A 55,847-nucleotide genomic window follows, 5' to 3' on the forward strand; every position below is an offset into this window, starting at 1 on the left:
GCCGCCCGAGCTGCACATATTCGGCAGGGTCGCTTAACTTAGCGGCATTGGGCTCGACCCGCAACGAAGTCCCAGGCGCAACCTGATCAACACTGCCTAACCGCAGCCGGGCAGGTAAAGCGATGCTGCCTGGCCGCGGCCAGGCAAGCCAGTGAATGCCGCCTGGTTGTCGGCTGATGGGTGGCGGCCTTCTTGGCTGCCGCGTGGACCTTGCGTCGGGTGTGGACAATTCCGCGAAGCCGAAGCCGAAGCCGAAGCCGAAGCCGAAGCCGAAACCGAAGGCCAGGCGGCAGCGGCAATGGCGGCGGGTAATGGCAAGGCGTAAAGGCAACGCCGAGCGGCCCCGAACCGCGATGGCGAAGCACAATCCGCTCTCCCCACTCGAACCGCTGTTGATGGCGAAGCCAGAACCCCATCAACCGCAATGGCGAAGCCGAGCCGAACCTCCCACTACCAACGTCACGATGGCGAAGCCGAGCTCCCAACAATCGCGATGGCGAAGCCGAGCCGGACAGGGCAATGCGTCATCGGGCAAGCGGTAATGGCGGAAGCTGACCAACAAACGGGACCACGCACGATTGCGATTGGGGCTTGACTTTGGGAGCGAGGTGCTATGCTGGTTGGATCGGCCGGGCTCTTATTGCCCGGCTTTTTAAGGCCGATGAGCGCCTCGCAAGGGTCCCGAAGTCAAGCCCCAATCGCAATCGTCGCGAAGCGGCGATGAAATGACCCGGCTCGTCATACGCCCCAAAGCGACCACCAACCCAAGGCGACACGGCATACGGCAGGTGACCACCCCGCTGGAACCCGCGCCGAACCACCCAAGCCGACCCGCGCACGCCCCAAGGCAAGCCGACCCGCACACCACATCATCGCGACCCGCAATCCGGCCCGCACACCCCAACCACAAGCCGACCCTCCGGACCACCGCGAGCCCCCACCGCACCCGGCTCACGACGCGCTGCCGTCGGCGCAAGCAGGTCCTGTCGATCTGCGCCACCGCGCCAGCGTTTCAACCACCCAAAACCAGCCGACCCGTCCACCGAACCACCCGACGAGGTGAGCCGTACTACCCACCGTGCAAGCAACCCCGCCACCCGCCCCGACGTCCCACCACTAGGCACGGGTGACAAAACCCGGGTTGCCCGCACGTCAACACCACCCTTCTGGCAATGTGAGGACCATGAGGCGTCTCGGGGGAGTGCTGGTTGCTGCCGTGTTGTGCGGCACAGCCGCGGCGTGCACGAACGCGCCGCCTCCGCCGTTGGTTCCCAAGTCCGAGGCTCCCGTCATCACCACCACGGGGCCCAAGGTCACCGAGATCGTGGTCGGGGTCGACGACGTGGCGGGTGGTTACAACCCGCACTCGCTCGCCGCGCAGAGTCCGATCACCACGGCGCTGAGTTCGCTGCTGCTGCCGTCGGTGTTCCGGGCCGGGAATGACGGCGCGCCGCAGCTCGACCGGAACCTCATGGTGAGTGCGAAGGTCACCAAGGTCGAGCCGTTCACCGTCACCTACACGATCCGCAAGGACGCCAGCTGGTCTGACAGCGCGCCCATTGCCGCCGAGGACTTCTCGTACCTCTGGCAGCGTATGCGCGTCGAGCCCGGTGTTGTGGATCCTGCGGGTTACCGGCTCATCAACAACATCAGCGCTCGGGAGGGCGGCAAGGTCGTCGAGGTCGCGTTCGGCAAGCCGTTTCCCGGCTGGCGGAGTCTCTTCGCGAACCTGTTGCCCGCTCATCTGCTCAAGGACGCGCCCGGTACCTGGTCGAACGTGCTGGCCACCGGTTTCCCGGCCACTGCCGGGCCGTTCCAGGTGCGCAGCCTGGACGAGCCCCGTGGCGAGGTGGTGCTGGAGCGCAGCGACCGGTACTGGGAGGTGCCGACGACGCTCGACCGGGTCGTCATCCGGCGGGCCACGCACAGCGCCATGGCCGAGTCGCTGTCCAAAGGCGACAACCAGGCGGCTTTGCTGCGGGCGGACGCTGCTGACGTGAACCTGCTCAAGACGATCGAGCAGCTCACCACCAAGCCCGTTCCTCGCAACGAGGTCGTGCAGGTGCTGCTCCGGCCGGTCAGCCCGCAGCTCGCGGACGTCAAGGCTCGGCGGGCGGTCGTGGCGGCACTCGACCGGGACGCGCTGATCGCGTACGGCACGCAGAGCGGGCCCAGTGCGCAGTTCCGGGCCGACTCCTACGTCGTGCCGCCCAGCCGGGCCGGGTACCAGGCGACCATCACGGGCAACACGCTCAACGCGGCGGCTGTCGACCAGCTCCTCACCGAGGCCGGGTACGCGAAGGCCGGCAGCGGGTGGCAGAAGGGCGGCAAGCCGCTCAAGCTGCGGATCGCCGCGCCGGAGAAGGTCGAGCCGTACGTCGGCATCGCGAACCGGATCAAGGCGCAGCTCGCCGAGCGTGGCATCGACTCCGAGGTCGTCACGCCCAACGCGGCGGAGCTGTTCAGCAAGCAGCTGACCGAGAAGGACGTCGACATCGCTGTCGTGCCCCGCGTGGACGCCGGTGACTCGTCGGCGGCGCTGGCCAGCGTGTACGGGTGCGCCGGGACCGTGCAGGACGGGGGCACGCCCAGCCCGCAGAACCCGGCCGGGTTCTGCGACCAGGCGATGCAGAACGACGTCGACGCCGCGTTGAACGGCAAGGCGCTGCTGTCGGACGTGCTGGCACGGGTCGAGCCGCAGATCCAGGCTCAGGCCGTCGCGGTGCCGCTGTTCCAGGTGGTCGATCTTCTCGGGGTGCTCCCCTCCGCGGTGTCGGGTGTCGACACCGGCGCGCCGCTCGCCGGCGTGCTCAGCGGGGCGCCTGAATGGCGGCGTCTGGGCAAGTAGCCAAGGCGTGAGAAACCCGTTGCGCGAGGGGTTCCGGCGTTGCTACTTTCGGCCGCCCTCGTTGACAGAATTTCTCCCGCCCGGTCAACGAACGCTTCCGCCCGGTAATCGGGCCATTGCGGCGTGCTACAACCTGTTTCCATTGGGTCACGATCACCCCATCAGGTAGTGACCACCACCTCAGCGGGTTCATACCGTGCCCCCGATGTGCCGGTTCGGGGCGCGTATGGCACATCTTCGTTTTGGGCGTGCACGCCGACCCGGCCACGGCCGCCCAGTGCTAGGAGGGCACGTGTCAATGAGGAGAACCAAAGCACTTCCGGCGATCGCGCTGGTCGCCAGCGCGTCTCTCGTGCTGGGTGCCTGCGGTGGCGGTGGCGGGAGCAACAACGCCGACGGTGGCGACGCCACCGTGGCGGACATGGCGACCGCTCGCGGTGAGTCCGCGGACGGCTACACCGCGCCGGATACGAAGCAGAGCGACCAGGTCGTCGTCTCGACCGACAAGCCGTTCACCTCGTACAACAACGCGACGGAGGACGCCAACCAGTCCTACAACACGTTCGCGCTGACGCTTGTTCAGCCTGGTGCGCATCTCATCAACGGCAACAACAAGGTCATCCTGAACAAGGACGTGATGGATTCTATCGAGGTCACCTCGAAGTCTCCGCAGGTCGTGACCTGGAAGCTGAAGAAGGGCGTCACCTGGTCTGACGGCGAGGCCTGGGACTGCGACGACTTCTACATGGCGTGGTTCACGCAGAGCAACACCGCCAAGAAGGCCGACGGCAGCAAGTACTTCAAGCCGGCCGGCACCACCGGGTACGACCTGATGACCGGTGAGTGCAAGGACGACCAGACGTTCGTCGGCACCTTCTCGGCGCCGTACCCGGACTACGAGGACATGTTCAACACGGACGTCCTCCCGGCGCACATCCTCGAGAAGCAGACCGGCATCGCCGACGTCACCAAGCTGAACAAGGACGCCGCCGCCGCTGACATCCAGAAGGCTGCTGACTTCTGGAACGAGAAGTGGAACGGCTTCACCAAGGAGCTCATGCCGGGTGCGGGCACGTACGTGCTGACCGGCTTCGAGCCGAACCAGTCGGTGACGCTGGAGCGCAACCCCAAGTGGATCGGCAAGCCCGGTGGTCCCGCGAAGATCATCCTGAAGGCGATCCCGGACCCGGTCGCGCAGGCGCAGGCACTGGAGAACGGTGAGCTCGCCGTCAACTCCTTCGCTCAGCCGGACGCGAACGCGGCCACGAAGCTCAAGGGCCTCAACGCCCAGGGCGTGACGTTCGGCGCAGGCCCCGGCCTGTCGTTCGAGCACCTCGACCTGCAGATGAAGAACCCGGTCCTCGCCAAGGAGGAGATCCGCAAGGCCTTCTTCATGTGCGTGAAGCGCCAGGACATCATCGACAAGCTCATCAGCGAGGTCCAGTCCGACGCCAAGCCGATGGGCAGCCTCATCTTCTTCCCGAAGGACGAGGGCTACAAGGACAACTACGCCGACAAGGCCAAGGGTGACCCGGCCGCGGCGAAGAAGATCCTGAGCGACGCGGGCTGGACGCAGGGTGCCGACGGCGTGTTCGCGAAGGACGGCGTGCGTGCCTCCTTCCGGATCAGCCACACCGACATCCCGCGCCGCAAGCAGACCGTCGAGCTGATCCAGGGCCAGTGCAAGGAAGCCGGCATCGAGGTCAAGGACGACACCGACCCGAACTTCCTCGACGAGCGCGTCTCCGCTGGTGACTACGACGTCGCGCTGTTCGCGTGGTCCGGCTCGCCGTTCAAGGGCGGCAAGAAGTCGATCTACGAGACCGGTGGTGGCCAGAACTGGCAGAACCTGTCCGTGCCGAAGGCCGACGAGGCGATGAAGAAGGCCGTCTCGCAGACTTCGATCTCCGACTCGCTGAAGAACTGGGCGGAGGCGGACGCGGCACTGGCCGACTCGTACGGCTCGCTGCCGCTGTTCCAGATGCCGAACATGTGGGCCTTCAAGGGGCTCGACCGCGTGTACTTCCAGAGCTACTTCGGCGCGCTTTGGGACGCCAACGAGTGGCAGACCAAGTAATTCGCCTTAGCTGAAGTGCGCAACGCCTGACCGGGCGGGGCCGGACCACGAGTCCGGCCCCGCCCGAGCCGGGTTGCCCCCTAGGAGCCCGCCCGTGATCCGCTACATCATCCGGCGCCTGCTGATCTCGATACCCATCCTGCTGATCGGCAGCTTCGCCTGTTACGTCCTCGTCGCCACCGCCGGCAACCCCCTGGCGGAGATGCGATTCCGGCCCGGCGTCACCGAAGCCGACATCAAGGCCGCTGAGATCTCCCTCGGTCTGGACAAGCCCGTCGTCGTCCGCTACTGGAACTGGCTCACCGACTTCCTGAGCGGTGACTGGGGCCAGAGCATCGCCCTCGGCCAGGCCAAGACCGCTGTCTACCCCGCCGTCACAGACGCGCTGTGGACCACCGGTCGGCTCGTCATCGGTGCCGAACTGCTCGCTCTCACACTGGGTGTCTCGGTCGGCGTGCTCGCCGCCGTGCGCCAGTACTCGATCTTCGACTACCTCGCCACCAGCACCGCGTTCCTCATGTTCTCGATGCCGATCTTCTGCGTCGCGGTCATCGTGAAGAACTACGGCATCCAGTTCAACAACGTCCTGGAGTCGATGGGGCTGGACCGCTGGCTCACCACCGCGGGTCCGCGGCCAGGTGGTTTCAGCGGCAGTTTCGGTGAAGTGATCTTCAAGTACACCGGCACGTTCCTGCTGCCGACCGTCGCGCTGATGCTGATCAGCTTCGCCGCGTACAGCCGGTTCGAACGCGCCTCCATGCTGGAGATCCTGCACTCGGACTTCGTGCGCACCGCGCGGGCCAAGGGCATCTCGCAGAGCCGGGTGATCTTCCGTCACGCGTTCCGCAACGCCCTCATCCCCGTCGCCACGCTGTTCTCGCTGAACTTCGGTGCCGTGCTGTCCGGCGCGATCATCACCGAGACCGTGTTCGGCTGGGCCGGCATGGGCACGCTGCTGGTGAACTCCGTGCGGCAGTTCGACCCGCCCATGTTGATGGGCTGGCTGATGGTCACCGCGACCCTGGTCGTGCTGTTCAACCTGATCGCCGACGTCGTGTACGGCATCCTCGACCCTAGGATTCGCCTTGGCTAACATCAACCTGGCGTCCGAGGGCGGCGTGGTCAACAGCGCTCCCCAGTCCGACTCGCACGAGTTCGACGCCACCAAGACCCGCACGCAGGGCCAGCTCGTCCTGCGGCGCTTCCTGCGTCACCGGCTCGCGATGGTGAGCCTCGGCGTCTTCGTCTTCCTCGTCCTCTTCGCGTTCGTGGGCCCGTTCATCTGGACCTACGACTTCGAGGACGTGTCCAGCAAGTCCTACCAGCCGATGAGCGGAACTCACCCGCTCGGCACCACCCAGGTCGGCAAGGACATGCTGGCGCTGCTCATGCGCGGCACCGGCTACTCGCTGCAGATCGCGCTGATCGTGGCCGCGCTGGCCACGGCCATCGGCGTGACCTTCGGTGCCCTGGCCGGATATCTGCGCGGCTTCGTCGACACGGCGCTGATGCGCCTGGTCGACCTGCTGCTGATCATCCCGCAGATCGCGGTCGCCGCGATCGTCGTCAAGGGCTTCTCCGGCAGCTGGTACGTCGTCGCGCTGGTGCTCGCCGCGTTCGCGTGGATGCAGATCGCCCGCATCACGCGCGGTGAGACGCTTTCGCTGGCGCAGCGGGAGTTCATCGAGGCGGCGCGCGCCTGCGGTGCCTCCACTCCGCGCATCATCTTCAAGCACCTCGTGCCGAACATGATCGGCAGCATCACGGTCAACGCCACGCTGGCGATCGCGGCCGCGGTGCTCACCGAGGCCGCGCTGTCGTTCCTGGGACTGGGCGTCCAGCCCCCGGACACCTCGCTCGGCGTGATCGTGCTCGAGAACTACGGGCAGTTCCTGAACCGGCCGTGGCTGTTCTGGGGTCCGTTCATCGTGCTCGTGTCGCTCTCCCTCGCCGTCAACTTCATCGGTGACGGCCTGCGCGACGCGTTCGACCCGAGGCAGACGAAGGTGCGTGCCTGATGACGAGTGTTTCCGAACTGTCGGAGGACTTCCTGCCCTCCAACACCACCGCACCGCTGCTCTCGGTCAAGGACCTGTCGGTCACGTTCCCGACCGACGACGGTGACGTCCGCGCCGTGCGCAACGTCTCGTTCGACCTCAACCCCGGCGACGTGCTGGGCATCGTCGGCGAGTCGGGCTCCGGCAAGTCGGTGTCCTCCATGGCGATCATGGGCCTGCTGCCCAAGAACGCCGTCATCGAAGGCTCGATCCGCTACCGCGGCGAGGAGCTGAACGGCCGCACCTACAAGCAGATGCAGCCGTTCCGCAGCAAGCACATCTCGATGATCTTCCAGGACCCGATGACGTCGCTGAACCCCGTCTACACCGTGGGGTGGCAGCTCGCCGAGACCTACCGCGCGCACCACGACGTCTCGAAGAAGGCGGCGTGGGCGAAGGCGGTCGAGGCGCTGGAGCTGGTGGGCATCCCGCAACCGGACAAGCGTGCGGCCCAGTACCCGCACGAGTTCTCCGGTGGCATGCGGCAGCGCGTGGTCATCGCGATGGCGATCATCAACGACCCCAGCGTGATCATCGCCGACGAGCCGACCACCGCGCTCGACGTGACGGTGCAGGCGCAGATCCTCGACACCATGCTGCGGATCCAGACCGAGACCGACGCGGCGATCGTCATGATCACGCACGACCTCGGCGTGGTCGCGGGCATGGTCAACCGCGTGCAGGTGATGTACGGCGGCACCGTGGTCGAGTCCGGCCCGGTCGACGACGTCTTCGAACGGCCGCGGATGCCTTACACCGTCGGCCTGCTGGGTTCGGTGCCGAACCCGTCCACGCTGGGCAAGAGGCTCACCCCGATCAAGGGCGCGCCGCCCTCGCTGGTGAACCTGCCGACCGGCTGCTCGTTCTCGCCGCGCTGCCCGCTCGTGGCCGACGTGTGCCACGAGTGGGAGCCGGAGCTGGAGGAGACCGGTGCCAACCACAGCACGCGGTGCCACCGCTGGGAGCACCTCGCGACGATCGACCACCCCCAGAGGCTGTTCCTGCACGACGAGATCGGCACCGTGGAGAACCCGGCGGTGTTCGCCGCGGCCAACCCGGACGACTCGCTCGAGGTGACCGCCGTGCACGGCACTCTGATCACGGATGAGGAGGCGAAGTGACCGCTCCGCTGCTGGAGGTCACCGACCTCGTCAAGGAGTTCCCCGTGCGCGGCAAGGGGATCATCCCGCGCAACGTCGGCACGGTGCAGGCCGTGTCCGGCGTGTCGTTCTCGCTGAACCCCGGCGAGACGCTCGGCCTGGTCGGCGAGTCCGGCTGCGGCAAGTCCACGACCGGGCGCGCGATCCTGCAGCTGCACAAGCCGACCTCGGGCTCGGTGAAGTTCGAGGGCCGCGAGCTGACGTCCATGAGCAACAAGCAGCTGCGGCCGCTGCGCAAGGACATCCAGATCGTCTTCCAGGACCCGTACGCGTCGTTGAACCCCAAGTGGCAGGTCAACGACATCATCGCGGAGCCGTTGCAGATCCACGGTGTCGAAGGCGGCGTGCAGCGCAGGGTCAACGAGCTGCTGGAGCTCGTGGGCCTGAACCCCGAGCACCGCAACCGCTACCCGCACGAGTTCTCCGGCGGTCAGCGGCAGCGCATCGGCATCGCCCGCGCGCTGGCGCTGAACCCGCGGTTCATGGTGCTGGACGAGCCGGTGTCCGCTCTGGACGTCTCGGTGCAGGCCGGTGTCGTGAACCTGCTGGAGGAACTGCAGGAACGGCTCGGGCTCGCGTACCTGTTCGTGGCGCACGACCTCTCGGTGGTGCGGCACATCTCGGACCGTGTCGCGGTGATGTACCTCGGCAAGATCATCGAGATGGGCGAGCGCGAGACCATCTACAGCAGGCCGATGCACCCGTACACGCAGGCGCTGCTGTCCGCGGTGCCGATGCCGGACCCCAAGCAGGAGCGCAAGCGCCAGCGGATCGTGCTGACGGGTGACGTGCCGTCGCCGGTCAACCCGCCGTCGGGCTGCCGGTTCCGGACGCGGTGCTGGAAGGCGCAGGACATCTGCGCCACCGAGGAACCGAAGCTGGAACTGCGCGGTGGGCCGGACGGGACGTTGTCCGCGTGCCACTTCGCCGAGGAACGCTCGGTCGTCTGATATTCACGATGAACGGCGCTTTTGTCCACCTCAGGTGAACGAAAGCGCCGTTCATCGTGAAAGCGGCCTCCCGTGGAGGTGCGTTAAACACAGCCTTTACTCTTTTCCGGTGACGCTGACTGCCCCACCACGGTTGCTCTTCGTGCACGCCCACCCGGACGACGAGAGTCTCTGGACCGGCGGCACCATCGCGCGCTACGCCTCGGCCGGCGCGCACGTCACGGTGGTCACCTGCACGCTGGGCGAAGAGGGCGAGATCATCCCGCCCGCGCTGGCGCACCTGGCCGCCGACGCCGCCGACCAGCTGGGCGGGTACCGCGTGGGTGAACTCAGATCGGCCTGCGCCGCACTCGGCGTGACCGACCACAGGTTCCTCGGCGGCATCGGACGCTGGCGCGACTCCGGCATGGTCGACGTGCCGTCCAACGCGCACCCGCGCGCGTTCGTCCAGGGCTCGCTCGACGACCAGACCGCCCAGCTGGTCGACGTCCTGCGCGAGGTCAAGCCTCAGGTCGTCGTGAGCTACGACGCGTTCGGCGGCTACGGCCACCCCGACCACATCCGCGCGCACGAGATCACCATGGCCGCGTGCGCCCAGGTCTCCGACGTCGAGCGGGTCTTCTACGCGGTGACGTCCCGCGACGCCACGAAGGCCGGTGTGGCGGCGCTGGAGAACGTGCCGGAGGCGTTCCGGCTGCCGGAGCCCGGCGAGCTGCCGGTGACGCCGGATGAAGAGATCACAACGGTTGTGGACGTGTCCGAGCACCTGACGGCCAAGCGCCGTGCTTTGCGTGCACACTCGACGCAGGTCAGTGTGTGGGACGACGGGTACGCGTTGTCGAACAACATCGCGCAGCCGCTGGTCGGCGCGGAGTACTACGTGCTGGCGAAGGGGTCGGCGGACGGAGCGTCGACAGACCTGTTCGGAGGACTGGGTGACCGTTAGCTGGCGAGTGTTCTTGCTGCTGCTCCTGTGCGTCGAGGCAGCGGTGCTCGCCGTGCTCGAAACGTTCTTCCTGCCCGTCCGCTTCGACGGCACGCTGCTGCCGCGGCTGGGCGACTTCCCGTTCCCGATCACGATCGCGGTGGCCGTCGTCACGACGCCGGTGCTGGTGCAGTGGGCGGCCACCCTGTCCGGACGGGTCCTGGCCGCCGCGGCGCCGCTGATCGTGTGGTTCTTCACGATCTTCGCGCTCGGCTTCCTCGAGCCCGGCGGCAACGGTCAGTTCCTGGTGGGCGACTGGCGCACGCTGCTGCTGATCGCGGGTGGCGCGCTGCCGGGGGCGATCGCGGTGGGGGCCGTCATGGCGCGCAACGCGGCCAACCGGCCCGGCCTCTACGAGACGGCGGGGATCCAGTAGCGGTAGCGGTGGTGCTCGGTGCAGCCGAGCTCCTCGTACAGCCTGATCGCCGGCTCGTTGTGCTCGGCGACCTGGAGCACGCACGTCGTGGCGCCCTGCTCGAGGCCCCAGCCCGCCAGCTCGCCCATGAGGCGCCGTGCGAGGCCCTGGCGGCGATGTGACGGCCGCACCGCGAGACGGGCCACGTGCAGGACGTCCTCGACGACCGCGCCCCGCACGGCGGCGATCACCCAGTCGTTGTCGGTGATGCTCGCGAAGCACACCGCGGGACCGCTTCCGAGCACGTGTCGTTGGGCGGCGGAAACCTCGGATCCGGCCGTGAGTTCCCACCATCCGGGAAGATCGCGACTCTCCGCTACGCCGTCGGCGAACTTCTCGAGCGGACCGGTCATGACCAGCGACTCCGCGCCGCCGGGATGGTCGAGATCGACGCGCCAGCCCGCGGCCTCGATCGCCCGCTCGTGCGCGGACCCGTTCACGACGTGAGCCGTGGGTTTGATGCCGTGCTCGCGCGCGAACCCTTCTGCGACGGTCAAGGCCTGCTGGATCGGCATTCCGGGATCACCGCAGGTCAGCGTGCTGTTGGCGCGGCCGGTGAAGCCGTCGGCAGCGCGCATCGACCAGTTTCCGAGCGGAACTTCTGCCAGGGCGGGCCATGCTCGCGCGCAGAGCGATTCCAGGTGATCCACGGTGTGCACGCGTTCATCCTCTCCCGAGCACGTCCCAGCAGATGGGGTGACGTGGAACACCGTGCAGCTAAGGCAAGCCTGACCGGGTGATACTCGAACGTGCCGCGTACTCTCCGGCTTGCGCGGTGTGGACCAGAGGAAGTTGGAGAGCGCAGTGACCTATGTGATCGCCCAGCCGTGCGTGGACGTGCTCGACAAGGCGTGCATCGAAGAGTGCCCCGTCGACTGCATCTACGAAGGCGACCGGATGCTCTACATCCACCCCGACGAGTGCGTGGACTGTGGCGCGTGCGAGCCCGTGTGCCCGGTGGAAGCCATCTACTACGAGGACGACGTCCCCGACGAGTGGAAGGAATACACCAAGGCGAACGCGGACTTCTTCAACGAGCTCGGCTCGCCCGGTGGCGCGTCGAAGGTCGGCAAGGTCAGCGCCGACCCCGAGTTCATCAAGGTGCTCGAGCCGCAGGCTGAGGGGCATTGATCATTCAGCCCAAGATCCAGCGCAGGGGGCCGGCACTGCCGGACTTCCCGTGGGACTCGCTGTCCGACCACGCCGCCAAGGCGCGCAAGCACCCCGGTGGCGTGGTCGACCTGTCGGTCGGCACGCCCGTCGACCCGGTCCCCGCGGTGATCCAGTCCGCGCTGTCGTCGGTCGCCGACGTTCCCGGTTACCCGACCACCCACGGCACGCCGGAGCTGCGTGCGGCCTTCGTGGCCGCGGTGGAGCGCCGGTACGGGATCGTCGGGCTGTCCGCGGACGCGGTGCTGCCCACGATCGGCTCCAAGGAGCTCGTGGCGTGGCTGCCGACCCTGCTCGGTGTCGGCCTGGGCGACGTCGTGGCCGTGCCCTCCGTGGCGTACCCGACCTACGAGGTTGGCGCGTTGCTGGCGGGCGCTTCCGTCGTGCGCCTGGCCGACGGTGAGAAGCCTCCGGCCGGCACCCGGCTGGTGTGGCTGAACTCGCCGTCGAACCCGACCGGACGTGTGTTGTCCGCCGCGCAGCTGCGTGACGCGGTTGAGGCGGCCAGGGCTGTTGGCGCCGTGGTGGCGTCGGACGAGTGCTACCTGGCTCTGCCGTGGGACTCCTCGCCCGTGTCGGTGCTGCATCCGTCCGTTGTGGACTCGTTCGACGGTGTGCTCGCCGTGCACTCGCTGTCGAAGTCGTCGTCCCTGGCGGGGTACCGCGCCGGGTTCATCACCGGTGACCCGGAGCTGATCTCGGACCTGCTGGAGCTCCGCAAGCACGCCGGGATGATCGTGCCGCGGCCGGTGCAGGAGGCCATGCGGGCGGCGTTGGAGGACGACGCGCACGTGGCCGAGCAGCGTGCCCGCTACCTCGCCCGGCGCGAGGTGCTGAAGCCCGCGCTGGAGGCGGCCGGGTTCACCGTGTCGCACTCCGAGGCGGGGCTCTACTTGTGGTCGTCACGCGGAGAGGACGCCTGGGAGACGATCTCCTGGCTGGCCGACCGCGGGATCCTGGCCGCTCCCGGCACGTTCTACGGGCCGGCAGGTGCTCAGCACGTGCGGATCGCGTTGACGGCCACGGACGAGCGGATCGCGGCGGCAGCCGAACGACTCAGCGCCTGATCTCAGGGCTTGAGCGCCGACCAGACCCTGCGGGTGAACTGGTTCGGCGGCACCGCGTCCGTGGTGAGCCGCACGCTGGTGCTGATCTCCTCGCCGCTCAGACCGAGGCCGAGCACCAGGTGCCAGTGCAGGTCCCAGAGGTCCTGGAACGCGTCCAGCTCCACGTCCGCGTCCGCGCTGACGTGGAGCACGGCCGGTTCCGCGACCCGCACGACGCGCTCGACCGCCCGCACGTCCCGCGTGTTCGTGCGGAAGCTGAACGCCAGGTCGACAGTCTCGCTGTCGAGCCCGAAGGTCGCGTACGAATGGCATCGGTGGTGCGGCAGCGACAGCGGCTGGTTCGTCTCCAGGTAGAGGTCGCCCTCGAACCGCAGCGTCGGGGAGTGCTGGCTCAGGGTGGCCCTGGCGCTGACGAACTCCCAGCCCGGCATGTCGAGCTTGGGGATCAGCAGCTCCAGGATCTCGCCCCGGCGGGCACTCCGCGTGCGTTCGCCTGAGCGCCACGGGATTTCTCGGCTGTAGGGCTCCTTCTTCGTGACGAAGACGTACGGCGCGTTGTCGGTCTGGAGGCTGAGGACGACGACCGTGCGGCCTCGCGCCCAGTCGAACGCGACGGTCGTGAGCCCCGGTGCGACGCCGTCGAAGTGGCTCTCCACCCTGGGCCACCAGCTCGACAGCTCCTCGGCGGGCGCTCCCTTGACGTAGCGGCCCTTCTCGTCGACACCGACGATCCACATCGCCTCGGAACCGCGGGCGGCGTTGCACAGCGCGGCGATCTGGCGCGCGGCCTTGCCGTGGTCGACCGGCCACTGCGTCTTGAACTCCACGAACGAGTCCTCGGACTGCGCGCCCTGCAGGGCACGCTCGATGGCAGCGCGAGCGTTCAACTCGAGTCGCTGTTTCAGCACGTGCACCTCCTCTGGGCGGTCGTACGGACGGTCATGAAGTTGGCACGGGCCCAGCCTGCCTCAGCAGACCGGGCCCCAGACAGTTTTTATCTCCTAGAAGCGGCTGGTCCTAGAAGCGGCTTGTCGCTGTCAGTCGTTAGCGTGCAAAGCGGCGTTCAGCTCGACGCCGGTGCCCTTGCGCGGCTTGACCTTGACGGTGCCGGTCACGGAGTCCCGGATGAAGAGCAGGTTGGACTGGCCGCTGAGGGTCACGGCCTTGACGACCTCGCCGTCCGGGAGCGTGACCTTGGTGCCCGCGGTGATGTAGAGGCCCGCCTCGACCACGCAGTCGTCGCCGAGGGAGATGCCGAGGCCCGCGTTGGCGCCGAGCAGGCAACGCTCGCCCAGGCTGATGACCTGCTTGCCGCCGCCGGACAGGGTGCCCATGATCGAGGCGCCGCCGCCCACGTCGGAGCCGTCGCCGACCACCACGCCGCCGGAGATCCGGCCCTCGACCATGGAGTTGCCGAGGGTGCCGGCGTTGAAGTTGACGAAGCCCTCGTGCATGACCGTGGTGCCCGGGGCCAGGTGGGCTCCCAGGCGGACTCGGTCTGCGTCGCCGATCCTGACGCCGGTCGGGAGGACGTAGTCGACCATCCTGGGGAACTTGTCCACTCCGTAGACCGTTACCGGGCCCCTGGTGCGGAGCCTTGCCCTGGTCTGTTCGAAGTCTTCTACTGCGCAGGGGCCGTGGTTGGTCCAGACGACGTTGGTCAGGAGGCCGAAGAGGCCGTCCAGGTTGGCGCCGTGAGGCTTGATCAGGCGGTGGCTCAGGAGGTGGAGCCTCAGCCAGACGTCGTAGGTGTCTGCTGGTGCGGCGGTCAGATCGATGGCTACCCGGACGCCTACCACTTCCACGTCGCGCTCCGGGTCCTCGCCCAGCAGCTTGGCGGCGGACTCGCCGAGAGACTCCGCGATCTCCGCTGACGACAGGCGGGTCGTGCCCAAGTCTCCTGCGTCTCCCACGGATGGGGACGGGTACCAGGTGTCGAGGACGGTGCCGTCCGGGGTCACTGTGGCCAGGCCGATGCCGTATGCGGTGCTCACGGGGGTGAGCCTAGTCCTCGGGTTTCCGGGACGCGCCGGTCGCGCGACCCTGTGCCGAAGCAGAGCGTCTCAGCCCCGCCCAGCCATGTTGTTTGGCGGGAAAAGCACGTTCGGGCCATCTATCGGCCCGAACGTGCTTTTCGCGCCAAACAGCAAATGCTCGGTGCCGACTTCTACTAGTCCGGTACGTCTGCGCTGAAGTACAGGCTGCCGAGGTCGCCCCTTGTGGCTATTAGTGCCTCGTTGCACTTCGACTGGCGGGCGTCTGTGCTGGAGACGTTGTCCACCTGCACTTCGCCGCACTTGAGGGCCTCGAAGTCGCCTACTGCCGTCATCAGGCGGGGGAGGACCTCGCTGACGTCCTGCTCTACCTGTTTGCCCTGGAAGGCCTGGTTCAGGTTGCGGGTCATGGTGCTGACCTGGGACACCCAGGCTGCGCAGTCTGCTGGGGTGCCGGTGTGCTGGGAGCCGCAGGGGGCTGTGAAGAGGGTTCGGATTTGGCCGCACTGGCGGTCGCAGGCTGCGTTGGGTTCGCCGCAGGCCGTTGCCATGAGCATCAACGGGATGACCACGAGTGTGCGTTTGAACACGGAGCGCACCGTATCGGCTGAACGGAGTAGGCCCAAGTTGGTTAGTAGGGTTGGGGGGTGTCTGACACCCTTGATCTCTTCGCTGACCCGGTTGAGTTGACGGTTGCGCTCGTCGATGTGCGCAGCGTGTCCGGGGAGGAGGCGGAGATCGCTGATCTCGTCGAACGGTCGTTGAAGGCTCATGCGCCGCATTTGGAGATCACTCGATCGGGGAACGCCGTGTTGGCGCGGACTCGGCTCGGGCGGGAGCGGCGGGTTGTGTTGGCCGGGCATTTGGACACCGTGCCGATCAACCGGAACTTTCCCAGTCGGCGTGAGGGGGATGTCCTGCACGGGTGCGGGACCGTCGACATGAAGGGTGGCGACGCGGTCATGCTCGCGATCGCGGCTCTTAGTGCTGAGGCTCGGCACGATCTGACGTTTGTGTTTTACGACTGCGAGGAGATCGAGGCTGAGCGCAACGGGCTCACTCGGATCGAGCGGGAGGCCGTTGAGTGGTTGACCGGGGACCTGGCCATCGTGTGTGAGCCGTCCAACGGGACGGTTGAGGCCGGGTGTCAGGGGACCATGCGCGTTGAGGTTCGGACTCGGGGGAAGCGAGCGCACACCGCTCGGGCGTGGATGGGGGAGAACGCCATTCACGGGATGGGGGAGGCGTTGCGGCGGCTTGAGGCTTATGTGCCTCGGCAGCCCGAGATCGACGGGTGCCGGTACCACGAAGGGTTGCAGGCGGTGAAGATCAGCGGGGGTGTTGCCGGCAACGTCGTGCCGGACGAGGCTGTGCTGACGGTGAACCACCGGTTTGCGCCTGATCGGTCCGTTGAGCAGGCTGAGCAGCATCTTCGTGAGGTGTTCGAGGGGTTCGAGGTCGTCGTCACGGACTTCTCCGGTGGGGCGTTGCCCGGGTTGCAGGCGCCTGCTGCCCGGGAGCTGGTCGAGGCGGCTGGTGGGGTGCCGGTGGCCAAGCTCGGGTGGACGGACGTTGCCCGGTTCGCGGCGTTGGGGATGCCTGCGGTGAATTTCGGGCCCGGGGATCCGACGTTGGCGCACACGCAGGAAGAGCACGTGCAGGTCCAGCAGATCACCGGGTGTTTCGACGTGCTTAAGCGATTTCTGCTTGCCTGATCACTAATATCTCAGTGATGACGGAAGACAAGAACGGCGTTGTGGACGAGCGTCCTCACGAGAAGGTGCGCGGGCCCGTCGTGTTGCGGCGGGAGCGCAGGGACGAGCTCACCACCACGGATCAGCGCCTGCTCGATTCTCGTGGGCCCTCGGACTGGGTGCACACCGATCCGTGGCGGGTGCTGCGGATTCAGGCGGAGTTCGTCGAAGGTTTCGGTGCGCTGGCCGAGGTTCCCAGTGCGGTGACCGTGTTCGGGTCTGCCCGGACCGGGCGGGACCACCCCGAGTACCAGCTCGGGCGGGATCTCGGTGCGGCGTTGGCGCAGGCCGGGTTCGCGGCGATCACCGGGGGTGGGCCGGGGGCCATGGAGGCCGTCAACCGGGGGTGTTCCGAGGCCGGTGGGTTCTCGATCGGGCTCGGGATCGAGCTGCCGTTCGAGCAGGGGCTCAACCCGTGGGTGGACCTCGGGGTGAACTTCCGCTACTTCTTCGTGCGCAAGACGATGTTCATCAAGTACTCCCAGGCGTTCATCTGCCTGCCGGGTGGCTTCGGCACGCTCGACGAGCTCTTCGAGGCGTTGACGCTCGTGCAGACGAAGAAGGTCACCAAGTTCCCGGTGGTGCTCTTCGGAACGCACTACTGGCAGGGGCTCTACGACTGGATCAAGAACTCGGTGCTGGAAGGCGGCAAGGTCGGGGAGAAGGACCTCGCGCTGCTGCACCTCACCGACGACATCGAGGACGCGGTGCGCGTGGTCAAGGAAGCGCACCAGGCATGGGCGGACGCACACTGATGTATGTCGCTGTCTACTGCGGGAGTCTCGCGACGGTTCCGCAGAGCTACATCGAGCTCGCCGCCGAGGTGGGGCGCCAGATCGCCGCGCGCGGGTGGAACCTCGTGTGGGGTGGCGGGCAGACGTCGATGATGGGTGCGGTGGCGCGGGAGGCTCGCGCTGGTGGGGCGTTCACCTACGGCGTCATCCCGAAGGGGCTGGCCACCAGGGAGATCGCCGACCGCGAGTCGACCGAGCTGCACGTCGTCGACACCATGCGCGAGCGCAAGAAGATGATGGACGACAAGGCCGACGCGTTCCTCACGCTGCCCGGTGGCATTGGGACCGCGGAGGAGTTCTTCGAGGTGTGGACGGCGGGTGTGCTGGGCATGCACGCCAAGCCGGTCGTGCTGCTCGACGTCGACAACCACTACAAGGGACTCGTCGAGTGGCTGAGCGAGTTGCGGGACAAGGGATTCGTGTCCCACGCGGCGCTGAAGTCGCTCGTCGTCACGGACGACGTGTCAGTTGCTCTTGACGCTTGCGTCGTTTAGCCCCTTGGCCTCGGCCAGGATCTGGGCCTCCGGCAGGAGATCCGGCAGCGGGCGGTACGGCGTGGCCGTCACCTCGAACCGCTTGCCGGAGACCACCCTGCCCTGCCAGGAGCCCGCGATCTCGCCGTCGACGAGCACGGCACCGCGCCGGCCGAGGATGCGGAAGATGTCCTTCTGCGCGGCCTTGTCCGGCAGCAGCAGGTCCCGGTCGCGGGCCTGCAGGTACGGGTCGGTCGGGGGCAGCAGGCGCACTGCGGGCGGTTCGGCGTCGGCGATCTCCACGTCCTCCGGCAGCCACGCCTTCTGGCCGTCGACGGTCACTTCTTCGAGGCCGTCCTTCGGCCACTGCTTCTTGACCTCGCGGGTGGTCGTGCCGAAGTAACTGGCCACTTCGGACGGTCCGGCGGGACCGTGCAGGGTCAGGTAGCGGTGGATGAGCTCGTCGAAGCCCGCGGTCCTGCGCGGCACGCCCGGCCAGCCGTGGATGCGCTCGAACGTCACGGTCTTCTCCTCCGGGATGATCCGGAGACCCGCGGGCAGTGCGCCGAGCCGGAAGATCGAGTCGCTCACGTGCTCGGTACCGCAGCCCCGGCACGGCTCGATGGTCTGCTTCGGCGCCAACGGGGTCAGCGCGGTGCTGACGTCGCCCTTGGTCATCGGCTTGGTGACGATCGACCTCATCGCCGTGGCGATGTGCCGCAGGGCGTCGACCATGTCGTCCACCTTGGGACGGGAAGCGCGGGCACGGGCGTCGGCGTCGCTCCACGGCCACAGCGCGCGGGAGAACGCCTTCAGCTCGCCGGCCCGGTGCAGGTGCGGGGCACCGCGCACGGACCAGGTCACGACGAACTCGTCCACCGAGGGCTCTGCGAGCCTGGCGGCGAGACTCAGCAGGGCCGAGCCGGAGGTGTTGTCCTGGACGCCCAGGGAGAACACCGCCAACTCGGCCGCGTCGGAGACTCGCCGGTCCAGCTCGTGCTGATGGATCCGGTGGAGGAGCACCTGCTGCCGGGTGAGGTCCACCCGGACATTCTTACGCCTTCGGCACCTGGTAGCTCGATGGTGTCGGAGGTGGAGTTGGGCTGGATGTGGTCAGGCCTTCGGCACCGTCAGGCTCGACGGTCCGAAAGTGACGGTCGAACCACGCGTCGACTCGCTGAGGTAGCGCGGGTCCACGGTGTCGATCACCAGTGCGAGCCGGTCGCCCGCGCCGACGTTCCACACCGTCGGCTCGAGTTCGACGTCGAGCGTCTGCGTGCGGCCCGCGCCGGTCACCTTCACCGGCTTGTGCGTGATCAGCGAGCCGAGGCCCAGCGGTCCGACCTCGTACAGGTACGCGAACAACGTGGTTGTCTCCGCGCTCGGGGTCACCGTCAGCTTCAGCTTCGGCGTGCCCGCGATCGTGGCGCCGCTCCAGTACTGCGGGCCGCTCCACACTCCCGCCAGGTTGCGGTCGACGAACGGCAGCCCCACCCCGGTCGGGATGTTCAGGAACCCTTGCAGCGCACCGGAGAGCAGGATCGTGCCGCTGTCCGCGACCGTGTTCCAGCCCGCGTAGATCTTCTTGCTGTCCAGCTGCATCGTGTCGGCGGCGCCCGCCGGCCACGCGCCGAACTTCTTCCACGTGCCGCCGTTGTTGGGCTTGAGCTGCACCGGCTGCTCGGCGTCGATGCCGTTGGCCGCGCCCTTGACGTAGCGGTCGAACCAGCGGCCCACCGACTCCCAGATCTCGTTGGGCAGGCCCGCCGCGCCGAAGAGCTCGGCGGTGGCGTGGTCGCCCGGCGAGAGCATGAGTCGCTTGGGGCCGGTGAGCTTCGAGTAGAAGTCGGCGACCTGGCCCGGCGCGAAGATGCCGTCGTTCCAGGCGTTGCCGATCATCACCGCGGTGCCGTTGGCGTTGATCTGGTCGATCTTCGAGGCGGCCGAACGTCCCGCGGAGATCGGCACGACCTCCCAGAACCTGCCGTCGCGGTAGGCGTCCTCGGCCTCGTTCAGGACCGGTCCTGGACGTCCGGTGGCGTGGCCCGCGGCGAGCAGGACCTCGACGGCCTGCTTGTTCACGGTGCTGTACGGGTAGAGCGAGCGGGCCAGGTCGGTCCACGTGCTCAACGCCGCCGCGGCCTTGATGCGCTTGTCCGCGGCCGCCGCCAGCAGGGACTGCCCCGCGCCGTAGGAGATCCCGGCGACGCCGACCTTGGTGCCGTCGGCGTGGGCGTTCGCGACGGCCCAGTCGATGACCTTGCTGACGTCGCCGACGGTGTCGGGACCGGCGATGTCGATCTCGCCGCCGGAGTCCCAGAAGCCGCGGCTCGTGTAGCTGACCACGACGTAGCCGGACTCCTTGGCGAGCTTGGCCGCCGCGCCGACGTACTCGATGTTGGGTACCGCCCAGCTGGACGGCATGACGAGCAACGGGAAGGGACCGTTGCCGATTCCGGTCGGTTCGACGACGAAGGCCTTCAGAGTGGTGCCACCGACGCCGGAGATCGACTTGTAGGAGATGGAGCTTCCGGGAGCCGCGTTGGCGACTGGAGCACCGAGCAGGGTTGTGAGGAGTACCAGGACTGAAACAAGTGATCGTCGCACGCTGGTCCTCCTTGACCATGACGTAGATCACACAGGGTTGTTACTGGGGAGTAAAGCAGATTGCTACTGACGGGTAGCAACAAGCTGTGAGCCAGCTCACTGTTTACGCTGGATGGCGTGAACCGATTCCGCGTCCATGAGCTGCCGAAAGACCGAGTGCTGGTTGTCGCGCATCTGACCAGCGCGGATGCGTTGAATCAGGCCATTGATGACGGCGCCGACATCGTGGAATTCGATGGTGAACTGGAATTGCCGAAGATGTCCGAAACGGTGGACGTGGTGACGATCCCGCCAGGGGACGAAGATTTCACCCTCGCGGCCGCCACGGTGGCTGCGATGTCCGGAGCACCGGCCGTTCGTGCATCTGACGTGCGGCAGGCGAGGAAGGTCGTGGAGATGGTCGCGAGCGTGACGGGAACCCGTCCGCCTGCCCGAGCGGTGCGGGCGCTCGCCTGATGCTGCCCTCCGTCGAAGCCTGGTTCTCCACGCACACGTGGCAGCAGCCGTCGTGGACGGTCGACGAACTCGTGGCGTTGAAGCGCGGCCGGACCGTCTCGGTCGTGCTGCCCGCGTTGAACGAGGAGGAGACCGTCGGTGACGTCGTCTCCGTGGTCAGGCCGTTGGTCGGGACGCTCGTCGACGAGCTGGTGGTGATGGACTCCGGGTCGACCGACCGGACGGCGGAGGTCGCCACCGCCGCCGGGGCGCGGGTCGTGCGGCGCGAGGACGTCGTGCCGTGGCTGGAACCGTTGCCCGGCAAGGGCGAGGTGCTGTGGCGCTCGCTCGCCGCCACCTCGGGGGACCTGATCGTCTTCCTCGACTCCGACCTGGTGGAGCCGGAGACCGCGTTCGTGACGGCGCTGCTCGGGCCGCTCCTGGACGTTCCGGACGTGCACCTGGTGAAGGGCTTCTACCGGCGGCCGCTGCGGTTGGAGAGCAGCGGCGGCGGGCGGGTCACCGAACTGGTGGCGCGGCCGTTGCTGAACACGTTGCGGCCGGAGCTCTCCGGTGTGGTGCAACCGCTCGGCGGCGAGTACGCGGCCACCAGGTCCTTTTTGGAGTCCGTGCCGTTCGCGGCCGGGTACGGCGTGGAGATCGGGCTGTTGCTGGACGTGCACCGGCTCTACGGGCTGTCCGCGCTGGCTCAGGTGAACCTCGGTGTGCGCAAGCACCGGAACCGGTCGTTGTTGCAGCTCGGCGTGATGTCGTCGCAGATCATGGGGACCGCGCTGGCCCGGTGCGGGGTGTCCGCAGACTCCGGTGCCCCAAAAAATCAAACACTGACGCAGTTCGTGCAGGTCGGCGGCGAGTGGCTACCCGACTCGACCGACGTGCTCGTGGCCGATCGGCCGCCGATGGTGCACGTGGTCGAAGAGGGCTAGCTGTTCTTCGCGGTGCGTCACGACCAGCGCGGTGCCCTGGCAGTTGTCCAGGACGTTCTTGAGCACGCGGTCTGCCTGTTCGGGGTCGAGTCCTTCCGTGGGTTCGTCCAGGAGCAGGACTTCCGGGTTGGCCAGCACTGATCTGGTGAGGACCAGGCGCTGGCGCTGGCCGCCGGAGATCTCCTCGCCGCGCTCGCCGACGACCTGGTCCCAGCCGAGGTCGAGCTCGGCGATCGCGGCCGCCCGGTCCAGTTCCTCCTGCGTCGCATCGGGTTTGGCCAGCAGGACGTTGGTGCGGACCGTGGTGTGGAAGACGTGGGCGTCGGCCAGCGCGCCCCTGCTCGGTTCGAGCTGGTGGGCGAGGGCGTTGAGCAGCGTGGTCTTGCCGATGCCGCTCGGCCCGACGATCGCGGTTCTCCCCTGGAGCACAGGGGTTTCGGTGACGCGGATCGGTTCTGGCTCGTCTGTCGGTTCCGGGGCCGGCTTGCTGAGGGCGGCGAGCGGGACGGTGATCTCGAACGTCGCGACGGCGGCCATGATCAGCCACGCGGGGTCGTGCTGGGCGAGCATCACCAGTGCCGTGCCGAACTGGACGGCGATCGCGAACGGGGTCAGGTCGCGGGTGCGTTCCTTGCGAGACAGTTCTTTCGCGGTAGTGGTTGCGGCAGCGAGTTTTTCGTCGAACAGGCCGTAGGCGATGAGTTCTTCTTTGCTGTGCACCAGTTCCGTGGTCTGCTCGGTGAGCTCGGCGCGCAACGGCGTGAGGTCCTGCGGCTTGCGGACGGCCAGCCAGGGGAGTAGTACGACGTTGATCAGCAGGCCGATCGCGAGCGGGAGCGAGAAGCACGCCGCCACCGCGCTCACGAGGGCCGCGGTGATCCACGGCAGGGTGGTGCGGAGCCTCGCGTCGAGGTGCTGGTCGACGTTCGTGACGATGCGCGTCAGGGCCGTGCCGGACGGGACGTGCCGGCGATGGGCGAGGTCGTCGTAGACGCGGCCGCGGAGCTCGACGGCCTCGCTGAGCACCGCTTTGTGGCTGGTCAGGCGTTCGAGGTAGCGGAGAGCGCCCTTGGCCAGCGCGAGCGTGCGGACCGCCACGATCGCCACGGTCAGCGCCTGCACCGGCGGGTGCTCGGCGGCGCGCATGATCAGCCACGTCGCCGTCGCGGTGAGGCCGACGCCCGCCAGTTCGGCGAGCACGCCGACGAGGATCGCGAGTCTCACACCGTCACCACCCTGTCGACCTCGTTCAGCAGCGTCGGCCGGTGCGCCACGATCACCGCGGTCCTGCCTTTCGTGAAGTCGCGCGTCGCCTTGAGCACAAGGGATTCCGTCTCCGCGTCGAGGTGCGCGGTCGGTTCGTCGAGCAGGAACAGCCCGGCGTGACGGCGGTCCAGCGCCTTCGCGAGCGCGACCCGTTGCTGCTCACCGGACGAGAGGTCCGCCGGGACGAGCGTGGGGCGTTGCGGCACCCACGACAGCGCTTCCAGCCACTTCTTCTGGTCGATCTCGCGCAGGTCGACGCCACCGACCAGCACCCGGCCGCGCTCCGGCCGCACGAAACCCAGCAACAGCCCGAGGATCGTGCTCTTGCCCGCGCCGCTGGGGCCGACCAGCGCGATGCGTTCGCCGGGCTCGATGCGCAGTGAGAAGTTCTCGAGGCTGCGGACGCTCACCTCGTCGAACACGATCTCGGCCTCGGCGAGATCCGGTGGCGTCACACCGGTGCGGTCGGTCGCGGTGGGAAGCTGGGCGAGCACCTCCCGGCCCTGCGCGCTCGCGTGGTACTGCGCCCCGGCCGCACGCAACGGCAGAAACGCTTCTGGGGCAAGGAAGAGCACGAGCAGCGCGGTGTGCAGCGCAACTCCGCCGCCGAGCAGCCTGAGTCCGACCGGGACGGCGACGAGCGCCACCGACATCGTCGCGACCAGCTCCAGCACGAACGCCGACAGGAACGCCACCCGCAGCGCCGACATCGTCTCGGTCATGTGCTGGGCGGCGAGCTTGCGGACCGTCGTGGACTGGGCCTCGGCCCTGCCGAACGCCCGCAGCGTGCCGATTCCCTTGACCACGTCGAGGAAGTGCCCGCCGAGGGTCGCGAGCGCGTCCCACTGACGGGCCGTGCGCTCACGGGTGTGCGCACCGACCAGGGCGCCGAAGACCGGGATCAACGGCAGCGTCGCCAGGATCGTCAAGGCCGCGGTCAGGTCTGCGAACGCCAACCGGATCACCACGGCGAGTGGCACGACCACGGCCAGAATTTGCTGTGGCAGGTACCCGACGACGTACGGCGTCACGTCGTGCACGCCGCGCGTCACCAGCGTGGCGACCTCACCGGCCTTGTTCCCCGGCGTGCGCAGGAAAGCCTCCCGAAGCCGGGCACGAGTCCGTTCCGCCGCCCGGTGCGCCCATTCGCGGTGCACCCACCACACCAGCACCCGCACACCGATGACCAGGCACAGCAACAGGTATCCGCTGCCGCCGCCGAACACCGACGCCAGGAGCTCGGCCTGTGCGAGGACCAGGAACGGGATCGGGATCAGCGCGAGGAGATGGCGACGATCGACCACTGCAACACCACCACCAGCGGGATGATCGGGAGCGCGACCCACGCGAGCAGGCCGAGCGTGTCGCTGTGCGCCATGAGCCCGCTGACGTCGATCGAGCTGAACGCGAGCGGAATCGGCAACGCGCAGAGCAACGCGGTCAACGGGAACAACGTCCACCGCCGGTTCTGGAACACCCAGCCGTGCACCGCGAACAGCACCGGCATCACAAGTGCCACGAGCAGTGGTGCGTCGAGCAGGTGCACCAGGAACAGGCCCCAGCCAACGGAAACCATCAACGCGCCCGTGAACACGAGCCACCACCACAGCCGCAGCTGCACCGACGCCATGAACAGCACCAACCCGGCCAGGACCAGCGTGAACGTGCTGTGCGCGCCGGACAGCAACTCGCCTTCGAGCCGCGGGAACGCCGCGAACAGCACACCGATCGCGGCCACCAGCCACACCTCGTTGCCGAGGAAGAACGGCGTCATCCGCTGCAGTGCCTCGTCCTTCCTGCGGAACGGCAGCAGCAACGCGGTGCCGTAGTCGAAACCGGCCAGCGAGAAGTAGCCGACGGTCAGCGTGCCGAGCACGAACAACCAGAGCGTTTCCATCAGAGAGTCACCACCAGCGGCGAGACAGGAGCGGGTGCGGAGTCCGGACCACGACGGACCGCACGTGCGATCAACGCCCAGTCGACGCAGGCCAGCAGCACGAACAGGGACGTGAAGACGATGAGCGACAACAGGATCTGCGAAGCGTCCACGTGGGACACCGCGTCTTCGGTGCGCAGCAAGCCGTAGACGAGCCACGGCTGCCGGCCGACCTCCCGGAACACCCACCCGAAGATGGCGGCGCAGAACGGCAGCGGAATGCCGATCACCATGAGGTACAGCGGAAAGCGCAGCCGGATCACGGCATCCTTGATCAGCAGCGGCAACGTGAGCCAGCTGACCAGCGTCAGCGTCATCCCGATCAGGATCATGAACCCGAGCGGTGCGCCGATCCACGGCGCCGCCTCGTGCTTGCCCGGCTGGAACTTCGCGATGATCGGGAACTGGGCGAACCCCGCGCCGATCAGCGACGGAGTGGCCAGGGCCGTCGTGACCACGCCCATCCGCAGCGAGCGGCGGAAGAAGTCGACCTCTGGCGTCCGCTTGATGAAGTGGTACGCGGACACCCCGGTCATGAACACTCCGCCGACCGTGATGGACGCGAAGATCACGTGCATCAGCGCGGAGTTGAACGTGGGGTTGCTCAGGAGCGCGGAGAAGTCGTCCAGCCGCAAGACGTTCCCCTCGACCCGGTAGCCGACGGGGTGCTGGAGGAACCCGTTCGCCGCCATGATCCAGAACGCCGAGGCGAACGCGGTGAGGGCGGTCAGGTACAGCAATGCGAGGTGCACCCAGCGGTTCAGCTTGCCCCAGCCGAAGATCCACAGACCGAGGAACGTCGACTCCAGGAAGAACGCGATCAGCGTCTCCATCGCGAGCGGCGCCCCGAACACGTCGCCGGCGTAGGACGCGAGCCCCGACCAGTTGAGGCCGAACTGGAACTCCATCACGATGCCGGTGACGATCCCCAGCGCGTAGTTGATCACGTAGATCCGGCCCCAGAACCGCGTCATCCGCTCGTGCACGGGCGCACCGGTGATCGTGAACCTCGTCTGCATGATCACGAGCAGGGTGACCAGGCCCAGCGTGAGCAGCACGAACAGGAAGTGGAAGGACGTCGTCAACGCGAACTGGAGGCGGGCGAGGTCTGCTGCGCTCATGGGTAGCGACGCTATAGGTAGCGCGCCTACTTATGGAGCCGCGAAGCGGCAAACCAGGGAGATCTCAGGGACGTCCCCGACGGGGCGCGGTTTCGGCGTCTGCAAGTACTACCAACTTCGAGTTGGTGGTACTTGCAGACGCCAAAACCGCGCCCAGCGCAACAGATTCGTGCCCACGGGCACCAGGGGGTTGGTCCGAAACCAGGGATTTCCCAGGGGTCGGTCCCAGGGCCGGATCAGTAGAGTCACCACCCATGAAGCCCGACGCGCTACGCGGCCACCTCGACGCGTTGCTGCTGGCCACGCTCGACGGCAGGCAGCTGCACGGCTACGCGATCATCGAGGCGTTGCAGCAGGGCAGCGGCGGCGCGCTGGACCTCCCGACGGGCACGGTCTACCCCGCGCTGCGCCGGCTGGAGCGAGCCGGGCACGTGGTCAGCGACTGGAGCACGGTCGGCGGCCGCAAGCGCCGCACGTACAAGCTCACGCAGGCGGGTCAGCGGGCGCTGAACGCCGAGCGCAGCGCGTGGCGGGAGTTCACGACGGTCATCGACGGGGTGCTGGGAGGGGGCGGCAAGTGGGCACAGACGTGATCGACAGGTACGTGACCGACCTGGGAACGCGACTGCAGGGTTCGAAGAAGCAGGTCCGCGAGCTGCTCACCGAGACGCGCGACAGCCTCGAGGACGCCACCGAGGCGCACCTCGGCACCGGGCTGACCGAGCAGGAGGCCCAGAAGCGCGCGGTCGACGAGTTCGGACCGGTCAGGGAGATCGCGAACGAGTACCAGGCGGAGCTCGCCGTCGCGTACGGCACGCGCACCCTCATCTGGCTCGCGATCGTGCTGCCGCTGATGCACATGGCGTGGGAGTACGGCCGCATGCTGCTCATCGGCCCGTGGCAGGACTTCGGCGTGATGCCCCCGCCCTGGTACCTCTTCATCGCCAAGGCCAACGACCTGGCCAGTGGTGTTGCGTCCGGTGTCGCGCTGGTCGCGTTGGTGCTGGGCCGCATCCTCGCCCGCAAGTACGACACCCGGTTGCTGGCGAAGGTCTCCGCGTCGATCGCGATCCTGGCCGTCGGGGTCGTCCTGCTGGGCAACGTCGCGATCATCGCGGCCACCGCGCACGTCGACGCGTCCCGGCTCGTGCAGTCGCTGCCGATGAGCATCGCGAGCCTCATCACCTGGATCGTGATCATTCGGCTCGGTCTGCTCGCTCGCCGCTGCCTGAGCTGTGCCACGATCGTCGCGTGACCAACGCCCTTCTCTACCTGATCGTGATGGTGGCCGTCGCGGCAGTGGTGTTCCTGCTCGCGGCGTTGGTGTTCGGCCGCGGCGAGGAGCTCGCCCCGCTGCCGCCAGGAGCCTCGCCGACGCGGCTGCCGTCGGAGGACATCACCGCGGAGGACGTCCGCGAGCTGAAGTTCCAGCAGGTGTTCCGCGGCTACAAGATGAGCGAGGTCGACTGGGCGTTGCAGCGCCTGTCGTCCGAGGTCGAGAGGCTGCGGGCACGCGTGGAGGAGCTGGAGAGCAGCAGTGACCGAGCTTGAGCTGACGGTCGAGGTGGCGGCTCCACCCGACACGATCTTCCGCGCCATGACCGACTGGGAACGCCAGCACGAGTGGGTGTTCGGCACCCGCGTGTCGGTCGTGGCCGGTGACGGGAAGTCGGTCGGCAGCGAGATCGACGCCGTGACGTTCGGCGTCTCGGACCGCATGCGGATCACGCGCTGGGACCCGCCGCACGCCGTCGAGGTGCTGCACCTCGGGCGCGTGGTGCGCGGCACGGGCGTGTTCGCCGTGCGCGGCAGTCGTTTCGTGTGGACGGAACGTCTCGACGTGCCGTTCTTCTTCCCCGTGGTGAAGCCGCTCTTCGTGGTGATGCTGCGCCGGTCGTTGCAGCGCTTCGCCCGTTTCGCCGAGGAGTACCGGTGATCACGCGTTGCCCCTGGGGAGACTCGACGCCGGACTACGTCGAGTACCACGACACCGAGTGGGGCGTGGAGCTGCACGGCACGGACGCCCTGTACGAGCGGATGTCGTTGGAGGCGTTCCAATCCGGGCTGTCGTGGATCACGATCCTGCGCAAGCGGCCCGCGTTCCGCGCGGCGTTCGCCGGCTTCGACCCGAAGCTGGTCGCCGAGTTCGGGCCGGCCGACGTGGAAAGGCTGATGGCCGACGCGGGCATCGTCCGGAACCGGATGAAGATCGACGCCGCCATCCACAACGCCCGCGTGATCGCCGAGCAGGACGTCGACCTCGACGCTCTGTTGTGGTCGTTCGCGCCGGCCGACCACGTGCGTCCGGCGACGATCGCGGACGTTCCGGCGATCACGAACGAGTCCAAGGCGATGGCCAAGGAGCTGAAGCGCCGCGGGTTCAAGTTCCTCGGCCCCACCACGTGCTACGCGCTCATGCAGGCCACCGGGATGGTGGACGACCACATCGCGACCTGCTTCCGCGCTACGGCCTGAAGCCGTCGAGCTCCTCGGCCGCGCGTTCCAGAGAGGCCACGACACCGTTGCGCACCATCTCCCCGAACAGCGGGTCGTCCGCCCGGCTGAGGATGCCCTCCACGTTCGCCGTGATCCTCGCGCGCACGACGTCCAGGAAGTCCGCGGTCTGCCCGGACCAGCCGCAGGCCGTCAGGAAACGGGCGAGCCTGCGCGGGCGCCCCGCGAAGTCGGTGAACCCCTCGGCCTCGACGACGTGCCGTGCGTGCAGCGGCACCCAGCTGAACGCCGTGAACGCGAGATCCCACCCGGCGGGGACCGGTCCCGCGAAGTCCCAGTCGAAGAAGCCGACGAGCCGCCCGTTCCGCCAGGCCGCGTTGTAGGGCGCCGCGTCGTTGTGCCCGATCTCGAACCCCGGCTCCCACGTTCCCCCGCCCCGCCAGACGGCGTCGGGCGCGGGCACGAAGTCGGCCACGGCCCGGTGGTAGTCGCGCAGCCACCGGGCGACCTGGTCCAGGGTCTCGTCGGCGTGCACCCAGCGCGGCCACGGTTTGCGGCTGCCGACGGTCTCCCCGTCGAGGAAAGTCAGGATCTCCCGGCCGTGCTCGTCGATCCCCTCGGCGCGTGGTGCGCCGTCGAACCCCTTGTCCCGCAAGTGGTCGAGCAAGGCGTGCACGGCAGGTGTCCAGGGGCGGGCGGGTTTGCGGACGGTGTCGCCGACCCGCACCGCACCACCGGCGTTGCCGCCGTCCAGCCGTTCCTCCACTAGCGCCCGATGAACTTCGGGGCGCGCTTGTTCACGAACGCGTCCACGGCCTCGCGGTGGTCCTCGGTCGCACCGCAGTCGGCCTGGGTCCGGCGCTCCGCCTCCAGCGCGTCCTCGAGCGTGCCGTCGGCGGCCGCGGCCAGCGCTTCCTTGATCTTCGCGTACGCGGTCGTGGGGCCCTTGGCGAGCTTGGCCGCGAGCAGGTGCGCGGTCTCCTGCAGTTCCTCGTCCGGCACGACCTGGTTGACCATGCCGATCCGCAACGCCTCCTCGGCGCCGACCGGCTGCGCGAGCATCATCATCTCCATCGCGCGGCCGTGGCCGATCAGCCGCGGCAGCGTGTACGACGCACCGGAGTCCGCGGTCAGGCCGACGTTCGCGAACGCCATCAGGAACTTCGCCGACGCGCCCGCGATGCGCAGGTCGGCGGCGTAGGCGAAGGACGCGCCCGCACCGGCCGCGCTGCCGTTGACCGCGGCGATCACCGGCTTCGGCATGCCGATCAGCTCGCGCACGATGGGGTTGTAGTGCTTCTCCACGGTGTGCAGCGGCGCGGGATCACCGGCCTGCAGCAACCCGATGTGCTCCTTGAGGTCCTGACCCGCGCAGAACGCCCTGCCCGCACCCGTGATCACCACCGCGCGCACCGACTCGTCGGCCGCCGCCTCCTTCAGCGCGTCGAGGAACGACTCCTTCAGCGCGATCGTGAAGGCGTTGAACGACTCGGGGCGGTTGAACGTGAACGTGCGCACACCATCGGCGTCGTCGACGAGGAGCTCGGACACTGGACCTCCATCAAGCAGTGGAAACGTTGCGAACCGGCCGCAGGCACTCGTCGACGAAACGACTCGTGCCCGGTGCCAGCCGCAGTGTCTGTTCGTCGAAGAACGACGCTGCCGCGTGCCCCGGCCAGTCCGGTGGCAACAGTTCAGCAGGAAGACCGGGATCGCGGAACAGGAACTTGCGCCACGCGTGCAGCAGCTGCTGTGACGCCGCGAACGCCGCCGCGTCGTCGGTTTCGTCCACAACGGACACCTGTGCCTGCCACTGCGCGACGAACGCGGCGTAGTCGCGTCCGAGTTCTGCCAGGTCCCAGGCCTTCGCCGCGAGCTCGGCGTCCCCACCGTCGTGTGAACCGTGAAAAGTTCGTGCGAGAACTCCCTCGGCGGCGAGCACGTCGGCCAGTTCCGGTGACGGACGCGGCGCGATCCACGTCACAGGGCCGATCGCGCCGTAACCGAGCAGTTGCAGTTCCGACGCCAGGTGGTCCCGCGAGTCGCGGCCCGGCATCTCCTCCAGCACCACGACGTGCCACCGACCGTCCCACGTGGACGGCCCGGTGCGGTAGATGCGGGCGGCGGCCTCGTCGAGCCGTCGTTCCCCGCGAGGTGTCATGGCGTAACCAGGCCCGTCGGGCAGCCGCACGGGGTGCAACCAGCCCTGCCGGACGGTGCGGGAAACGGCCGTGCGCACGGCCGGCGCGGCGAACCCGAGCGGTTCGAGCAGCCGGACGAGCGCGGCGATGGTGGCGGCGCCACCGCGTTCGCGCAGGTGGCCGCCGTAGACGTCGAAGAGCGCGGAACGGGCTCGCACCCGGCCCAGTCTGTCACGCCGCGCCCCAGGCCGTGCCCCCGCCGCCGAAAGTGTTGCCTTGTCGTGAAAACGGGTACTGATCAGGGTGAAAACAAGATCAACAAATGTCACCCGAACTCGCCAAAAGATCGGTTCGGTTTCGCCCCTGAGTCGCGATAGGGGAGAATGGAGCAGATCCGGCCTGGCCGGACGGGGAAGATGTTGACGGAGGGAGCACGCGATGGCGGCCATGAAGCCCCGGACCGGCGACGGTCCCCTCGAGGTCACCAAGGAGGGACGCGGCATCGTCATGCGCGTGCCGCTCGAGGGTGGTGGGCGCCTTGTCGTCGAGATGTCGGCGGACGAGGCCAGCGCCTTGGGCGACGCGCTGAAGGCCGCCGCCGGCTGAGGCCTCCCGGCGAGGAGCAATGTGAGCCCCGGTTTCCACAGTGGAGACCGGGGCATCGCTTCGTTCTCGGGCTGGGAGAGAATGAGCGGTCGTTAATACATGGGGAGGTCCAACCGTGGCGTCGACGGTTCCGTCAGTGCCGACCAAGCTCGTGGACGTCGAGGTGGCCACCACCGCGCGCCGCAACGTTCCGACGGTCGTGCTCGCGGCCACCGGGCCCGCGCTCGGGCCGGGCGGTGACGGCATCGACGTCTCCGACCTGACGGGCAAGGCCGGCGAGACCGTTCGCCACGACGAGACCTGGACGCTCGGTGTCGGCACGGGGACGGTGAGCGACTACCGCACGGCGGGGGCCAACCTGGTCCGCGCGCTGAGCGGCGAGGACGCGCCCAGGTCCGCCGACGTGCTGCTGACCCCCGACTTCGACGCCGCCAAGGTGCGCGCCTTCGTGCTCGGCGTGGCGCTCGGCGGCTACCGCTTCAAGGTCACCGGCGAGGAGGCCCCCAAGCGGGTCGGCTCGCTGCGCCTGGTCACCGGCGACACCGGTTTCGAGGAGGTGCTGACGTCCGCCGCGCTCAAGGCCCACGCGCTGGCCGCCGCCACCTCGCTCACCCGTGATCTCGCGAACACGCCGTCCAACGTCAAGGATCCGCGCTGGCTCGCGTCCACCGCCGCCAAGCTCGCCGAGAAGGTCGACGGCCTGTCCGCCGTCGTGCGCGACGAGAAGTGGCTGCGGCAGCAGGGCTTCGGCGGCGTGCTCGCGGTCGGTGGCGGCTCGTCCCGCCCGCCGCGGTTCCTGGAGCTCACGTACGGCACCACCGGCCCGCACGTGGTGTTCGTCGGCAAGGGCATCACGTTCGACACCGGCGGCATCTCGGTGAAGCCCGCCGATGGCATGCACCTGATGCGCACCGACATGGCCGGTGGCGCCGCGGTGATCTCCGCGCTGCTGACCGTGGCCCGCCGGCAGCTGCCGATCAGGGTCACCGGGCTCGTGCCGTGCGCGGAGAACCACCTGAGCGGCTCGGCGTACCGGCCGGGTGACGTCGTGCGCCACTACGGCGGCGCGACCACCGAGGTGCAGAACACCGACGCCGAGGGCCGCATGGTCCTGGCCGACGCGATGGCGTACGCGGTGAAGAACCTGAAGCCGGACCTGCTCGTGGACGTCGCGACGCTCACCGGTGCGATGAAGGTCTCACTCGGCCTGCGCACCGGGGCGGTGTTCACCCCGTCCGACGAGCTCGCCGGGCAGGTGGTCGAGGCGGGCGTGAACGTCGGCGAGAAGTGGTGGCGGATGCCGCTGCTGGAGGAGCACGTCGAGGCCGTGAACAGCGAGATCGCGGACTACAAGCAGTGCCCGCCCGGACCCGGTGGCATCACCGCGGCGCTGTTCCTGCAGAAGTTCGCGGGCGACGTGCCGTGGGCGCACCTCGACATCGCAGGCCCCGCGCGGTCGGAGAAGATCTACGAAGAGGTCGTCGCGGGAGCCACCGGGTTCGCCGCGCGGACGCTCGTCGAACTGGCTGAAAAATATTCGCGTTAGTCCCTACGATCGGCCATACGAGACGGCGAAGTTCCACGGCATGATGTGAGCGCCTTCACACCGTCGTAGAGGAGCTCTCGTGTTACTCCGCCTGGCTCTCGCCGTCTCGCTGGTCATAGCGTCGTTGTCCCCTGCTGCAGCGGACACGCCGTGGTGGGAACCGGTGGCACGACCGGCTCCGGACTCGCAGATCAACGTGACGGGCGAGCCTTTCAAGGGCACGGACAGCCAGGGCAGGGTGCGCGGGTTCGTCGACGCGCACAACCACCTCTTGACGAACGAGGGCTTCGGCGGCCGGCTGATCTGCGGCAAGCCGTTCTCGGAGCAGGGCATCGCGGACGCGCTGAAGGACTGCCCCGAGCACCACCCGCTGGGCCTCGGCGCGATCTTCGAGGCGGTCGTCACGGGAGACTTCGACGGCCACGACCCGGTGGGCTGGCCGACGTTCAAGGACTGGCCGTCCTCCACGACGGTCTCGCACCAGCAGAACTACTACGCCTGGCTGGAGCGGGCGTGGCGCGGCGGTCAGCGCGTGCTGGTCCAGGACCTCACCAGCAACGCCACGCTGTGCATCATCCACCCGTTCAAGGACCGGTCCTGCGACGAGATGACGTCGGTCCGGCTGCAGGCCCAGCGCACCTACGAGATGCAGGCGTTCATCGACAAGCAGTTCGGCGGGACCGGCAAGGGCTGGTTCCGCATCGTCACGTCCGCCGAGCAGGCCCGTGACGTGGTCGAGCAGGGCAAGCTGGCCGTGGTGCTGGGCATCGAGACCTCTGAGCTCTTCGGCTGCCGGACGTTCCTCGACATCCCGTTGTGCAACAAGGCCGACATCGACCGCGGTCTCGACGAGATGTACGCGCTCGGAGTGCGCAGCGCGTTCCTGTGCCACAAGTTCGACAACGCCCTGTGCGGCGTCCGGTTCGACTCGGGCACGCAGGGCGGTGTGATCAACGCGGGCCAGTTCCTGCGCACTGGCCAGTGGTGGCAGACCGAGGCGTGCAAGGGCCCGCAGCAGGACAACCCGATCGGCACGGTCGGCCCGAACGCGCTGATCCCGGCGTCGGTCGTGGCGCCCGCCTACGACCCGGCGAAGCGGTGCAACGTGCGCGGCCTGACCTCGCTCGGTGAGTACGCGGTGCAGGCCATGATGAAGCGGCACATGATGATCGAGATCGACCACATGAGCGTGAAGGCCGCCGGACGCACGCTGGAGCTGGCCGCGCAGAAGCGCTACCCCGGCATCGTCTCCAGCCACAGCTGGATGGACGCGCAGTGGACCGAGAAGGTCTACCAGCTCGGCGGGTTCGTCGCGGGCTACGAGAACGACCCCGGGACCTACGTCGCGCAGGCGGGGGCGTACGAGCCGTTGCGGCGCAAGTACGACGTGGGCCTCGGGTTCGGCTCCGACTACAACGGCGTGGGCTCGCACCCGGCACCGCAGACCGGCGTGACCTACCCGTTCCGCAGCTACCCCGGCGGCCCGCTGGTCGACCGGCAGCGCACCGGTGAGCGGGTGTGGGACATCAACGTCGACGGCGGCGCGCACATCGGCCTGCTGCCGGACTGGGTCGAGAAGGTCCGCCAGCTCGGTGGCGACCAGCTGGTCCAGGACATGCTCGGTGGTGCCGAGTCGTACCTGCGGACGTGGTCGGGGACTCAGCGCTGGAGCTAACGCCTGTATCGAAGTCGGCACCAAGCGCCTGCTGTTTGGCGCGAAAAGCACGTTCGGGCCGATAGGTGGCCCGGACGTGCTTTTCGCGCCAAAAAGAAATGTCCGGTTTGGCTGATTGTTCGGATTCGATATGGGCTAGTCGGTCCTCAGGGCGTGGTCGCGGAAGGCACGCACGGCGGGCGGCAGCGGGTGGTCCTTCAGCCACGCCAGCCCGAAGACGCGGCCCGCCCGCGGGGTCAGGGGTAGTTCGCGCAGACCTGCTGGAGGCGTGGTCTCGGCGTGCGTGAGGAGCGCGACGCCGAGGCCCGCCGCCACCAGGCCGCGGACCGTCTCGATCTCCTGGCTCTCGAACGCGATCTTCGGGGTGATCCCGGCGGCGGCGAACATGTCGTCGGTGATCTGCCTCAGGCCGTAGCCGTGCTCCAGGACGATGAGCTCCTCGTCTTCGAGGTCCCTCAGCCGCACGGCCTTGCGCGAGGCCAGCCGGTGCGTGGACGGCACGACGACGATGAGCTCCTGTTCGAAGAGGACCTCGGACGCGAACTCGGGGCCGTCCGGCGGCGGTGCGACGAGCGCCAGGTCGATTTCGCCGTTCAGCAGCTTGTCGACGACGGTGTAGCGGGCGTTCTGGACCAGGCCGAACCGCACGTGCGGGTGCTCGGCGCGGAAGCCGCGGACCAGTTCCGGCACCACGGACCGGCCGAGCATGTGCAGGAAGCCCAGCACGACCCGGCCCTTCTCCGGGTCGAGCTCCTCCTCGACCTCGCGCAGGCCGGGCTCCAGCGCGGCCAGCGACCGGGTCGCGGCCTCGGCGAGCAGACGGCCCGCGCGGGTCAGGCGGACCCGCCGTCCGGTCTTCGTGATGATCGGCGCACCCAGCTGCTCACCGAGCTCGGCGAGCCAGCGGCTGACCGTGGGCTGGGGGAGCCCGACCCGTTCTGCGACACGAGTCACGTGCTCGTCGGCGGCAAGCGCTTTCAGCACCGCCAGCTTCGGGGCCAGCTCCAATTCATCCACGAATTGATTCTGACTCATTTCCGTATTGGACGTATGGCTTAGCGTCGAATGCGTGAACAGGTTGACCGCGGCCGTCGCCGCATCCGGGTTCGCGTGTTTCGCGTTGCTCTACACGCCGCAGCCCGTGATGCCGCAGATCGCGCAGGAGTACGGGCTGGGGCCGAGTGGCGCGTCGCTCGCGCTCTCGGCCGCGACCCTGGCGCTGGCGGTGGCGGTCGTGCCGGTCGCGATGCTGTCCGAACGCCTCGGGCGCCGGGCGGTGATCGTGGTCAGCGTGCTGGCGGCGGCGTTGCTCGGGCTCGCGCTGCCGTTCGCGCCGGACTACGACGTGTTCCTGGTGCTGCGCGTGCTGCAGGGGATCGCGGCGGCCGGGGTGCCCGCGGCGTCGATGGCCTACCTCGCGGACGAGCTCGACAACCGGCGGCTCGGCGCCGCGATGGGCGCGATGATCGCCGGGAACAGCCTGGGAGGCATGACCGGGCGGCTGGTCACCGGCATGACCGCCGACTGGCTGGGCTGGCGCGGTTCGGTGTTGCTCGCGGGCGTGTTCGGGCTGCTCGCGGCACTGGTCGTGGTGTTCTTCCTGCCCAAGTCCCACGGCCGGCCGAAGCGCGCGCCGCGCGGCATGAAGGCGGCCCTGACGGATCCGGTGCTGCTCGCGCTGTACGTGGTGGCCGTGCTGCTCGTCGGGTCGTTCATCTCGTTCTACAACGTCGCCGGCTTCCAGCTGCGCGGTCCGGCGTGGCTGGAGACGCTGGTGTTCCTGTTCTACGGGTTCGGCAGCACGTCGGCGGCGTTCGCGGGCAGGCTGGCCGACCGGTACGGACGCGGGCGCGTGCTGCTGATGTGCATCGGCGTGCTGGCGTTCGGTGCCGTGGCGAGCCTGCTGTGGGTGCCGCTCGGGCTGGCGGTCGTCACCGCCGGGTTCTTCGCCGCGCACGCCACCGCGAGCGGCTGGGTCGGTGCCCGCGCACCCGAGCACGCCCGCGGTCACGCGTCCGGGCTGTACCTGTGCGGGTTCTACGTGGGCAGCAGCATCGGCGGCACGTCCGGCAGCACCGCCTACGAGGAGTGGGGCTGGGGCGGGCTGGTGCTCGTCATCCTGGGCTGGCTGGCGCTGGCCGCGATGCTGGCTCAGAACTCCAGCGCGAGGGTGACCCGCGAGTCCACCGGCGAGATCAGGGTGCGGCCGAGCCTGGGCAGCTCCACCACGCCCTCGACGAGGCCCGCGGAGACCGAGCGGGTGTCCGCCGGGATCTCGACGACGATCGCGAACGGCAGCGGCCCGCCGTCGTAGCGGGCGCCGACCTGCTTGGCGGTGGACCCGTCCGGCAGCGTCACGGTGATCAGGTCCTTGGTCAGGCCGCCGCCCGCGGTGTCGGGCAGCTCGCCGGTGGCCTCGAACCGCACCTCGAGCAACGCCTTGTCCGCCGCGGAGGCCGTCGCGACGTCGTACTGGCTCTCGCCGAGCTTGACCGGGCGCTGCCTGCCGAGCCGCACGCCGGTGACCTTCAGGCCGAGCGCGCTGCCGCCGTACCTGATCTTCTGGGTCACCTCGGTGAACTGGGCGGGACCGGCGGCGCGCTGCAGCACTGGCGGCGGGTTGTCGGTGCGCTTGCCGGACGGGACCTCGACGCGCTGCTCGAGCGACTTGGCGCCGAGGCTGCCGAGCGCGAGCGTCTCGGTGCCCTCCTGCGGGTCGGGCACGGTGTACACGACGAAGACCGAGCCGTTGGCCGGCAGGCGGTCGGCGGGCAGCAGGTGGCGCCTGCCAGGCACCTCCAGCGCGAGCTCGGAGGGCTGCGGGGCGAACCCCTGCCAGTTGGTGCGCTGGAAGCCGCTGTCGATCTCCCAGAGCTTCTCGACCTTCATCCGGACGACCCGCAGCCGCGCTCCGGTCTCGGCCCGCACCGTGCCGTCGGCCGTGATCCACGTGTCCGGGTTGGCCCAGCCGGTGACGGTGGTGGCGAGCAGGTCGTCGCGCAGCTTGATGTCAACGTTGCCAAGGCCGAGGTCGGCGTTGTTGCGCTTGCCGTCGTCGGGCAGCACGGCGAGGAAGTCGCGTCCGGCGGTGAGGTCCTGCTGCTTGGCAGGATCGAACTCCTTGCCGTCGGTGCGCACGAGCACCCCGCCCGGAGTGCTGCGCTTGCCGTTCTCCGGCACCTGCGGCGACTGCACCTCGTACCTGACCTCGTCACCGTTCTTGGTGACCTCCTTGATCGGCACGGGCACCCAGTCGGTGCCGGCGCCGGTGCCCGGCACCTGGACCGGTCCGCACCACAGGCGTTTGTCCACCTCGGACTCGACGCCCGTCTTGGCGAACCAGCAGCTGACCGCCGCGGCGCCCGCCCGTGCCACGTAGCCGTAGTCCAGCGTGTAGGCGAGCTGGGCCTCGGCCTGCGACTGGAGGTCCGAGGCGTCGGCGAGCTTCAGCCCCTCGACGGTGAGCTGCACCGCCTTCTGCTGTGTCTTGGGGGCTGTGGCGCATCCAGTCACCGCGAGGAGGACCGTCAGACCAAGCACCGCACCACGCACAGTCTCGCGCCCCTCACCAGATGAAACGACATCGTCACTACTGGTAAAGGCGGCATTCACACTTTGGGGTTGCCCGAGAGCGGCGTGACTCAAATCACGCTGCGGTACACCTCGACGGTCTGCTCGGCCATCGCGGACCAGGAAAACTCCTGCTCAGCACGCTTGCGACCCGCTGCGCCGAAGCGTTGGGCCCGATCCGGATCCGCGATCAGCTCGTTAATGGTCTGAGCCAAATTGTGTCGATATGTCGACAAATCGCGCTCGTCGTAGTGGACGAGGAGACCCGTCTCGCCGTGCGCGACGACCTCGGGGATGCCGCCGACGTCGCTCGCGACGACCGCGGTGCCGCACGCCATCGCCTCCAGGTTCACGATGCCCAGCGGCTCGTAGACCGACGGGCACACGAACACCGTCGCGTGGCTGAGGATCTGCCGGACCTCGGCGGGCTGCAGCATCTTCTGGATCCAGAAGACCCCTTCGCGCCCGGCCGCGAGCTCGCTCACGGCCTGCTTGGTCTCCTCGGCGATCTCCGGCGTGTCCGGAGCGCCCGCGCACAGCACGATCTGCGCGTTCCGGTCGATCTCGTGCGCGGCGGCGACGAGGTGACCGACACCCTTCTGCCGGGTGATCCGCCCCACGAACGCCACGATCGGCTTCTCCGGATCGATGCCACGGGACGTGAGCGCGTCCGTCTCCTGCACCGGGTGGTAGGCCGTGGAATCGATCCCGTTGCGCACGACGTGGACCTTCGCCGGGTCCAGCGCGGGGTAGGCGTCGAGCACGTCGGCCCGCATGCCCTCGCTGACCGCGATGACCGCGTCAGCGTGCTCGTAGGCGGTCCGCTCGGCCCACGACGAGATCCGGTACCCGCCGCCGAGCTGCTCGGCCTTCCACGGCCGGCGCGGCTCCAGCGAGTGCGCCGTGACGACGTGCGGGATCCCGTGCAGGAGTTTGGCCAGGTGGCCGCCCATGTTGGCGTACCAGGTGTGCGAGTGGACGATGTTCGCCGTGGACACCGCGGCGGCCATCTCGAGGTCGACCGCGAGGGTGGTCAACGCCGCGTTCGCCTGCTCCAGGCTGTGCGGCGGGTTGTGAGCCGTGGCGTCACCGCGCGGTGCACCGAAGCAGTGCACGTCGACGTCGACGAGCTCCCTCAGGTGGGGCACGAGGAATCCCACGTGCACACCAGCGCCGCCGTAGACCTCCGGCGGGTATTCCCGCGTCATGAGCGCAACTCGCACGCCACCACCGTAGATCACAGCGGTCCCCGTTGGGACGAACCAGTTTGCGTCTGGTTCGAGAACGATCGCACGGATAGGGTCACATGCTGTGAAGGGGCAGCCGCACGTTCTCGGAATTGTGCTTGCCGGTGGTGAAGGCAAGCGCCTGTGGCCACTGACGGCCGACCGCGCGAAACCGGCTGTGCCCTTCGGGGGCAACTACCGGCTGGTCGACTTCGTGCTGTCGAACCTGGTCAACGCGGGGCTCGCGAAGCTCTGCGTGCTGACGCAGTACAAGTCGCACTCGCTGGACCGCCACATCTCGACGACGTGGCGCCTGTCCAATGTGCTCGGTCAGTACGTGACGCCGGTGCCGGCCCAGCAACGCCTGGGCCCGCGCTGGTACACGGGCTCCGCCGACGCGATCTTCCAGTCGCTGAACCTCGTCCACGACGAGAAGCCCGACCACGTGGTCATCTTCGGCGCCGACCACGTGTACCGGATGGACCCGGGCCAGATGATCTCGCAGCACATCGAGTCCGGCGCGGCGGTGACCGTCGCCGGCATCCGAGTGCCGCGTGCCGAGGCCAAGGCGTTCGGCTGCATCGACTCGGACGCTTCCGGGAAGATCACGCGGTTCCTGGAGAAGCCGTCCGAGCCGCCGCACGTGCCGGACGACCCCGAGGTGACGTTCGCGTCGATGGGCAACTACGTGTTCACGACCGAGGCGCTGCTGGACGCGCTGCGCGGGGACGCGTTGAACCCGGACTCGGACCACGACATGGGTGGGGACATCATTCCCATGCTGGTCGATCGGGGTAAGGCGCACGTTTACGACTTCCAGGACAACGAGGTGCCCGGCGCCACTGATCGGGATCGCGGGTACTGGCGCGATGTCGGGACCATTGACGCTTATTACGACGCGCACATGGACCTTGTTTCGGTCCATCCGATCTTCAACCTCTACAACCAGTTGTGGCCTATTCGCACGGCCACTCCGCCGTTGCCGCCGGCGAAGTTCATCGCTGGTGGGTCTGCTGAGGACTCGATGGTGGGGCCCGGGTCGATCATTTCCGGGAAGATTCACGGGTCGGTGATCTCTTCGGACGTCACGGTTGAGGTCGGGTCTGTGGTGCAGGGGTCGGTGCTGTTGCCCGGGGTTCGGATCGGCAAGGGTGCCGTGGTGCGGCGGGCGATCCTGGACAAGAACGTCGTGGTGCCTGATGGGGCGTTGATCGGCGTGGACGCGCCGATGGACCGTGAGCGCTACACCGTTTCTGCCGGCGGCGTCACGGTCCTCGGCAAGGGCGTCCGGGCCTACTAGCAGCCCGTCAGCTTGATGTCGTCCTGACCCTCGAAGCGGCGGCCGTCGAGCGTGCGGCCCACGAGGGTCGCCGTCGTCATGCCGCAGGTCAGCCCCGTCTTGGCCGTGTCGAACTGGCAGACCAGGTCGGCGCGACCGTCGTCGTTCACGTCCTCACCCGGTGACCCGCACCGGACGAGGCTCTGCTCGAGGCCGGTGGCGCCGAACGTGAGGCTGGTGCGATCGACCTGGGCGACCGCGTCGAACTCGGCCGTGGACAGGATCGCGACGGGGATCAGTCCGTCCTTCTTGACGTTGATCGAGCTGGGGAAGCTGCGGGGCTTCACGTCCGTCGGCACCCAGCTGATCGAGCGGACGTCGTTGGCGCGGTCCGTGTCCTCGGGGTGCGGCTCGTTCGCGGCGATCACCGCGGTCGTGGACAGCACGTGCCTGCGGTTCTCCGTGCAGGACACCGTCCAGTCCTTGCTGAAGGTCGCGGACGTGCCGGCGTTGAGGACGTGTTCCTGCTGCTGGCCGGTGTTGGGCGAGACCGTGCAGTCCACGGGCGCGCCGAACGTGACGGTGGTCAGGGTGTGCACCGCGTCGGCCGGTCCGGCGTTCGCGACGGTCGTCGTGGTCGTGCACGCGAAGTCCTGCGTGCGGTACTGGCGTTCGGTGCAGGTCAGCCGGATGTCGCTGACCGAGAGGTCGACCCGTTCGAACACCTCGACCCGGTCGGTGGCCGAACCCTCGTTGTTGCTGCTGTCCGGGTCGATCACGTGCAGGTGGTCGAGCACGGCCCTCGACGACGCGGTGAAGTCGTGGTAGCTGCGGTTCGCGCAGGTCACGTCCCACTTGCTCGCCACCGTCACCGGCGTGCTGATCGACACCTCGTGGCTGACGGCCGTCGTGGGAGTCAGTGCGCAGTCCGCCGGGCCGGTGAGGCCGAGCGTGACGTCGGTGTTCGCAGGACCGTAGTCGCCGCGGTTGGTCGCGACGGCCGTGACGGTGCACTCGAAGTGGTCCTGCACGTAGGTACGGCTGACGCAGTCGAGCTGTGTGCTCTCGATGCCGACGTCCGACTCGTCGATCACAGCGATGGTCGTGCTCGTGGTCTTGTGGTTGCTGGAGGTGTCCGGATCGGTCACGCCCGGCGTGGTGATCGTCAACTCGTTCGCGAAGTCGAACCGGTGGAAGCTCGGGTCGAAGCAGGCGACCTTGAAACCGAAGATCACCTCCACGGGCCTGCCCAGCACGAGCTCCCGGTGCTGGGGAGCCGGGGTGGCGATGCGGCAGTCAGGAGGTCCGGACCCCGAGATCGTGTCCTCGACCTCGATCACCGGAGCGGGACCGCGGTTCTCCAGCACCGCTCGGACCTGCACCAGGTGGTGTTCGTCGGCGGTCATCTCCGCGGGCGGGTTGACGACCTCGAAGGACACCTTCACCGCGTCGGCCGTGGTTTCGACGTTGCCGAAGTCGTGGCCGTCGAACCTGGCAGCGCCGATGTTCGGGGCCACGTTCAGGGTGTGGCGCTCGGGACCGCTCGTGCGGGTCCAGCCGTCTCGGCTCTCCTCGGTGAGCGCGTAGTCGCCGGGCAGACGTTCGTCGAGGCGGAACTCGTAGTAGCCGTTGCCGTCGGTGGTGGTCGAGCCCACCGGGCCGGTGGGCTGACCTGCGTCGGAACGGTCGCGGTGGAGCGTGATGGTCCAGCCGGCCAGGCCTTCCTCGCCGGGGTCGCGGACGCCGTTGCGGTTGGCGTCGTGGTACTTGTGGCCGCTGATCACAGGCACCGGCTTGCCGGACTTGTCGCGGGAGAAGTTGCCGCAGGGCAGCGCGATGAAGCTGCCTTCCCAGGTCAGTGACGGCAGCCTGATCGGACGGTCCCTGAAGGCGATGCCGATCGGGTGGTAGGCCTCGTTGCCCGGTGCGCAGTGCACGTCCTGAGGCATGTCCACCGTGCAGTGCGACCACTGTTCCTGGTCGGATTGGAATTCTGGTTCGCCGACCGGCGCGTACCAGATGAAATTGCGGTTGAAGCCGCGTCCGAGGTAATACGGCTCGTCTCGGCGGATGTCCTCGGGGCTCAGCTCGCTGCCGATTCCCGGATCGATGATGAAAGTGTGCCGACCGCACGAGGAGTCGGCCATGTCGGCACCGTTTCCCCAGCAAGGCCCATCTGCTGACGCCGGTGTGGCGACGCCGATGACCGGTATGAAGGCAGCCGCCAGCGCGGCGACAACTCTTGTTGGTTTCACCTGAGCCCCTTTCGGGGAATGGACGATCCCCGACCCTGCGGACGGCATGTCGAATTGCCGTGAAGCGCTGTTACCGCGTCACTCAGGTGGGTCAACCGAAGTTCTTATCGGCGCACTCAGGGTTTGCGGGCGGCCACCAACAGCCCATCGCCCAGCGGCAGGATCACCGGAACGAGCCGGTCGTCCTCCCTCACCAGCCGTGCGATGTCCCGCATCGCCTGGGTCGACTCGTCCCGCTTGGTGGGGTCCACCACGGCGCCGTGCCACAGGACGTTGTCGAACGCGATGACCCCGCCCGGCCTCAGCATGCGGACACCGTGTTCCAGGTACTTCGGGTACTCGGGTTTGAAGGCGTCCACGAACACGAGGTCGTAGGCCGCGTCGGTCAGCCTCGGGAGGACGTCCAGCGCCTTGCCCATGATCAGACGGGTGCGGGACGGGGAGATGCCGGCCGCGGCGTAGGCCTCGCGGGCGGCCCGTTGGTGCTCCGGCTCCACGTCGATCGAGGTCAGGATGCCTGAGGCCGGCATGCCTGCCAGGAGGTAGAGGCCGCTGGTGCCCGCGCCGGTGCCGATTTCCACGACCGCGCGCGCCTGGAGTGCTGTTGCCAGGAAGCGGAGGGCGGCGCCTCCACCCGGGCCGATGGGCACGCAGCCCAGTTCCTGGCCGCGTGCTCGTGCGGCCAGGTGCACGTCGTCCTCGGGGAGGTACTGCTCCACGTACTCCCGCAGGGCCGATTCCGAGGTCACGGGGTGCAGGTTAGTGCCAGACGCGCCCAAAACGGGTGAACGCGGCCCGAACCGAGATTCTCAGGGTGCTCTCAGCCAGTTCTCACGATCGTTTAAAGCGCGCGGGAGAAGGTACAGAAGCAACAAGCCAGGCTCTAGGCGGGAACAAGCCGGACCCGCCGTCCGTTGAGCCGCATAAGGGTCGCCGGGCGGCCCACCTGGAGGTGCCGAAACACCTGATGCGCACGCAGTCGAGTTCGCCGGAGGCCGTCGCGCCCATCGAGACGGCCGACTGGACGCCGCCCTCGTGGGACGCCATCGTCCGCGAGCACGCGGACAGGGTCTACCGGCTCGCTTATCGCCTGACCGGCAACCAGCACGATGCCGAGGACCTGACCCAGGAGACGTTCATCCGCGTCTTCCGGTCGCTCGCGTCCTACAAGCCGGGCACCTTCGAGGGGTGGCTGCACCGCATCACCACCAACCTCTTCCTCGACATGGCTCGCCGTCGCAGCCGTGTCCGCATGGAGGCGCTGCCCGAGGACAACGACCGCCTCGAGGGTGACGACCTGTCCCCCGAGGAGATCTACGACGAGAACCACCTCGACCCCGATCTGCAGGCCGCGCTGGACGAGCTCCCGCCGGAGTTCCGCGCCGCCGTGGTCCTGTGTGACGTGGAAGGTCTCTCCTACGAGGAGATCGGCGCCACGCTCGGGGTGAAGATGGGTACCGTGAGGAGCAGGATCCATCGGGGCCGCCAGGCTCTGAAGGTCGCGCTCGAACGCCGTCGTCAGGAATCGTTGCTGGAGGACTCTGCATGACCGACCTCCGTGGTTGGGGCCTGCCTGAGCAGCACCTCTTGCCGGACGCCGTGGTCGCGTTCGTGGACGGAGAACTGTCCTCGACCGCCCACGAGCGAGCTTCAGCGCACATCCAGCGCTGCGGCTTCTGCGCGTTCGAGACCTACACCCAGCAGCAGGCGCGCGCTGCCGTGCGCACCGCGTCGGCGCCGACGGCGTCGGCGTCCTTGCTGGACAGGCTCGGTGCCATCCCGCAGGAGGTCGACCTGCCGTCCGCTCCGGACGGGCTCGCGATCACCGAGGACGGTCAGTTCGTCGCCGTGCAGCGCACGGACAAGCCCGCGTTCGGCTCCGGGCCGGTGCTGGGCTCTTCCAGACCTCTGGGCAGCAACGGCTGGTTCAGCGGCCGTCGTGCCCGCCAGGGTGCCGGGGTCGTCGTGAGCGGCATGCTGCTCGGCGCCCTCGCGTTCACCACGCCCGAGAGCGAGGCGCCTCCCGCGCCCTCCGCTCCGCAGAACGCCGGCGCGGTCTTCGCGACCACCCCCTGACAGTCATTTCACTGTTCGTGAGGCAGGCTGTAGTTCAGCACTCCTAGCGGAAAATTCGGGGAGAGATGAGCCAGCAGTCGCCCAACGGCCAGACGCCCACGCCCGTTTCCGGAGTGGACGACGGAGCGCACCGCAGGCTCCGGCCACGGCCACTGGTGCAGCCGCCGGTCGACCCCGCGTACGCCTCCGCCTTCGGCCGCCCGGACGGTGTGGCAGGCGCGTTCGCCACGCGTGACGTGTCCGTGCCCGCCGTGCAGTCGGCGCCGCCGCCTCCCGAGTCCCTCGCGACCGCGTTCGGCCGTCAGGGCTCCGGTGAACTCCTCCAACGCCCGCCGCAGCCCGTCTCCGACCCCGATCCGGACATCGACCCGGTGTTCTGGGGCGACAAGCCGGCGGGTGACCCGTGGCGCGACCCGGCCTCCGGTGCCGTGATCGGCCCGCCTGCCGTGGGCGAGGACCCGCCGGGCGAACCTGAGAAGAAAGCCGAACCCGGTCCGCAGCTGAGCGTTCCCGAGCTGATCTTCGGCCGTCGCGTGAAGCCGACCGCGCTGGCGCTGCTTCTTGCCGCCGCGCTCCTCGTGGGCGCCGCCGGTGGTCTGGTCGGCTGGCTGATCGGACGCGCGGGCAACCCGCTGACCGACTCGACCGTGACCCTGGCCGAGATCGAGCAGGGCAAGGAACGTCCGGCCGGCTCGATCTCCGACATCGCCAAGCGCGTGACGCCCAGCGTCGTGTCGATCGAGTTCAAGGGCGCCAACGTCGCGGGCGTCGGCTCCGGCGTCGTCATCGAGGGCGGCGGCTACATCCTGACCAACGACCACGTGGTCGCCCCGGCGGCGCAGGACTCGACCGCCAAGCTCAGCGCCGTCTTCACCGACGGCACGCGCGCCGCGGCCCGCGTCGTCGGCCGCGACCCCAAGACCGACCTCGCGGTCATCAAGGTCGAGGTCACCAACCCCACGGTCCTGCAGTTCGGCAACTCCGACGAGCTCCAGGTCGGCGACAGCGTGATCGCCATCGGCTCGCCGCTGCAGCTGTCCAACACCGTCACCGAGGGCATCGTCTCCGCACTGCACCGCCCCGTGACGGCGGCGGGCGAGAACGGCGGCCCCCAGGTCACCTACGACGCGATCCAGACCGACGCGGCCATCAACCCCGGCAACTCGGGCGGCGCGCTGGTCGACTCACGCGGTGCGCTGATCGGCATCAACTCCTCGATCCGCACCGAGACTGGCGGTTCGGTCGGGCTCGGCTTCGCGATCTCCGGCAACCAGGCCCGCAAGATCAGCCAGGAGCTGATCCGCAACGGCTCGGTGAAGCACGCGGACATGAACGTCAACGTGAAGTCCGTGTCCGCCGAGACCTCCGAGGGCGCTCAGGTGCAGAACGTCCCCGCCGGTGGAGCCGCCGCGGCCGCCGGCATCCAGGAGGGCGACGTGATCACCAAGGTCGGCAGCCGCGTGGTTCGCAACGCGGCCGAGCTCGTCGTGGCCGTCCGGGAGCACGAGATCGGCCAGACGGTCCAGGTCACGCTGGCCCGCCAGGGCCGCGAGCTCAAACTCGACGTGACGCTGAAGAGCGACTGACCTGCCCGTGGCCCGGCCTCTTGGCGGGCTGTTTCACGCTCAGCAGGGCGGCACCTCGATCCACCCGTCTGATCGCGAAACAGCCCGGCAAGTTTCCGGGCCACGGGCAGTAGGCTGGGACCCGTGTTCGACAGCATCGGATGGGTAGAGATCCTCATCATCGTCGTCGCGGGTCTCTTCATCCTGGGGCCCGAACGCCTGCCGTCCGCCGCGGCCTGGCTCGGCAAGACGGTGCGCCAGGTCCGCGAGTACGCGACGGGCGCGCGCGAACAGCTCAAGCAGGAGATGGGCCCGGAGTTCGAGCAGCTCCGCAAGCCGCTCGAGGACCTGCGGGAGCTGCGCAACTTCGACCCGAAGCGCGCGGTGACCAAGCACCTGTTCGACGACCCCGAGCCGACCAAGGCCAACGGCTACCCGACGCCGTCGACGCCGCCCGCGCCGGAGCAGCGGCCGCTCGCGCCGGGGGAGCGCCCGCCGTACGACCCGGACGCGACCTGACAAACGATGAACGGCGCTTTTGTGCACGTCAGGTGCACAAAAGCGCCGTTCATGGTTCTCAGGGCTAGCGGCCGGCGGGGGAGACGTTCAGGAGGCGGCCCGCGAGGCCGCGCGACTTCACGGTCAGCTTCTTCGCCACGTCGCTCAGCACCTGAGCCGCGGGCGAGTCCGGCACCGCCTGCACGATCGGGGTGCCCGTGTCGCCGTTCTCGCGCAGGCGCGGGTCCAGCGGGACCTGGCCGAGCAGCGGCACCTCGGAGCCGATGGACTTGCTCAGCGACTCCGCGACGGCCTGGCCGCCGCCGGAACCGAAGACCTCCATGCGCGAACCGTCGGGCATCTCCATCCACGACATGTTCTCGATGACGCCCGCGACCCGCTGACGGGTCTGCAACGCGATCGACCCGGCGCGCTCGGCCACCTCGGCGGCGGCCTGCTGCGGGGTGGTGACGACCAGGATCTCGGCGTTCGGGACCAGCTGGGCCACGGAGATCGCCACGTCGCCGGTGCCGGGGGGCAGGTCGAGCAGCAGCACGTCCAGGTCGCCCCAGAAGACGTCCGCGAGGAACTGCTGGAGGGCGCGGTGCAGCATCGGGCCGCGCCACACGACCGGGGTGTTGCCCGGCGTGAACATGCCGATCGAGATGACCTTCACGCCGTGCGACTGCGGCGGCATGATCATCTTCTCGACCTGGGTGGGTTTGCCGTCGGCGCCCAGCATGCGCGGGATCGAGTGGCCGTAGATGTCCGCGTCGACGATGCCGACCGACAGGCCGCGCGCCGCCATCGCCACGGCGAGGTTCACCGTGACCGAGGACTTGCCGACCCCGCCCTTGCCGGACGCGACGCAGTACACGCGCGTCAGCGAGCCCGGCTGGGCGAACGGGATGACGGGCTCCTCGGTGCCGCCGCGCAACGTCTTGCGGAGCTCGGTGCGCTGGGCGTCGCTCATGACGTCGAGGTCGACGCGCACGGACGAGACGCCGTCGAGCGCCTCCACGGCCGCGGTCACGTCCTTGGTGATCTTGTCCCGCATCGGGCAGCCCGCGACGGTCAGGAACACACCCACGACCACGGCGCCATCGGCACCCACCTCGACGTCCTTGACCATGCCGATCTCGGTGATCGGGCGCCGGATCTCGGGGTCCTGCACACCGGAGAGCGCCTTGCGGACGTCCTCGACGGTGGGGAGGGGCTGCGTGGTGGTCACCCGGCCATGCTACGTCCGGTTGACGCCCGTCCTACCGGCCGGTCACTTTTGACCGGAGGGCCAGGTCGTAGCCGGGCCGGAGCTGTCCGTAACATCGACGCCCGTGCCGGAATCGGGTAGTTCCCGGTTGCCCACCCGTGTCGAGCTAGGGGTGTGGCGATCGTTCCTCCGCGCGCATGCACGGATCACGAGGGTCCTCGAGGCCGAACTGATTGCTGAGCAGCGCCTTTCGCTCGCGGCGTACGACGTGCTGGTTCAACTGGCCGAGACGCCTTCCATGCGCATGCGCATGACTGAACTGGCCGATGCCGTCCTGCTGTCCCGCTCTGGCGTGACCCGCCTGGTGGACCGTCTGGAACGTGCAGGCCTCGTCGGGCGGGAACGCGCCGACGGTGACGGACGCGGCATCGTGGCCGTGCTCACACCGCTCGGTGCCGAACGCCTGCGCAGTGCGTCCGCCACCCACCTCGCCGGCGTCGCCGAGCACTTCGGGGAGAGCTTCGGCCCCGGTGAGCTCGAGGCGTTCGGCCGGACCTGTGACCGCCTGGCCGCGGACGACGTGTTCCCGTGATCACGGTGGTGGGACTCGTGCACGTCGAGGCTGGCCGCCTCCTCGTTGTGCGCTCACGCAACAAGAAGGCCTTCTACCTCCCCGGCGGGAAGATCGAACCTGGTGAGACCCCTGCCCATGCGCTTCTTCGCGAGGTTCGGGAGGAGCTCGGGATCGGGCTGGCACGGCCGGAGGTCCTGAAGCGCTACGTCGCCCCCGCGTACGGCGAGGGGGAGGGCGCAGTGGTCGACATGACCTGTTTCACGGCGTCGCTGCTCGGGACACCGGCACCCACGAGCGAGATCGCCGAGCTGACGTACGTGACCCGTGACGAGTACCGGGCGCACGTGGAGACGGCGCCCGCGATCCACGAGGTGCTGGACGACCTCGTTGTGAGCGGCCGCGTCAGGCCGTGAGGCGGCTCACGGCCTGACCTTCTTCAGGTTGTTCTGCTCCTTCACCAGCTTCTCCAGCTCCCCGCGGATGAAGTCGCGCGTCGCCACCTCCCCGACCGCCAGGCGCAGCGCCGCCAGCTCGCGGGCCAGGAACTCGGTGTCCGCCTTCGTCTGCGCCGCCCGCGCCCGGTCCTCCTCCAGCGACACCCTGTCCCGGTCGTCCTGCCGGTTCTGCGCGAGCAGGATCAGCGGCGCGGCGTAGGCGGCCTGGGTCGAGAAGGCCAGGTTCAGCAGGATGAACGGGTACGGGTCCCAGCGCAGCGACACCGCGACGAGGTTCACCGTGATCCACGCGACGACGATCAGCGTCTGCCAGAACAGGAATTTGCCGGTGCCGAGGAAGCGCGCGAGGCGTTCGGAGAACTGACCGAACGCGTCCGGGTCGATGGACAGGCGGAAGCCGCGCGGCTCGCGCGGCTGGTCGAGGCGGCGCCGGGGCAGCAGTTCAGGCATGGCTCAGTCCCGTCTCGCGCCAGTTGTCCGGCAGCAGGTGGTCCAGCACGTCGTCCACGGTGACCGCGCCGAGCAGGTGCTCGGTCTCGTCCAGGACCGGTGCGCACACGAGGTTGTAGGTGGCGAAGTAGCGCGTCACGTCGCTCAGCGAGGCGTTCGGCGACAGCCGGGCCATGCTCGTGTCGAGCACGCCGGCGACCAGGTCGAACGGTGGTTCGCGCAGCAGCCGTTGGATGTGCACGCAGCCGAGGTAGCGGCCGGTCGGGGTCGCGGACGGCGAGCGGCACACGAAGACCATCGACGCCAGCGCCGGGGTGAGGTCCGGGTTTCGCACCCGTGCCAACGCTTCCGCGATCGTCGCGTCCGGCGTGAGGATGATCGGTTCCGGCGTCATGAGGCCGCCGGCCGTGTCGAACGAGTACTCGAGCAGCCGCCGGACCGGTTCGGACTCCTCGGGTTCCATCAGCTCCAGCAGCCGGTCCTTGGTGCCCTCGGCCAGCTCGCCCAGCAGGTCCGCCGCGTCGTCCGGGTTCATCGCCTCCAGGACGTCGGCGGCGCGTTCCTCGTCCAGGTGCGACAGGACGTCCTTCTGGTCCTCTTCGGACAGTTCCTCGATGACGTCCGCGAGTCGTTCGTCGTCCAGCGCGTCGGCGACCTCGTAGCGGCGCTTGGGAGGCAGCTCGTGCAGGGCGTTCGCCACGTCGGCGGCGCGCATGCCCTCGAACACCGCGACCAGCTGCTGCGCGCCCTGCGGCTGGCCCGCGATCTCGTTGACGCTGAGCCCGCCGACGTCCTCCCACCGCCACACCTGCACCGGGCCCTTGAGCCCGAACCTGCCGGTGCGCTCCCGCCCGGCGACGCGGACCACGCGCCAGTCGCGGGTGCGGGTCAGCTCCATCGCGGCGTCCACGACGACCGCCGTGCCGCCGTCGGCGAGCTCGATCTTGGCGTCGAGCAGCTCGCCGATCACCATCACCTCGTTGACGCGCTGGTGGAACGGCCGCAGGTTCACCGATCCCGTCGCGAGCGTCACGGCGTTCGGCTCGATCGAGGTGAGCCGCAGCATCGGCACGAAGATCCGCCGGCGCGTCGCCAGCTCGACGACCAGGCCCAGCACGCGGGGCGGTTGGCGGTCGATCCGGAGGCTGATCACGACGTCGCGGGCCTTGCCGACGGGTTCGCCGTCGGGACCGAACACGGGGAGTCCGGCCAGCTGAGCGATGTAAACCCGGTTCACAGCCACCACAGTGACCAGGCTAGATCAGGTTCTGGCCGCCCACCGGGCGATCTCTGCGCAGAAGACCGCAAAGTCCTCCATGTCCTCTTCCAGGCACCACACCCAGTTCGCGACCGCCCGGTAGAGCGTCCAGTCCCGCGCCTTCGCCACGTCGAGCTCGCCGGCGTCGCAGATCGCGAGGAAGCGATCGGTCAGGCCCCGGTGGCCGTCGAGCTCGTCGAACCTGTTCCACAGCAACGGGATCACGCTGTACTCGCGGTCACCGGACAGCGGCTTCGGGTCGATCATCAGCCACGGTTCGCGGTCGCCGCGCAGCACGTTCTGGAAGTGCAGGTCCTCGTTCACCAGCGTGGTGCCCATGGTCCTGGTGTCGGCAACGTCACGTGCGGCGTCGAACAGCTCGCGGGGGATCGCGGGGTGGTCCCGCAGCTCGCCCTGGAACCGGCGGATCTGTGCGGGCGCGGTCAGGTCGCGGTGGCGGCGCAGCAGCCCGCAGATCACCCCGAGCGCCTTGTCGATCGGCTCGTCGTCCAGCGAGTGCGTGTGGTCGAGGCGTTCGAGCAGCAACGCGCCGAGCTCCTCGTCGTGGTCGAGCAGCCGGACTGCGCCGTCGCCGTTGTAGAGGCGCAGGGCCAGCGGTTCGTTCTCGGTCTCGTCGCCGACCCAGGTGATCTTGAGGGCCGCCGGGTGCCCGTCGGCCTGGCGGACCGGGAGCACGATGGCGCACATCCCGTTCATCAACGGCCCGTCCGGGGTCAGCCGCCAGCGCGCGCACGCCTTGGTGGCGAGCTTCGGCAGTGATGCCACCCACTCGTCGGCTCGTTCACCGAGAGCCTTTCCGAAGCCTTCGGGAACCGTGATCATGCGCTGAACTCCAAGCGGTACACGGCATCCCACTCCGGTTCGGTGTTGAGCCGCGCGGTCCTGAGCGCCTGAGCCGTCTCCTCGTCGGGCTCGGTCAGGTGCGCGGTGGCGGTCGCGTCGATGAGGTGCGAGTGCGTGCTGGGGGAGCGGACGGTCACCGTGACCTGTGCCTGATCGGTCAGGCCAGGCACCTGCTGCTCGGTGCCGCCGGTGATGACCCAGAGCGCGTCGTCACGCCAGTGCGCGTGCACGAGACGGGGTTCGTGGCCGGGCGAGGTGATCCACACGGCCGCCGCCTTGCGCAGCGCCGCGTCCAGAACTCGAGTGATCTCCACCGGTTCAGCCTGCCAGGCTTTGTGAGACCGGACTCAGCGAATATGCGCCCGGAGATGATGCGTGCCACTGTGGCGCACATAGTTACCGGCCGGTACGAGGAGGTACCCCAGTGGTCGACCAGCAGCGTCCCCGTCGCTCGTGTCTGGCGGTCCCCGGCTCGAGCCAGAAGATGATCGACAAGGCGCGCACGCTGCCGGCGGACCAGGTGTTCCTGGACCTCGAGGACGCCTGCGCCCCGCTGGCCAAGCCCGACGCCCGCAAGACCATCGTCGCCTCGTTGAACGAGGGCGGCTGGGGCAACAAGGCCCGCGTCGTGCGCGTCAACGACTGGACGACGGAGTGGACCTACCGCGACGTCACCGAGGTCGTCGAGGGCGCGGGAGCGAACCTCGACTGCATCATGCTGCCGAAGGTCCAGACGCCCGAGCAGATCGTCGCGCTCGACTTCCTGATCACGCAGATCGAGAAGACGATGGGCTACGAGGTCGGCAAGATCGGCATCGAGGCGCAGATCGAGAACGCCTTGGGCCTGAACAACGTCAACGCGATCGCCACCGCGTCCCCGCGCGTCGAGACGATCATCTTCGGCCCCGCGGACTTCATGGCGTCCATCAACATGAAGTCGCTGGTCGTGGGCGAGCAGCCGCCCGGCTACGACGTCGGCGACGCCTACCACTACATCCTGATGCGGATCCTGATGGCCGCGCGGGCCCACGACAAGCAGGCCATCGACGGCCCCTACCTGCAGATCCGCGACGTCGACGGCTACAAGCGCGTCGCCGGTCGTTCCGCGGCGCTGGGCTTCGACGGCAAGTGGGTGCTGCACCCCGGCCAGATCGACGCGGCCAACGAGGTCTTCAGCCCGAAGCAGGACGACTACGACCACGCCGAGAACATCCTCGACGCGTACGAGTACTACACGTCCGAGGCGGGCGGTAAGCGCGGCGCGGTGATGCTCGGCGACGAGATGATCGACGAGGCGTCGCGCAAGATGGCGTTGGTGATCTCCGGCAAGGGGCGTGCCGCGGGCATGTCGCGGTCGAACGTCTGGACTCCGCCGGAGGACTGATCCCGTTACGGATTGTGCGCTATTTCACCTGAACCATCACTGAACGTGTTCAACCGTTACAGGTTGCGTTCAAAACTGGTGAAGTGGCGCACAATCCGTCACCGGGGTTTGCGATCGGGCCCCCGGTGCGGTGCATGCTCGGGGCATGTCACGTTCGAGTAACGGCAAGGCGAGCAGACGGCTGCGGCTCTTCAAGCGCCGCGAGGACGACCTGCTCGAGCGCAGCTTCCGCAGCTGCCCGGGATGCGATGCCGACGTCCACGTGTTCGCCGACGTCTGCCGCCACTGCGGCGACTCCCTGGAGATCGTCCTCGCGAGCTGAGTCTCGCTACCGAATGCCCTGGTTGGCCGCCGCGATGATCGCGATGATGATGATCGCCAGGTAGAGCAGGTATCCGACGATCACGACGTAACCGATGATCACGCCCGCGAGCGCCATGCCGCGGCCGTCCTCCTCGCCCCGCTTGATCCGCCCCATCGCGATGTGGCCGAAGATGACGCCGGCGATGGCCGTCACGCCACAGGTGGCAATTCCCACGCACGACAGCACGAGCGCGAGGATCGCGTTCGTCTGCGGCTTGGGCGCGGCCGGGTAGCCGTAGCCGCCGTACATGGGCTGCTGGCCGTACGGGCCGGGCTGGCCGTGAGGCTGCTGGCCGTAGGGCTGCTGCTGGCCGTACGGGTCCCCCGGCTGCTTCGGGTTGTACGGGTCGTAGGTCATCGGGGTCCCCCTAGGTCTGGTGAGCGGGGATCTTAAGGTCCGCACGCGATCCTCGTCGCGTGCGGGTGCGCGATTCCACCAGTCAGGGATGCTGTTTCGGTACAGCGGGCATCACCGTGTTGCGGAGAGCACACCGCGGTCGCAAACGAGCGTTAACCGGTCCATACTCGCCGGTAACTCTTGCTTTGGAAGGGAAGTGCGATGGCGCGCCTCGCCCAGACCGCGGGTCTCACGGACATCCAGGAAGAAATCCTCGCGACCGTTCGCACGTTCGTGGACAAGGAGATCATTCCGCACGCCCAGACGCTGGAGCACGGCGACACGTACCCCGCCGACATCGTCGAGGGCATGAAGGAGATGGGCCTGTTCGGCCTGACGATCCCGGAGGAGTACGGCGGCCTCGGCGAGTCGCTGCTGACCTACGCGCTCGTCGTCGAGCAGATCGCGCGCGGCTGGATGAGCGTCTCCGGTGTCATCAACACCCACTTCATCGTGGCGCACATGCTCAAGCAGCACGGCACGCCCGAGCAGAAGGAGAAGTACCTGCCGCGGATGGCCGCGGGCGAGGTGCGCGGCTCGTTCTCCATGTCCGAGCCCGAGCTCGGCTCCGACGTCGCGGCGATCCGCACTCGTGCCGTGAAGGGCGACTCCGGCTACACGATCAACGGCCAGAAGATGTGGCTGACGAACGGCGGCACGTCGAACCTCACCGCCGTGCTGGTGAAGACGGACGAGGGCGCCGACAAGCCCCACCAGAACCTCACGACGTTCCTGGTCGAGAAGCCCGAGGGCTACGGGGAGGTCCTGCCGGGCCTCACGATCCCCGGCAAGATCGACAAGATGGGCTACAAGGGCGTCGACACCACCGAGATGGTGTTCGACGGCTTCGAGATCGCAGCCGACCAGATCCTCGGCGGGGTGTCCGGCCAGGGCTTCCGCCACATGATGGACGGCGTCGAGGTGGGCCGCGTGAACGTGGCCGCCCGCGCGTGCGGCATCGCGATCCGCGCGTTCGAGCTCGCGATCGAGTACTCGCAGCAGCGCAAGACGTTCGGCAAGGCCATCGCCGAGCACCAGGCCATCGCCTTCAAGCTCGCCGAGATGGCCACCAAGGTCGAGGCGGCGCACCTGATGATGGTCAACGCGGCCCGCCTGAAGGACTCGGGCCAGCGCAACGACGTCGAGGCCGGCATGGCCAAGCTCATCGCGTCGGAGTACTGCGCCGAGGTGACGCAGGAGGCGTTCCGCATCCACGGCGGCTACGGCTACTCCAAGGAGTACGAGATCGAGCGCCTGATGCGCGAGGCGCCGTTCCTGCTGATCGGCGAGGGCACGTCGGAGATCCAGAAGACGATCATCTCCCGCGGCCTGCTCCGCGAGTACCAGTCGCGCGGCTAGTGGTTCGTCCGTTAGGGGTCAATCTTTCACGAGACTGGCCCCTAACGGTTTTTGCCTGGGAGCCATAGGGTTCGCTCACTTTGAGCACAGATCTGACGCTGCCGGGACCTGTGTCGCCGCCGCACGTCGTCCGCATGGAGCTGGACACGTTCTCCGGTGTCGACCGTCCCGCGCTGGCCAAGTGGTTCGCGGCCCTCTTCGACGACCTGCTGGCACCTCTCTGTCCCGCGTCCGTGCGGGAGCTCGTGTCAGTGGCCCGCGACTACGTTCCATCGGAGACAACTCCTTGGGGCCCGCCGGGTTACGCGCGGCTGCTGCTCTCTTCGGGTGACTTCACCCGATCGTCGTGGGACGAGGCCCTGTCGGACCTGCCGTCGTTCCTGCGGGTGCAGCTCGTCCAGCTCGACTTCCAGGGCCTGCCGCTGGTCGACGGCGGCTGGTGCGCGGAGATCCTGCTGAAGGACGACCCGTCGTTCCCGCACCAGATCGTGGTCACCGCCTCGCGTTCCCTGTTCGGTGGCTGGATTTCCCGTGTGGTGCAACAGGACTGGCTGTCGGCGTTCCGGTCGGGAGCTTCGCTGGTGCG

General features: G+C 68.5%; 59 protein-coding genes (1 of these 59 running past the window's edge). 35 read left to right on the top strand and 24 right to left on the bottom strand.

Annotated features, from left to right (window positions below):
* On the bottom strand, positions 1 to 367 hold a 367-nt coding region (locus tag ACFOWZ_RS00470), incomplete at its 3' end, for a hypothetical protein (protein ID WP_382367037.1).
* Positions 368 to 1,183: 816 nt separating this feature from the next.
* Between ACFOWZ_RS00470 and ACFOWZ_RS00475 the strand changes: the two genes are divergently transcribed.
* From ACFOWZ_RS00475 to ACFOWZ_RS00510, 8 genes are all read left to right on the top strand, one after another.
* Positions 1,184 to 2,848: an ABC transporter family substrate-binding protein gene (locus ACFOWZ_RS00475; protein WP_382367039.1), complete on the top strand. Its 1,665-nt coding sequence runs from the start codon at positions 1,184 to 1,186 to the stop codon at positions 2,846 to 2,848.
* A 298-nt stretch (positions 2,849 to 3,146) separates the two neighbouring features.
* Positions 3,147 to 4,925 (top strand): ABC transporter family substrate-binding protein, encoded by a 1,779-nt coding sequence (locus tag ACFOWZ_RS00480; protein WP_382367041.1) that lies wholly within the window; start codon positions 3,147 to 3,149, stop codon positions 4,923 to 4,925.
* A gap of 94 nt (positions 4,926 to 5,019) precedes the next feature.
* On the top strand, positions 5,020 to 6,018 hold the full coding sequence (locus tag ACFOWZ_RS00485) for an ABC transporter permease (protein ID WP_382367043.1): 999 nt from the start codon (positions 5,020 to 5,022) through the stop codon (positions 6,016 to 6,018).
* Position 6,019: 1 nt separating this feature from the next.
* Entirely contained in the window at positions 6,020 to 6,943 is a 924-nt protein-coding gene (locus ACFOWZ_RS00490; RefSeq protein WP_372497510.1) for an ABC transporter permease, read from the top strand.
* A complete protein-coding gene (locus tag ACFOWZ_RS00495) occupies positions 6,943 to 8,103 on the top strand; it encodes an ABC transporter ATP-binding protein (protein ID WP_382367045.1) in 1,161 nt (386 codons plus the stop codon). Before ACFOWZ_RS00490 ends, ACFOWZ_RS00495 begins: the two co-directional genes overlap by 1 nt.
* The gene (locus ACFOWZ_RS00500) at positions 8,100 to 9,092 is read left to right on the top strand and encodes an ABC transporter ATP-binding protein (protein WP_382367047.1); all 993 of its coding nucleotides are present in this window, start codon (positions 8,100 to 8,102) and stop codon (positions 9,090 to 9,092) included. The genes ACFOWZ_RS00495 and ACFOWZ_RS00500 overlap by 4 nt, the downstream gene beginning before the upstream one ends.
* Before the next feature lie 109 nt (positions 9,093 to 9,201).
* Entirely contained in the window at positions 9,202 to 10,038 is an 837-nt protein-coding gene (mshB, locus tag ACFOWZ_RS00505; RefSeq protein ID WP_382367049.1) for an N-acetyl-1-D-myo-inositol-2-amino-2-deoxy-alpha-D-glucopyranoside deacetylase, read from the top strand.
* A complete protein-coding gene (locus ACFOWZ_RS00510; protein ID WP_382367051.1) occupies positions 10,028 to 10,453 on the top strand; it encodes a hypothetical protein in 426 nt (141 codons plus the stop codon). The genes mshB and ACFOWZ_RS00510 overlap by 11 nt, the downstream gene beginning before the upstream one ends.
* Here the strand turns inward: ACFOWZ_RS00510 and ACFOWZ_RS00515 are convergent.
* Complete coding sequence (locus ACFOWZ_RS00515; protein ID WP_382367053.1) at positions 10,429 to 11,151, bottom strand: GNAT family N-acetyltransferase; 723 nt, start codon at positions 11,149 to 11,151, stop codon at positions 10,429 to 10,431. The genes ACFOWZ_RS00510 and ACFOWZ_RS00515 overlap by 25 nt on opposite strands.
* Before the next feature lie 145 nt (positions 11,152 to 11,296).
* Here ACFOWZ_RS00515 and fdxA point away from each other — a divergent pair, with 145 nt between their 5' ends.
* Positions 11,297 to 11,623 carry a ferredoxin gene (fdxA, locus tag ACFOWZ_RS00520; protein ID WP_382367055.1) on the top strand — a complete coding sequence of 109 codons (327 nt, stop codon included), beginning with the start codon at positions 11,297 to 11,299 and terminating at the stop codon, positions 11,621 to 11,623.
* Complete coding sequence (gene dapC / locus ACFOWZ_RS00525; RefSeq protein WP_382367057.1) at positions 11,620 to 12,729, top strand: succinyldiaminopimelate transaminase; 1,110 nt, start codon at positions 11,620 to 11,622, stop codon at positions 12,727 to 12,729. The genes fdxA and dapC overlap by 4 nt, the downstream gene beginning before the upstream one ends.
* A gap of 2 nt (positions 12,730 to 12,731) precedes the next feature.
* Here dapC and ACFOWZ_RS00530 read toward each other — a convergent pair whose 3' ends face one another.
* From ACFOWZ_RS00530 to ACFOWZ_RS00540, 3 genes are all read right to left on the bottom strand, one after another.
* Positions 12,732 to 13,637: a hypothetical protein gene (locus tag ACFOWZ_RS00530; RefSeq protein WP_382367059.1), complete on the bottom strand. Its 906-nt coding sequence runs from the start codon at positions 13,635 to 13,637 to the stop codon at positions 12,732 to 12,734.
* A gap of 129 nt (positions 13,638 to 13,766) precedes the next feature.
* Complete coding sequence (gene dapD / locus ACFOWZ_RS00535) at positions 13,767 to 14,723, bottom strand: 2,3,4,5-tetrahydropyridine-2,6-dicarboxylate N-succinyltransferase (RefSeq protein ID WP_382367061.1); 957 nt, start codon at positions 14,721 to 14,723, stop codon at positions 13,767 to 13,769.
* Positions 14,724 to 14,899: 176 nt separating this feature from the next.
* Positions 14,900 to 15,133 (bottom strand): hypothetical protein, encoded by a 234-nt coding sequence (locus tag ACFOWZ_RS00540; protein WP_382367063.1) that lies wholly within the window; start codon positions 15,131 to 15,133, stop codon positions 14,900 to 14,902.
* 237 nt (positions 15,134 to 15,370) lie between these two features.
* Here ACFOWZ_RS00540 and dapE point away from each other — a divergent pair, with 237 nt between their 5' ends.
* The 3 genes from dapE to ACFOWZ_RS00555 are packed head-to-tail and all read left to right on the top strand — an operon-like array spanning position 15,371 to position 17,765.
* Positions 15,371 to 16,438, top strand: coding sequence for a succinyl-diaminopimelate desuccinylase (gene dapE / locus ACFOWZ_RS00545; RefSeq protein WP_382367065.1), 1,068 nt, complete (start codon positions 15,371 to 15,373; stop codon positions 16,436 to 16,438).
* Between the two features lie 17 nt (positions 16,439 to 16,455).
* Positions 16,456 to 17,232 (top strand): LOG family protein, encoded by a 777-nt coding sequence (locus ACFOWZ_RS00550; protein ID WP_382367067.1) that lies wholly within the window; start codon positions 16,456 to 16,458, stop codon positions 17,230 to 17,232.
* A complete protein-coding gene (locus ACFOWZ_RS00555) occupies positions 17,214 to 17,765 on the top strand; it encodes an LOG family protein (protein WP_382367069.1) in 552 nt (183 codons plus the stop codon). Before ACFOWZ_RS00550 ends, ACFOWZ_RS00555 begins: the two co-directional genes overlap by 19 nt.
* On the opposite strand, the gene ACFOWZ_RS00560 is transcribed toward ACFOWZ_RS00555, so the two are convergent.
* Together ACFOWZ_RS00560 and ACFOWZ_RS00565 are read right to left on the bottom strand one after the other, a co-directional pair.
* Positions 17,736 to 18,788 carry a winged helix DNA-binding domain-containing protein gene (locus tag ACFOWZ_RS00560; RefSeq protein WP_382367071.1) on the bottom strand — a complete coding sequence of 351 codons (1,053 nt, stop codon included), beginning with the start codon at positions 18,786 to 18,788 and terminating at the stop codon, positions 17,736 to 17,738. The genes ACFOWZ_RS00555 and ACFOWZ_RS00560 overlap by 30 nt on opposite strands.
* 69 nt (positions 18,789 to 18,857) lie before the next feature.
* Positions 18,858 to 20,351 (bottom strand): CocE/NonD family hydrolase, encoded by a 1,494-nt coding sequence (locus ACFOWZ_RS00565; RefSeq protein ID WP_382367073.1) that lies wholly within the window; start codon positions 20,349 to 20,351, stop codon positions 18,858 to 18,860.
* Positions 20,352 to 20,468: 117 nt separating this feature from the next.
* On the opposite strand from ACFOWZ_RS00565, the gene ACFOWZ_RS00570 reads away from it, so the two are divergent.
* A complete protein-coding gene (locus ACFOWZ_RS00570) occupies positions 20,469 to 20,807 on the top strand; it encodes a hypothetical protein (RefSeq protein ID WP_382367075.1) in 339 nt (112 codons plus the stop codon).
* The gene (locus tag ACFOWZ_RS00575) at positions 20,807 to 21,733 is read left to right on the top strand and encodes a glucosyl-3-phosphoglycerate synthase (protein ID WP_382367077.1); all 927 of its coding nucleotides are present in this window, start codon (positions 20,807 to 20,809) and stop codon (positions 21,731 to 21,733) included. Before ACFOWZ_RS00570 ends, ACFOWZ_RS00575 begins: the two co-directional genes overlap by 1 nt.
* On the opposite strand, the gene ACFOWZ_RS00580 is transcribed toward ACFOWZ_RS00575, so the two are convergent.
* Genes ACFOWZ_RS00580 through ACFOWZ_RS00595 form a run of 4 tightly spaced genes read right to left on the bottom strand, consistent with a single transcriptional unit; the run spans position 21,665 to position 26,056 of the window.
* Entirely contained in the window at positions 21,665 to 22,957 is a 1,293-nt protein-coding gene (locus ACFOWZ_RS00580) for an amino acid ABC transporter ATP-binding/permease protein (protein ID WP_382367079.1), read from the bottom strand. The two genes, ACFOWZ_RS00575 and ACFOWZ_RS00580, sit on opposite strands and share 69 nt — an antisense overlap.
* Positions 22,954 to 24,303, bottom strand: a complete 1,350-nt coding sequence (locus tag ACFOWZ_RS00585; RefSeq protein WP_382367081.1) for an ABC transporter ATP-binding protein/permease — start codon at positions 24,301 to 24,303, stop codon at positions 22,954 to 22,956. The genes ACFOWZ_RS00580 and ACFOWZ_RS00585 overlap by 4 nt, the downstream gene beginning before the upstream one ends.
* Entirely contained in the window at positions 24,273 to 24,896 is a 624-nt protein-coding gene (locus tag ACFOWZ_RS00590; protein ID WP_382367083.1) for a cytochrome d ubiquinol oxidase subunit II, read from the bottom strand. Before ACFOWZ_RS00590 ends, ACFOWZ_RS00585 begins: the two co-directional genes overlap by 31 nt.
* Positions 24,896 to 26,056, bottom strand: a complete 1,161-nt coding sequence (locus tag ACFOWZ_RS00595; protein WP_382367085.1) for a cytochrome ubiquinol oxidase subunit I — start codon at positions 26,054 to 26,056, stop codon at positions 24,896 to 24,898. The genes ACFOWZ_RS00590 and ACFOWZ_RS00595 overlap by 1 nt, the downstream gene beginning before the upstream one ends.
* A gap of 254 nt (positions 26,057 to 26,310) precedes the next feature.
* Here ACFOWZ_RS00595 and ACFOWZ_RS00600 point away from each other — a divergent pair, with 254 nt between their 5' ends.
* From ACFOWZ_RS00600 to ACFOWZ_RS00620, 5 genes are read left to right on the top strand one after another with little or no spacing between them, the layout of a single operon-like run.
* Complete coding sequence (locus tag ACFOWZ_RS00600) at positions 26,311 to 26,649, top strand: PadR family transcriptional regulator (RefSeq protein ID WP_382367087.1); 339 nt, start codon at positions 26,311 to 26,313, stop codon at positions 26,647 to 26,649.
* Positions 26,634 to 27,311 (top strand): permease prefix domain 1-containing protein, encoded by a 678-nt coding sequence (locus tag ACFOWZ_RS00605; RefSeq protein WP_382367089.1) that lies wholly within the window; start codon positions 26,634 to 26,636, stop codon positions 27,309 to 27,311. The genes ACFOWZ_RS00600 and ACFOWZ_RS00605 overlap by 16 nt, the downstream gene beginning before the upstream one ends.
* Positions 27,308 to 27,607, top strand: a complete 300-nt coding sequence (locus tag ACFOWZ_RS00610) for a DivIVA domain-containing protein (RefSeq protein ID WP_382367091.1) — start codon at positions 27,308 to 27,310, stop codon at positions 27,605 to 27,607. The genes ACFOWZ_RS00605 and ACFOWZ_RS00610 overlap by 4 nt, the downstream gene beginning before the upstream one ends.
* On the top strand, positions 27,594 to 27,992 hold the full coding sequence (locus ACFOWZ_RS00615; RefSeq protein WP_382367093.1) for an SRPBCC family protein: 399 nt from the start codon (positions 27,594 to 27,596) through the stop codon (positions 27,990 to 27,992). Before ACFOWZ_RS00610 ends, ACFOWZ_RS00615 begins: the two co-directional genes overlap by 14 nt.
* Positions 27,992 to 28,531 carry a DNA-3-methyladenine glycosylase I gene (locus tag ACFOWZ_RS00620; RefSeq protein ID WP_382367470.1) on the top strand — a complete coding sequence of 180 codons (540 nt, stop codon included), beginning with the start codon at positions 27,992 to 27,994 and terminating at the stop codon, positions 28,529 to 28,531. The genes ACFOWZ_RS00615 and ACFOWZ_RS00620 overlap by 1 nt, the downstream gene beginning before the upstream one ends.
* On the opposite strand, the gene ACFOWZ_RS00625 is transcribed toward ACFOWZ_RS00620, so the two are convergent.
* From ACFOWZ_RS00625 to ACFOWZ_RS00635, 3 genes are read right to left on the bottom strand one after another with little or no spacing between them, the layout of a single operon-like run.
* The gene (locus tag ACFOWZ_RS00625) at positions 28,521 to 29,276 is read right to left on the bottom strand and encodes a phosphotransferase (RefSeq protein ID WP_382367095.1); all 756 of its coding nucleotides are present in this window, start codon (positions 29,274 to 29,276) and stop codon (positions 28,521 to 28,523) included. The genes ACFOWZ_RS00620 and ACFOWZ_RS00625 overlap by 11 nt on opposite strands.
* Positions 29,276 to 30,061 (bottom strand): enoyl-CoA hydratase-related protein, encoded by a 786-nt coding sequence (locus tag ACFOWZ_RS00630; RefSeq protein WP_382367097.1) that lies wholly within the window; start codon positions 30,059 to 30,061, stop codon positions 29,276 to 29,278. Before ACFOWZ_RS00630 ends, ACFOWZ_RS00625 begins: the two co-directional genes overlap by 1 nt.
* 10 nt (positions 30,062 to 30,071) lie before the next feature.
* A complete protein-coding gene (locus ACFOWZ_RS00635; RefSeq protein ID WP_382367099.1) occupies positions 30,072 to 30,869 on the bottom strand; it encodes a PaaX family transcriptional regulator in 798 nt (265 codons plus the stop codon).
* Between the two features lie 220 nt (positions 30,870 to 31,089).
* On the opposite strand from ACFOWZ_RS00635, the gene ACFOWZ_RS00640 reads away from it, so the two are divergent.
* From ACFOWZ_RS00640 to ACFOWZ_RS00650, 3 genes are all read left to right on the top strand, one after another.
* The gene (locus ACFOWZ_RS00640; protein WP_065914675.1) at positions 31,090 to 31,257 is read left to right on the top strand and encodes a DUF3117 domain-containing protein; all 168 of its coding nucleotides are present in this window, start codon (positions 31,090 to 31,092) and stop codon (positions 31,255 to 31,257) included.
* Positions 31,258 to 31,393: 136 nt separating this feature from the next.
* A complete protein-coding gene (locus ACFOWZ_RS00645) occupies positions 31,394 to 32,803 on the top strand; it encodes a leucyl aminopeptidase family protein (protein WP_382367101.1) in 1,410 nt (469 codons plus the stop codon).
* Positions 32,804 to 32,882: 79 nt separating this feature from the next.
* Entirely contained in the window at positions 32,883 to 34,478 is a 1,596-nt protein-coding gene (locus tag ACFOWZ_RS00650; RefSeq protein ID WP_382367103.1) for a hypothetical protein, read from the top strand.
* Positions 34,479 to 34,613: 135 nt separating this feature from the next.
* Here ACFOWZ_RS00650 and ACFOWZ_RS00655 read toward each other — a convergent pair whose 3' ends face one another.
* Positions 34,614 to 35,513 carry a LysR family transcriptional regulator gene (locus tag ACFOWZ_RS00655; RefSeq protein WP_382367105.1) on the bottom strand — a complete coding sequence of 300 codons (900 nt, stop codon included), beginning with the start codon at positions 35,511 to 35,513 and terminating at the stop codon, positions 34,614 to 34,616.
* A gap of 34 nt (positions 35,514 to 35,547) precedes the next feature.
* On the opposite strand from ACFOWZ_RS00655, the gene ACFOWZ_RS00660 reads away from it, so the two are divergent.
* Positions 35,548 to 36,792: an MFS transporter gene (locus ACFOWZ_RS00660; RefSeq protein WP_382367107.1), complete on the top strand. Its 1,245-nt coding sequence runs from the start codon at positions 35,548 to 35,550 to the stop codon at positions 36,790 to 36,792.
* A gap of 1,327 nt (positions 36,793 to 38,119) precedes the next feature.
* Here ACFOWZ_RS00660 and glgA read toward each other — a convergent pair.
* The gene (gene glgA / locus ACFOWZ_RS00665) at positions 38,120 to 39,271 is read right to left on the bottom strand and encodes a glycogen synthase (RefSeq protein WP_382367109.1); all 1,152 of its coding nucleotides are present in this window, start codon (positions 39,269 to 39,271) and stop codon (positions 38,120 to 38,122) included.
* An 88-nt stretch (positions 39,272 to 39,359) separates the two neighbouring features.
* Between glgA and glgC the strand changes: the two genes are divergently transcribed.
* Positions 39,360 to 40,574, top strand: coding sequence for a glucose-1-phosphate adenylyltransferase (glgC, locus tag ACFOWZ_RS00670; protein ID WP_030472991.1), 1,215 nt, complete (start codon positions 39,360 to 39,362; stop codon positions 40,572 to 40,574).
* On the opposite strand, the gene ACFOWZ_RS00675 is transcribed toward glgC, so the two are convergent.
* A complete protein-coding gene (locus tag ACFOWZ_RS00675) occupies positions 40,571 to 42,700 on the bottom strand; it encodes an SdrD B-like domain-containing protein (protein WP_382367112.1) in 2,130 nt (709 codons plus the stop codon). The genes glgC and ACFOWZ_RS00675 overlap by 4 nt on opposite strands.
* Before the next feature lie 224 nt (positions 42,701 to 42,924).
* The gene (locus ACFOWZ_RS00680; RefSeq protein ID WP_382367114.1) at positions 42,925 to 43,557 is read right to left on the bottom strand and encodes an O-methyltransferase; all 633 of its coding nucleotides are present in this window, start codon (positions 43,555 to 43,557) and stop codon (positions 42,925 to 42,927) included.
* A 218-nt stretch (positions 43,558 to 43,775) separates the two neighbouring features.
* Here ACFOWZ_RS00680 and sigE point away from each other — a divergent pair, with 218 nt between their 5' ends.
* The 4 genes from sigE to tatB all read left to right on the top strand — a co-directional run bounded on the left by sigE (position 43,776) and on the right by tatB (position 46,968).
* On the top strand, positions 43,776 to 44,357 hold the full coding sequence (gene sigE, locus ACFOWZ_RS00685; protein ID WP_082374044.1) for an RNA polymerase sigma factor SigE: 582 nt from the start codon (positions 43,776 to 43,778) through the stop codon (positions 44,355 to 44,357).
* Entirely contained in the window at positions 44,354 to 44,884 is a 531-nt protein-coding gene (locus tag ACFOWZ_RS00690) for an anti-sigma factor (RefSeq protein ID WP_051784645.1), read from the top strand. The genes sigE and ACFOWZ_RS00690 overlap by 4 nt, the downstream gene beginning before the upstream one ends.
* Before the next feature lie 65 nt (positions 44,885 to 44,949).
* A complete protein-coding gene (locus ACFOWZ_RS00695) occupies positions 44,950 to 46,470 on the top strand; it encodes a S1C family serine protease (protein WP_382367116.1) in 1,521 nt (506 codons plus the stop codon).
* 123 nt (positions 46,471 to 46,593) lie between these two features.
* Entirely contained in the window at positions 46,594 to 46,968 is a 375-nt protein-coding gene (gene tatB / locus ACFOWZ_RS00700) for a Sec-independent protein translocase protein TatB (protein WP_030472996.1), read from the top strand.
* 64 nt (positions 46,969 to 47,032) lie between these two features.
* Here tatB and ACFOWZ_RS00705 read toward each other — a convergent pair whose 3' ends face one another.
* A complete protein-coding gene (locus ACFOWZ_RS00705; RefSeq protein WP_382367118.1) occupies positions 47,033 to 48,178 on the bottom strand; it encodes an Mrp/NBP35 family ATP-binding protein in 1,146 nt (381 codons plus the stop codon).
* A gap of 103 nt (positions 48,179 to 48,281) precedes the next feature.
* On the opposite strand from ACFOWZ_RS00705, the gene ACFOWZ_RS00710 reads away from it, so the two are divergent.
* A complete protein-coding gene (locus ACFOWZ_RS00710; protein ID WP_089909775.1) occupies positions 48,282 to 48,749 on the top strand; it encodes a MarR family winged helix-turn-helix transcriptional regulator in 468 nt (155 codons plus the stop codon).
* Complete coding sequence (locus ACFOWZ_RS00715) at positions 48,746 to 49,144, top strand: NUDIX hydrolase (RefSeq protein ID WP_382367120.1); 399 nt, start codon at positions 48,746 to 48,748, stop codon at positions 49,142 to 49,144. Before ACFOWZ_RS00710 ends, ACFOWZ_RS00715 begins: the two co-directional genes overlap by 4 nt.
* Positions 49,145 to 49,150: 6 nt before the next feature.
* Here the strand turns inward: ACFOWZ_RS00715 and ACFOWZ_RS00720 are convergent, their stop codons facing one another.
* From ACFOWZ_RS00720 to ACFOWZ_RS00735, 4 genes are read right to left on the bottom strand one after another with little or no spacing between them, the layout of a single operon-like run.
* Positions 49,151 to 49,636, bottom strand: a complete 486-nt coding sequence (locus ACFOWZ_RS00720; protein ID WP_382367122.1) for a DUF1003 domain-containing protein — start codon at positions 49,634 to 49,636, stop codon at positions 49,151 to 49,153.
* A complete protein-coding gene (locus tag ACFOWZ_RS00725) occupies positions 49,629 to 50,882 on the bottom strand; it encodes a magnesium transporter MgtE N-terminal domain-containing protein (RefSeq protein ID WP_382367124.1) in 1,254 nt (417 codons plus the stop codon). Before ACFOWZ_RS00725 ends, ACFOWZ_RS00720 begins: the two co-directional genes overlap by 8 nt.
* Positions 50,883 to 50,897: 15 nt before the next feature.
* Positions 50,898 to 51,737, bottom strand: coding sequence for an aminoglycoside phosphotransferase family protein (locus tag ACFOWZ_RS00730; protein WP_382367126.1), 840 nt, complete (start codon positions 51,735 to 51,737; stop codon positions 50,898 to 50,900).
* Entirely contained in the window at positions 51,734 to 52,072 is a 339-nt protein-coding gene (locus tag ACFOWZ_RS00735) for a hypothetical protein (RefSeq protein ID WP_382367128.1), read from the bottom strand. The genes ACFOWZ_RS00730 and ACFOWZ_RS00735 overlap by 4 nt, the downstream gene beginning before the upstream one ends.
* Before the next feature lie 110 nt (positions 52,073 to 52,182).
* On the opposite strand from ACFOWZ_RS00735, the gene ACFOWZ_RS00740 reads away from it, so the two are divergent.
* A complete protein-coding gene (locus tag ACFOWZ_RS00740) occupies positions 52,183 to 53,142 on the top strand; it encodes an HpcH/HpaI aldolase/citrate lyase family protein (protein WP_363778906.1) in 960 nt (319 codons plus the stop codon).
* Between the two features lie 145 nt (positions 53,143 to 53,287).
* Positions 53,288 to 53,464: a hypothetical protein gene (locus ACFOWZ_RS00745; protein WP_156094379.1), complete on the top strand. Its 177-nt coding sequence runs from the start codon at positions 53,288 to 53,290 to the stop codon at positions 53,462 to 53,464.
* Positions 53,465 to 53,470: 6 nt separating this feature from the next.
* Here ACFOWZ_RS00745 and ACFOWZ_RS00750 read toward each other — a convergent pair whose 3' ends face one another.
* Positions 53,471 to 53,863: a DUF4190 domain-containing protein gene (locus tag ACFOWZ_RS00750; RefSeq protein ID WP_382367131.1), complete on the bottom strand. Its 393-nt coding sequence runs from the start codon at positions 53,861 to 53,863 to the stop codon at positions 53,471 to 53,473.
* Positions 53,864 to 54,064: 201 nt separating this feature from the next.
* Here ACFOWZ_RS00750 and ACFOWZ_RS00755 point away from each other — a divergent pair, with 201 nt between their 5' ends.
* On the top strand, positions 54,065 to 55,261 hold the full coding sequence (locus ACFOWZ_RS00755) for an acyl-CoA dehydrogenase family protein (RefSeq protein ID WP_382367133.1): 1,197 nt from the start codon (positions 54,065 to 54,067) through the stop codon (positions 55,259 to 55,261).
* An 80-nt stretch (positions 55,262 to 55,341) separates the two neighbouring features.
* A protein-coding gene (locus ACFOWZ_RS00760; RefSeq protein WP_382367135.1) for a hypothetical protein crosses the window boundary here: on the top strand, positions 55,342 to 55,847 show its 5' portion. 316 nt of this gene lie beyond the right edge of the window; 506 of the gene's 822 nt are visible here — the first part of the coding sequence; it begins with the start codon at positions 55,342 to 55,344; its stop codon lies beyond the right edge, outside the window.

Source organism: Lentzea rhizosphaerae, from assembly GCF_042649515.1.
Lineage (GTDB): Bacteria > Actinomycetota > Actinomycetes > Mycobacteriales > Pseudonocardiaceae > Lentzea > Lentzea aerocolonigenes.

Coding starts and splice junctions, on each gene's coding strand:
- ACFOWZ_RS00690 (WP_051784645.1), top strand. CDS start 44,354: ATGACCGACCTCCGTGGTTGGGGCCTGCCTGAGCAGCACCTCTTGCCG.
- ACFOWZ_RS00555 (WP_382367069.1), top strand. CDS start 17,214: ATGGGCGGACGCACACTGATGTATGTCGCTGTCTACTGCGGGAGTCTC.
- sigE (WP_082374044.1), top strand. CDS start 43,776: ATGCGCACGCAGTCGAGTTCGCCGGAGGCCGTCGCGCCCATCGAGACG.
- ACFOWZ_RS00695 (WP_382367116.1), top strand. CDS start 44,950: ATGAGCCAGCAGTCGCCCAACGGCCAGACGCCCACGCCCGTTTCCGGA.
- ACFOWZ_RS00600 (WP_382367087.1), top strand. CDS start 26,311: ATGAAGCCCGACGCGCTACGCGGCCACCTCGACGCGTTGCTGCTGGCC.
- ACFOWZ_RS00675 (WP_382367112.1), bottom strand. CDS start 42,700: ATGGCCGACTCCTCGTGCGGTCGGCACACTTTCATCATCGATCCGGGA.
- ACFOWZ_RS00745 (WP_156094379.1), top strand. CDS start 53,288: ATGTCACGTTCGAGTAACGGCAAGGCGAGCAGACGGCTGCGGCTCTTC.
- ACFOWZ_RS00755 (WP_382367133.1), top strand. CDS start 54,065: ATGGCGCGCCTCGCCCAGACCGCGGGTCTCACGGACATCCAGGAAGAA.
- ACFOWZ_RS00480 (WP_382367041.1), top strand. CDS start 3,147: ATGAGGAGAACCAAAGCACTTCCGGCGATCGCGCTGGTCGCCAGCGCG.
- ACFOWZ_RS00475 (WP_382367039.1), top strand. CDS start 1,184: ATGAGGCGTCTCGGGGGAGTGCTGGTTGCTGCCGTGTTGTGCGGCACA.
- ACFOWZ_RS00730 (WP_382367126.1), bottom strand. CDS start 51,737: ATGATCACGGTTCCCGAAGGCTTCGGAAAGGCTCTCGGTGAACGAGCC.
- ACFOWZ_RS00750 (WP_382367131.1), bottom strand. CDS start 53,863: ATGACCTACGACCCGTACAACCCGAAGCAGCCGGGGGACCCGTACGGC.
- ACFOWZ_RS00595 (WP_382367085.1), bottom strand. CDS start 26,056: ATGAGCGCAGCAGACCTCGCCCGCCTCCAGTTCGCGTTGACGACGTCC.
- ACFOWZ_RS00575 (WP_382367077.1), top strand. CDS start 20,807: ATGCTGCCCTCCGTCGAAGCCTGGTTCTCCACGCACACGTGGCAGCAG.
- ACFOWZ_RS00550 (WP_382367067.1), top strand. CDS start 16,456: ATGACGGAAGACAAGAACGGCGTTGTGGACGAGCGTCCTCACGAGAAG.
- ACFOWZ_RS00720 (WP_382367122.1), bottom strand. CDS start 49,636: ATGCCTGAACTGCTGCCCCGGCGCCGCCTCGACCAGCCGCGCGAGCCG.
- ACFOWZ_RS00495 (WP_382367045.1), top strand. CDS start 6,943: ATGACGAGTGTTTCCGAACTGTCGGAGGACTTCCTGCCCTCCAACACC.
- ACFOWZ_RS00655 (WP_382367105.1), bottom strand. CDS start 35,513: ATGAGTCAGAATCAATTCGTGGATGAATTGGAGCTGGCCCCGAAGCTG.
- ACFOWZ_RS00640 (WP_065914675.1), top strand. CDS start 31,090: ATGGCGGCCATGAAGCCCCGGACCGGCGACGGTCCCCTCGAGGTCACC.
- ACFOWZ_RS00590 (WP_382367083.1), bottom strand. CDS start 24,896: ATGGAAACGCTCTGGTTGTTCGTGCTCGGCACGCTGACCGTCGGCTAC.
- ACFOWZ_RS00540 (WP_382367063.1), bottom strand. CDS start 15,133: ATGACCCGCAACCTGAACCAGGCCTTCCAGGGCAAACAGGTAGAGCAG.